The sequence below is a fragment of the Pseudomonas sp. WC1 genome (assembly GCF_050586565.1).
Classification (GTDB): Bacteria; Pseudomonadota; Gammaproteobacteria; order Pseudomonadales; family Pseudomonadaceae; genus Aquipseudomonas.
Genome location: NZ_JBOBDQ010000051.1, coordinates 1 through 42,958, shown reverse-complemented (window position 1 = coordinate 42,958; position 42,958 = coordinate 1). Strand labels below are relative to the sequence as shown.

At 64.0% G+C, this 42,958-nt stretch carries 33 protein-coding genes; 12 read left to right on the top strand and 21 right to left on the bottom strand.

Going from position 1 to position 42,958, the window contains the following annotated elements; all coding sequences use genetic code 11:
• Nucleotides 1–40 precede the first annotated feature (40 nt).
• The 3 genes from ACQ4OD_RS20490 to ACQ4OD_RS20480 all read left to right on the top strand — a co-directional run bounded on the left by ACQ4OD_RS20490 (nucleotide 41) and on the right by ACQ4OD_RS20480 (nucleotide 4,187).
• Complete coding sequence (locus tag ACQ4OD_RS20490; protein ID WP_139667993.1) at nucleotides 41–1,153, top strand: PepSY-associated TM helix domain-containing protein; 1,113 nt, start codon at nucleotides 41–43, stop codon at nucleotides 1,151–1,153.
• Nucleotides 1,150–1,335 carry a hypothetical protein gene (locus ACQ4OD_RS20485; protein ID WP_139667991.1) on the top strand — a complete coding sequence of 62 codons (186 nt, stop codon included), beginning with the start codon at nucleotides 1,150–1,152 and terminating at the stop codon, nucleotides 1,333–1,335. The genes ACQ4OD_RS20490 and ACQ4OD_RS20485 overlap by 4 nt, the downstream gene beginning before the upstream one ends.
• Before the next feature lie 68 nt (nucleotides 1,336–1,403).
• The gene (locus ACQ4OD_RS20480) at nucleotides 1,404–4,187 is read left to right on the top strand and encodes a dermonecrotic toxin domain-containing protein (RefSeq protein WP_430944840.1); all 2,784 of its coding nucleotides are present in this window, start codon (nucleotides 1,404–1,406) and stop codon (nucleotides 4,185–4,187) included.
• Between the two features lie 18 nt (nucleotides 4,188–4,205).
• Here the strand turns inward: ACQ4OD_RS20480 and ACQ4OD_RS20475 are convergent, their stop codons facing one another.
• The 8 genes from ACQ4OD_RS20475 to glnE form a co-directional block, all read right to left on the bottom strand.
• Nucleotides 4,206–5,648, bottom strand: coding sequence for a lipopolysaccharide kinase InaA family protein (locus ACQ4OD_RS20475; RefSeq protein ID WP_198753787.1), 1,443 nt, complete (start codon nucleotides 5,646–5,648; stop codon nucleotides 4,206–4,208).
• Complete coding sequence (locus tag ACQ4OD_RS20470; protein ID WP_430944839.1) at nucleotides 5,648–6,400, bottom strand: lipopolysaccharide kinase InaA family protein; 753 nt, start codon at nucleotides 6,398–6,400, stop codon at nucleotides 5,648–5,650. Before ACQ4OD_RS20470 ends, ACQ4OD_RS20475 begins: the two co-directional genes overlap by 1 nt.
• Entirely contained in the window at nucleotides 6,397–7,131 is a 735-nt protein-coding gene (locus tag ACQ4OD_RS20465; protein ID WP_102681882.1) for a lipopolysaccharide kinase InaA family protein, read from the bottom strand. Before ACQ4OD_RS20465 ends, ACQ4OD_RS20470 begins: the two co-directional genes overlap by 4 nt.
• Nucleotides 7,131–7,937: a lipopolysaccharide core heptose(I) kinase RfaP gene (gene rfaP / locus ACQ4OD_RS20460; protein WP_046857428.1), complete on the bottom strand. Its 807-nt coding sequence runs from the start codon at nucleotides 7,935–7,937 to the stop codon at nucleotides 7,131–7,133. Before rfaP ends, ACQ4OD_RS20465 begins: the two co-directional genes overlap by 1 nt.
• Nucleotides 7,934–9,058 carry a glycosyltransferase family 4 protein gene (locus ACQ4OD_RS20455; protein ID WP_139667986.1) on the bottom strand — a complete coding sequence of 375 codons (1,125 nt, stop codon included), beginning with the start codon at nucleotides 9,056–9,058 and terminating at the stop codon, nucleotides 7,934–7,936. Before ACQ4OD_RS20455 ends, rfaP begins: the two co-directional genes overlap by 4 nt.
• Entirely contained in the window at nucleotides 9,058–10,116 is a 1,059-nt protein-coding gene (waaC, locus tag ACQ4OD_RS20450) for a lipopolysaccharide heptosyltransferase I (protein ID WP_102681879.1), read from the bottom strand. Before waaC ends, ACQ4OD_RS20455 begins: the two co-directional genes overlap by 1 nt.
• On the bottom strand, nucleotides 10,117–11,166 hold the full coding sequence (gene waaF, locus ACQ4OD_RS20445) for a lipopolysaccharide heptosyltransferase II (protein ID WP_139667984.1): 1,050 nt from the start codon (nucleotides 11,164–11,166) through the stop codon (nucleotides 10,117–10,119).
• 139 nt (nucleotides 11,167–11,305) lie between these two features.
• The gene (glnE, locus tag ACQ4OD_RS20440) at nucleotides 11,306–14,239 is read right to left on the bottom strand and encodes a bifunctional [glutamate--ammonia ligase]-adenylyl-L-tyrosine phosphorylase/[glutamate--ammonia-ligase] adenylyltransferase (RefSeq protein ID WP_198753785.1); all 2,934 of its coding nucleotides are present in this window, start codon (nucleotides 14,237–14,239) and stop codon (nucleotides 11,306–11,308) included.
• A gap of 383 nt (nucleotides 14,240–14,622) precedes the next feature.
• On the opposite strand from glnE, the gene aceE reads away from it, so the two are divergent.
• The 5 genes from aceE (at nucleotide 14,623) to ACQ4OD_RS20415 (ending at nucleotide 23,292) form a co-directional block, all read left to right on the top strand.
• Complete coding sequence (gene aceE / locus ACQ4OD_RS20435) at nucleotides 14,623–17,268, top strand: pyruvate dehydrogenase (acetyl-transferring), homodimeric type (RefSeq protein ID WP_110697399.1); 2,646 nt, start codon at nucleotides 14,623–14,625, stop codon at nucleotides 17,266–17,268.
• A gap of 13 nt (nucleotides 17,269–17,281) precedes the next feature.
• Complete coding sequence (gene aceF / locus ACQ4OD_RS20430; protein WP_258599605.1) at nucleotides 17,282–18,907, top strand: dihydrolipoyllysine-residue acetyltransferase; 1,626 nt, start codon at nucleotides 17,282–17,284, stop codon at nucleotides 18,905–18,907.
• 254 nt (nucleotides 18,908–19,161) lie between these two features.
• Nucleotides 19,162–21,855 (top strand): putative bifunctional diguanylate cyclase/phosphodiesterase, encoded by a 2,694-nt coding sequence (locus ACQ4OD_RS20425; protein ID WP_139667978.1) that lies wholly within the window; start codon nucleotides 19,162–19,164, stop codon nucleotides 21,853–21,855.
• 150 nt (nucleotides 21,856–22,005) lie between these two features.
• Nucleotides 22,006–22,674, top strand: a complete 669-nt coding sequence (msrA, locus tag ACQ4OD_RS20420; RefSeq protein ID WP_102681873.1) for a peptide-methionine (S)-S-oxide reductase MsrA — start codon at nucleotides 22,006–22,008, stop codon at nucleotides 22,672–22,674.
• A gap of 3 nt (nucleotides 22,675–22,677) precedes the next feature.
• Nucleotides 22,678–23,292 carry a glutathione S-transferase gene (locus ACQ4OD_RS20415; protein WP_430944838.1) on the top strand — a complete coding sequence of 205 codons (615 nt, stop codon included), beginning with the start codon at nucleotides 22,678–22,680 and terminating at the stop codon, nucleotides 23,290–23,292.
• 183 nt (nucleotides 23,293–23,475) lie between these two features.
• Here ACQ4OD_RS20415 and creD read toward each other — a convergent pair whose 3' ends face one another.
• From creD to ACQ4OD_RS20395, 4 genes are all read right to left on the bottom strand, one after another.
• Nucleotides 23,476–24,804, bottom strand: coding sequence for a cell envelope integrity protein CreD (gene creD / locus ACQ4OD_RS20410; RefSeq protein WP_430944837.1), 1,329 nt, complete (start codon nucleotides 24,802–24,804; stop codon nucleotides 23,476–23,478).
• A 170-nt stretch (nucleotides 24,805–24,974) separates the two neighbouring features.
• A complete protein-coding gene (creC, locus tag ACQ4OD_RS20405; protein WP_139667972.1) occupies nucleotides 24,975–26,408 on the bottom strand; it encodes a two-component system sensor histidine kinase CreC in 1,434 nt (477 codons plus the stop codon).
• Nucleotides 26,408–27,088: a two-component system response regulator CreB gene (creB, locus tag ACQ4OD_RS20400; protein ID WP_139667970.1), complete on the bottom strand. Its 681-nt coding sequence runs from the start codon at nucleotides 27,086–27,088 to the stop codon at nucleotides 26,408–26,410. The genes creC and creB overlap by 1 nt, the downstream gene beginning before the upstream one ends.
• A 108-nt stretch (nucleotides 27,089–27,196) precedes the next feature.
• Nucleotides 27,197–27,697 (bottom strand): ATP-dependent zinc protease family protein, encoded by a 501-nt coding sequence (locus tag ACQ4OD_RS20395; protein WP_094011550.1) that lies wholly within the window; start codon nucleotides 27,695–27,697, stop codon nucleotides 27,197–27,199.
• 182 nt (nucleotides 27,698–27,879) lie between these two features.
• Here ACQ4OD_RS20395 and ACQ4OD_RS20390 point away from each other — a divergent pair, with 182 nt between their 5' ends.
• Both ACQ4OD_RS20390 and ACQ4OD_RS20385 read left to right on the top strand, forming a co-directional pair.
• Nucleotides 27,880–28,767, top strand: a complete 888-nt coding sequence (locus tag ACQ4OD_RS20390) for an acyltransferase (RefSeq protein ID WP_102681868.1) — start codon at nucleotides 27,880–27,882, stop codon at nucleotides 28,765–28,767.
• A gap of 177 nt (nucleotides 28,768–28,944) precedes the next feature.
• Nucleotides 28,945–30,294: an APC family permease gene (locus tag ACQ4OD_RS20385; protein WP_430944836.1), complete on the top strand. Its 1,350-nt coding sequence runs from the start codon at nucleotides 28,945–28,947 to the stop codon at nucleotides 30,292–30,294.
• Nucleotides 30,295–30,347: 53 nt separating this feature from the next.
• On the opposite strand, the gene ACQ4OD_RS20380 is transcribed toward ACQ4OD_RS20385, so the two are convergent.
• Nucleotides 30,348–30,917, bottom strand: a complete 570-nt coding sequence (locus ACQ4OD_RS20380; protein WP_430944835.1) for a DUF2780 domain-containing protein — start codon at nucleotides 30,915–30,917, stop codon at nucleotides 30,348–30,350.
• A 226-nt stretch (nucleotides 30,918–31,143) separates the two neighbouring features.
• Nucleotides 31,144–31,452, bottom strand: coding sequence for a hypothetical protein (locus ACQ4OD_RS20375; RefSeq protein WP_217868007.1), 309 nt, complete (start codon nucleotides 31,450–31,452; stop codon nucleotides 31,144–31,146).
• 396 nt (nucleotides 31,453–31,848) lie between these two features.
• Here ACQ4OD_RS20375 and ACQ4OD_RS20370 point away from each other — a divergent pair, with 396 nt between their 5' ends.
• Together ACQ4OD_RS20370 and ACQ4OD_RS20365 are read left to right on the top strand one after the other, a co-directional pair.
• Nucleotides 31,849–32,667, top strand: coding sequence for an RHS repeat-associated core domain-containing protein (locus ACQ4OD_RS20370; protein WP_430944834.1), 819 nt, complete (start codon nucleotides 31,849–31,851; stop codon nucleotides 32,665–32,667).
• Nucleotides 32,668–32,837: 170 nt separating this feature from the next.
• Nucleotides 32,838–33,656: an RHS repeat-associated core domain-containing protein gene (locus tag ACQ4OD_RS20365; RefSeq protein WP_430944833.1), complete on the top strand. Its 819-nt coding sequence runs from the start codon at nucleotides 32,838–32,840 to the stop codon at nucleotides 33,654–33,656.
• 77 nt (nucleotides 33,657–33,733) lie between these two features.
• On the opposite strand, the gene fdhA is transcribed toward ACQ4OD_RS20365, so the two are convergent.
• The 7 genes from fdhA to ACQ4OD_RS20330 form a co-directional block, all read right to left on the bottom strand.
• A complete protein-coding gene (fdhA, locus tag ACQ4OD_RS20360; RefSeq protein ID WP_430944832.1) occupies nucleotides 33,734–34,933 on the bottom strand; it encodes a formaldehyde dehydrogenase, glutathione-independent in 1,200 nt (399 codons plus the stop codon).
• A 290-nt stretch (nucleotides 34,934–35,223) separates the two neighbouring features.
• Nucleotides 35,224–36,081: a formyltetrahydrofolate deformylase gene (gene purU / locus ACQ4OD_RS20355; RefSeq protein ID WP_023631289.1), complete on the bottom strand. Its 858-nt coding sequence runs from the start codon at nucleotides 36,079–36,081 to the stop codon at nucleotides 35,224–35,226.
• Between the two features lie 11 nt (nucleotides 36,082–36,092).
• On the bottom strand, nucleotides 36,093–36,725 hold the full coding sequence (locus ACQ4OD_RS20350; protein ID WP_038707202.1) for a sarcosine oxidase subunit gamma: 633 nt from the start codon (nucleotides 36,723–36,725) through the stop codon (nucleotides 36,093–36,095).
• Between the two features lie 177 nt (nucleotides 36,726–36,902).
• Nucleotides 36,903–39,920, bottom strand: coding sequence for a sarcosine oxidase subunit alpha (locus ACQ4OD_RS20345; protein WP_198753778.1), 3,018 nt, complete (start codon nucleotides 39,918–39,920; stop codon nucleotides 36,903–36,905).
• Nucleotides 39,917–40,252, bottom strand: coding sequence for a sarcosine oxidase subunit delta (locus ACQ4OD_RS20340; protein WP_023631299.1), 336 nt, complete (start codon nucleotides 40,250–40,252; stop codon nucleotides 39,917–39,919). The genes ACQ4OD_RS20345 and ACQ4OD_RS20340 overlap by 4 nt, the downstream gene beginning before the upstream one ends.
• 17 nt (nucleotides 40,253–40,269) lie before the next feature.
• Nucleotides 40,270–41,520, bottom strand: coding sequence for a sarcosine oxidase subunit beta family protein (locus ACQ4OD_RS20335; RefSeq protein ID WP_046857448.1), 1,251 nt, complete (start codon nucleotides 41,518–41,520; stop codon nucleotides 40,270–40,272).
• Between the two features lie 15 nt (nucleotides 41,521–41,535).
• Nucleotides 41,536–42,789, bottom strand: a complete 1,254-nt coding sequence (locus ACQ4OD_RS20330; protein WP_102681861.1) for a serine hydroxymethyltransferase — start codon at nucleotides 42,787–42,789, stop codon at nucleotides 41,536–41,538.
• Nucleotides 42,790–42,958 lie beyond the last annotated feature (169 nt).

The following is a 42,958-nucleotide window of genomic DNA, read 5'->3' as shown; positions in this document are numbered from 1 at the left end:
CGTGGGAGCGGGCTTGCCCCGCGATGCGTAAGGAGCCGTGATGAAAAGCCAAACCATCCGCCGCTGGTCAGCGATCCACACCTGGAGCAGCCTGGTGTGCACGCTGTTCCTGCTGCTGCTGGCCCTCACCGGCCTGCCGCTGATCTTCCACCACGAGCTGGAACACCTGCTGGGCGATGCCCCCGAACTGCGCGAGATGCCCGCCGGCACCCCGCACCTGGACCTGCAGCAACTGGTGCTCAAGGCCGAGCAACACCGCCCTGGCGAAGTCATGCAGTACTTCGGCTACGAAGAGGACGAACCCAACGGCGTGGTGGCGATCATGGCCGCCACCGCCGGCACCCACCCCGACCAATCGCACACCTTCATGCTCGATGCCCGCACCGGCGAGGCCGTGGCCATGCCGGCGGCCAATGGTGGTTTCATGATGCTGATGCTTCGTCTGCACGTGGACATGTTCGCCGGGCTGCCCGGCAAGTTGTGGCTGGCCTTCATGGGCCTGCTGTTCGTCGTCGCGATCGTCTCCGGCACGGTGCTGTACGCGCCGTTCATGCGCCGCCTGGAGTTCGCCACGGTGCGCCACGACAAGTCGCGGCGCCTGCGCTGGCTCGACCTGCACAACCTGATCGGCGTGGTCACCCTGACCTGGGCCCTGGTGGTCGGCGTCACCGGTGTGATCAGCGCCCTGTCCGACCTGGTGATCGCGGCCTGGCGCAACGACAGCCTGGCGGCCATGGTCGCGCCCTACCGCGATGCCCCGCCGCTCACCGAACGCGCCCCGGCCAGCCAGCTGTTGACGATCGCCGAACAGGCGGCACCCGGCATGCGCCCGGACTTCATCGCCTTTCCAGGCACGCGTTTTTCCAGCGAGCACCACTACGCGGTATTCATGAACGGTGCCACACACCTGAGTTCGCACCTGTTCACGCCGGTACTGATCGATGCTCGCACCCTTGCAGTGACGGCCGTAGGCGACCGTCCCTGGTACATGGATGCGATGGGCCTGTCGCAGCCTTTGCATTTCGGCGATTACGGCGGGCGACCGATGCAGATCCTCTGGGCTTTGCTGGACGTGCTGACAATCATCGTGCTCGGCAGCGGCCTCTACCTGTGGTGGGGCAAGCAGCGCAAACCCAGAGGGTCGCGCGCATGAGCCACAGGTCGCAAGCCACTGTACGCATCTTCGCCTGGCCAGCGTTGATTGCCATACTTGGGCTCCTGGGCCTGTTCGCCGCACTGCTCGGCGACGGTGGCTGGGACATTCTGGCATGGGCCGGCCTGGGTCTGCCGGCCCTGGTGAGCTTGCGCGGGCTGCTCTGGCGTCGGGTGCGCTAGCCCGCTACCACCCCGCAACCGCAGGTATTGCCAAGCATGGGGGTTTTCCTCAACCCAGGACCCGCCCCATGCGCCCCCTCGAACAACTGGAACAGATCGACCGACAGATCAGCGACCTGCTCGGCGGCCTCCCGACCCTTGCCCCTCAGCACCCCATCAACCCCGATACACGCACCTGGCTGCACGGCCAACTGGCCAGCTTCTGGACAACGGCCGATGAGCATGGCGAAACCTCAAGACAAAAGCTGCTGGCACTGCGCAAGGCGCTGATGCTGGCCGAGGTTGAATTGCGCCTGGGCGACCAGACCTTGGCCAACGGGTCAGCCGAGCAGCTGCGGGCGTGCCTGGAACAGCCGCTTCCCTCTCAGCGCAGGCAGCTGCCGCTGGCCAGCAGGCCACAGGTCTATCGCGTGCTGCTCGACGGCATACGGCCCAACTGGCGCAGCTACCTGCCAGGCACACTGATCATCGTTGCCAGCACCGCCGAGGGCCCTATGCTCACGCCTCAGGATGCCGCAGGCATGGCCTTGCTATGCAGCCTCTCACAAGGCATAGAGGCCTTCGACTCCCTTGCCGCACTGCACCAGGAACTTTGCGAACGCCTGGAGGACCCACTCCAGAGCAAGCCTCTGCTGCATCTGTATCCTGACCCACAGGCGGACCGCGTTCGTCGGTCACAGCGCCTGCGCTATGACTGGTACACCGATAGCCTGCTGGAGGCCCAGATCGACAGTGCGATAGAAGCCCAGCGCCAACGCTTGAGTGACGCCGGCTTGTGGAGCAACGGCTCACCCGACCAGCACACCCGAATACATAAAGCCATGCAACTCTGGCACGAAGTCGGCGCCAAACCCATCCTGCTGACACGTTACTCCCGATTACTTGAGAAGAACCTGCCGAACTGGCTGCGCAACACCTCTGCGCAAGGCCTGAGCCATATGATGCAGGCCATGCAAGAGCTGGTGGCAATCGCCGAGCAGGCTGCTGCCCCGGGAGTGCTGAGCCTTAACGACTTCAAGCAACGCAATAGCCTGCTGGCCTGGGCCAACGCACGCCTTCGCGAGCGCCTTAGCCATAACCTGGGGTACGACACAGATCCTCGCGATATCAAGATCAGGGTCGTGCGTGCCCGCCGCACCGGCGCCATCATGCATCCCTTCGCCATCTCATCCTATGTCACCTATGTCGGCATGCGACGCGTGGGCCACGAGATGGTGGAAATGGTCGAAGAAATCAACACGCTCGAAGAGATCGCCCTCAAGAACTTGCCGTGGTTCGATACCGACTACTGGCTTACTGCTCGGGTGAGCCATGCCCACGGCAAAGCCATGCCCGCCGGGCTCACGCCGCAGTATGTCAAGCACATGGTCCGGGAGCTGAACGTAGGTGACAGCTACGCAAAGTACCTGCACACCCAACTTGTCAGTTCCAGAGCGGGCAAATGGCGCCTGACCGCGCACAGCAAGGTCAACCGTGCACGCATGCACGCTGAAGCAGTCAAGGCGCGCTACGCCGGACACTTTGGCGAAGACCCTTTCGAACACGGCTACAACTGGGTGCGCGCAGTGTTGGACCAACCACACAATGCCTTGCGTGCGCCAGTCGCAGGCTACCCGGTCACTGTTCGGCAGCTAAACATCATGGGCCATACCCTGCAGGGCGTGCTTCTGCTCAACAGCACCCCCTACAAGTCTCCGGCATGCGTGCTGTACACCCCGGATGCCCCGGACCGCAGGTCCTGGCGCCGTTTTCGAACAACCCGCGAACTGCTTCGCACGTTGCGCCAACAGCCCACGTTGAGAGCATACGTAGCCCAGCGCCTGCCATTGCTGCCTGCCGCCACGGTGCAACGGCTGCTGGACAAGGGGCGCATGAGCACACATTTGACGACACCCGAGATCAAGGACGACCTTTTCTTCGTCTACTACATCGCCGAAGCCCGGGCGCTGATCGCTCAGGCCGATGCCGACAGCATGACGACCAGGGAAGTGAACGTGGCATCGGTCATGGCGCTGAGCTGGCGCTTACTGGACTTCATCAGCCTCCTGCTGCCGAACCGTGCGCTGCTGGTGCTGTCGATCGGCCGCATGGCAATCGATATTTGGGACGGCGTCGAGGCCTTCAAGCAAGAGGATGTCGAAGGGGTGATGCGGCATGCCTATCAAGCGCTTAGCCACCTCAACGATGCGGGTACCAGTTTTCTTGGTTCCAGAGTGCTACGCCGATCCCTGCGCGGGATCCCCAAACAACCGCCACTGCCACTGCCCGCACGCCTCCAGGTACAACCAGGGAGCAGCCTGCGCTATCGCATAGACGGCATCTACGGTGAAGGTGTATACGAGCAAAGCTCGGCGTTTGGCGGGCACTCACTGTACTTCGTCAAGGACAACGACAACCGCTATTACCAGGTCAGCTTCGACGGCTACCGCTGGCGGGCGATCGACCCTGACCAGCCAGACGTCTACCTGCAGCAACCGCTCAAGCGCAAGTCCGACGGGCAGTGGGTCATAGACTCACCGGTACTTTGGTACGACGGGCTGCCCGACCTGAAGCAGTTACTGCAAGACTGCTACCTGCAGGTGCCTGTGGCCGGCCTGCCACTGAACATCGAACAAGGGCTCTTTGAGGCTGACGATCAGTTGTACCTGGCGCTCGAGAACGGACAGTTGCCGGTGCGTCGCCACCTGCTGCCAGATCATTGCCACTTGCAGATTACTGTCGCCAACAACGCCGGGGTGGTGCCTTGGGCGGTGATGCGTCACGAAAACGGCCAGTGGCTGATACGCGTTCGCCAAGCAGGGCGCAGCAGTGACTGGCTGACACTGCCAGACCAACCACCGCCCGCCCAATGAAAGCCCGGACCAGCTGCCTTACTCGACCAGTTTTGGCAAAAGCCGGTCCAGTCGCTGATGCAAGGCGCTGCCGCTCGGCCAGTTGCGCAGCAACCGTGCCCGGTCACGGGCAAACGCCGGGGCGAAGCTGAGCTGAGTGGCGTGCTGACACATGGCGTCGAGGTCGATCAGCGACCACTGGCCGGCCTGCCAGAACAGGTTATGGCCTTTGAAGTCGCCATGGCTGATGCGCTCGCGGATCAGCTGCTGCATCACCCGTACCAGGGCCTCGACCTGCTCGTCGGGCGCCTCGCCGCTTTCCACATAGGGCGCGAAGCATTCGATCAGGTCCGGCCCGTCGGCGTACTCGGTCACCAGGTAGGCCGTGCTGCGCAGCCCCATCACCCGCTGCTCCAGCACCGCCAATGGCCGTGGCGTGGCAATGTCGAGAAACTCAAGGCGATGCCCCTCGATCCACGAATGCCAGGCCCGGCTCGGGCGCCAGAAGCGCTTGAACCAGTGCGCGGTGTTCTTGATGTTGTAGCGCTTGAGCACCAGCGTGCGGCCACCCACCTCGATACGCGCCACGCTGGCCGCGCCACCGGTCTTGTACAGGTGGCCCTGGTCGATCAACGCATCGGCCTGCTCGAGCACCGACATCAGCGCCTTGACCTCGCCGCGGCGGATGGCGCGCAGGCCCGACAGGTTGCGCGCAACGCTGAACAGCGTGCATTCACGCCCGGCCTTGTCCAGGTAGTCCTTCAGGCGCCAGTTGCGCACCTTGTCCACCTGCTTCTGCAACGCCTCAAGCGGCAACGCATGCTCGGCGTTGGCCAGGATGTAATGCACCAGCGCCTCCTCGATAAAGGGCTCCAGGCGCTTGGGCAACTGGGCGAAGAACACCCCGAGGTTTTCCAGCACGCGCTGACGCGACAGCTGCTGGCCGGGCGTTTCGGCCTTGATGCCGGCGCCGTCGATCAGGTACAGCTGACCGTCCTGGCGCAGCAGGTTGTCCAGGTGCAGGTCTTCCTGCCACAAACCCTTGGCATGCAGGTGTGCGATGGCGGTCAACGCCTCGCCAAGCACCAGGTGCTGCTCGTCGGCGAGCATCGGCAATGATTCCACCTTGGCCCAGGCGTCACCCAGGCTTTCGGCGTGATCGAGGTATTCGAACAACAGCCAGCCACCTTCGCCTTCCTTGAGGCCATCGACCAGCAGGCGCGGCGTGGTCAGGCCCTGATCGGCCATCAGCCGGGCGCCATCGCGTTCGCGCTGGAAGTGGCGGGCGGCATTGCCGCCGACCAGCAACTTGGCCAGGACCTTGGTGCCACGCCAGATGCCGGCGCCGACATAGCGCTGGCCCGGCAGCACGCGCAGCAGGCTGAGCAGCTGCAAGTCGGCGCTGCCTGCGGCGTCGGCGAGGGTGATGGTCAGGGGCAGGCTCGGGCTGCGCCCGGCCTCCTTCAGTTCGGACAGGCGCATCAGCGGGCCTCTTTGTGACGGCGGCGTTGGGTCAGGCGTTGCAGCCAGGTGGAAACCAGTGCGCTGTCCGCCGGTTGCTCCAGGTAGGCGGCCAGCAGCACGCGCACGTCGCCCTCACCCCAGGCGCGGGCACGCCGTAGCAGCGGCTCGAGGTCCTTGACCCGGTCACGCATGCCGAACAGCAGCGGGCGGGTCTTCTCCAGGTCGATCAACTGTGCCTGCCAGCCTTCGCGGCGCTCACGCAGGAAAATGTGCTTGGGGTAGAAGCAACCGTGCATCTGCCCGGCGCCGTGCAGTGTGCGCGCCAGCTGGCCACAGGCCTGGAGGATGCCCTGGCGTTGCGGCGCGGATGTCGGCGGCCAATGGCCGAGCAAATGCTCAAGGTCGGTCCATTCGTCCAGCGCCCGGGTCATGAGGATCGCCCGGTGTTGGCCGGCCTGTTTGCGCTCCCCATAGAAAACCGCCTGCAAGGCCGGGATATCGAGCTTCTGGTAACGGCTGATATTGCGAAACTCACGGGCGAAGGTCGGCTCGCCGAACGGCCGGTGCAGGCTGCGAGTCAGGTAGTCGCTCTGGCGCTTGAGGTAGTACCCCTTGCCCTCGAGCTCGAGGCGGAACACGCTGCTCCAGCCGCCGCGGCCGGTGTTGGGTTCGTCCACGGCGTCAAGTTGCAGGGCCCAGAGCGCCTCGAAGTCGCCCAGTCCGTGCCGTTGCAGCAGTGCCTGGTCGGCACTGGCCAGGTAGTCGGTCATTCCCTTCCCTCGAAAAAGCTCAGCACCTGACGGATGCGCTTCTTGTCGCGCGCATGCAGGCGCGCATGCCCCCGGTACTGCAGGTAGAAGCGCAAGCGCTGGGTCGCCGACAGGTGATACTTGGCGACCTTGTCCAGGCAGGCCAGGTCCTTGATCAACCGGTGGCGCAGCATGAAACCACGCCAGAAGTCGCCCGTCGGGCAATCGATGAAGAACAGCGTGCCCTGGTCATCGACCAGCAGGTTGCGCCATTTGAGATCGTTGTGGGCGAAATGGTGATCGTGCATTACCCGGGTGTGCCGCGCCAGCTGACGGCTGACATGATCGACCCAGGCCGCGTCACGCAGGCGCGGGTCATTGCGCTCGGCCAACGCCGAGAGGTCCTCGGTGCGTGGCAGTTCGCGAGTGATCATCGCCCCACGGCCAAACGCCAGGCCCTGGCGCTCGAGGCCCCAGGCGACCACGTCGGCGGTGGGGATGCCCCATTTGGCGAACTGCTTGAGGTTCTGCCACTCAGCCTTGACTCGCGGGCGCCCCAGGTAGCGGCGCATGTGCTTGCCGGCTCCGGTGTAGCGTTTGACGTAGTAGTTGACCCCGTCCCGTTCGATGCGGATGACCTCGCTCAACGGGTCGCGGGTCAGACGCTCGCCCTTGATGGCGAACACCGCGTCGATACTGCCGAAATCGGCCGCCAGGTGCGCATACTCAGGCGCCAGGTTCCAGCTCGCCATCAGAGTGCGTCCCCGTAACGTTGCTTGCGGTCGTAGAGCTTCTGCGCCTTGCGCTCCAGCCAGGCGAGCAGTGCAGCCTCGTCCTTGAGCACCTGGCGCAACGGGCGCTGGAAGTAGCCGCGCAAAAAGCGCAGCTTGTCGCGACGGGTCAGACCGATGTCCAGGGCCGAGAAATACAGGGCCGCCAGGTCCTTGTCGCGCCAGCGGCGGCTGACCGTCGCCCGAGTCTGGGCACGGTGCAGGTCGATCACCGACAGCCGGAAGTCGTCCGCCGTCACCGGGCGATCGGTGTGCAGCAGGAAGTGGCAGATGTAGCAGTCGCGGTGGTTGACCCCGGCGCGGTGCATGCCGCCGGTCATCTTCGCCACCTCGGCGATCAGCGCGCGCTTCAGGCGGGGCGCTGGCGGCTGCTTCACCCAATCGATGCTGAAGTCTTCCAGGCTGACGGTCGGCGCCAGCTCCTCGGTGACGATGAACGAGTGCTGGGTGGCCGGGTTGCCGCCGCGCTCGCCGTAAGCCACTGCGGTCATGGTCGGCACGCCGACTTCATGCAGGCGCTGGATCGCACGCCATTCCTGGCCGGCGCCGAGCACCGGCAGCTTGGCGCTGAACAGGTTCTTGAAGATCTCTCCCCAGCCTATGCCACGGTGGATCTTGACGAAGAAACCCGCGCCATCGACCTCGGTACGCAGGGTGCGACGGCCTTCCAGCTCGCGGTACACCTCGCCCTGCAGGGCTTCGACGGCGTCGAAGGGGTCACGCCCGGCCCACAGGCGCTTGAACGGTTCGGCCAGTATCAGCTTCATGTGGTTTCCTGCCCAAGGATCACGTCGGCGGCATGCTGCGGCATGCTGTACAGGTCGGCGGTGGCGGCGAATGCCACGCCGTTGCTCGACCAGGATGCACGGGCCGCGGCGTCCTCGAGCATGCGTTGCAAGTAGGCGTTGAGCTGGTCCTGCTCGAACGGCTCGTCCAGCACCAGGCCGCTGTCGGCCTCGGCGATGTAGTGGGCGTAGCCGCACACCTGCGACACCAGCACCGGCAGGCCGGCAACCAGCGCCTCGAGCAATACGGTACCGGTGTTTTCGTTGTAGGCCGGGTGGATCAGCAAATCGGCGCCGAGCAGGAAGCGTGGGATATCGCTGCGCCCCTTGAGGAACTGCACCTGATCACCCAGGCCGAGCGCAGTACTCTGCACCTGGAACAGCTTGGGGTCGTCCTGGCCGATGACCATCAGTTTCGTGCGTTTGCGCAGGCTCGACGGCAGCGCCGCGAGGGCCTTGAGGCTGCGGTCAACGCCCTTGGTCTTGAAGCCCGAGCCGATCTGCACCAGCAGCAACTCGTCGTCGGCCAGGCCGAACTCCTGGCGGAAGGCGGCGCGGATGGCCTCGGCGTCGGCCGGGCGCCGGCGGTCCTGGGAAATGCCCGGCGGCAGCAGGTGGAAACGCGCCTCGGGAGTGCCGTAGTGCTTGATGAACAGCGGCTGCTGCACCTCAGAGATCATCAGGATCTCGGTACGTGCGTCCTTGGCGAACACCGCCCGCTCGTATTCGGCGAAGTGGCGATAGCGGCCCCAGCGGCGGTAGAGGCCGCCGCGCAGGGTCTGGGCCTTGTCTTCGAAGCAGCCGTCAGCGGCGTAGTAGACGTCCAGACCAGGCATCTTGTTGAAGCCGATCAGGCGATCGACCGGGCGCTTGGCCAAGTCTGCGGCCATCCAGGCACTGAGCTTCTCGTTGCGGCGGTGGTTGAACAGCGCCTTGACCGGCGCCACCAGCACCTCGAAGCCCGGCGGAATGTCACCTTCCCAGATCAGCGTGTACACACGGATCTGGTGGCCACGCTTCTGGCATTCGAGGGCGATGCGCATGAAGTCACGCTGCAGCCCGCCAAAGGGGAAATATTTGTAGAGCACAAAAGCCAGTTGCATCAACGAACATCCTCAGCCAGCAGCAGCGCGCTCAAGCGGCCCGCCACATGCTCGGGATTCAGGCGAGTGAAGCACAGCGGCCACTCGCGTTTGAGATCGAACCGGCGCAGGTCCTCGGCGCTCGGTTTGTAGGTGCACTTCTTCTGCAGGCACGGGGCGCAGGGGAAGTCGCTCGCCTGGTGGATCTGGGCGCGTCCGTAGGCACCGGTCAGACCAGGGTTGGTGGGGCCGAACAGGGAGATGGTCGGCACATCCAGGGCGGCGGCCAGGTGGCCCAGGCCGGTGTCGACCGCCACGCAGGCCTTGGCGGCGGCCAGCACACGGGCCACGCCCGCCAGGTTCAATTTGGGCAGCACCTGGCAATTGTTCAAGCCCTGGGCGATACGCTCGGCGCGGGCTTTTTCCGCAGGGTTACCCCATGGCAGCATCACCTGCAGCTTGCGCCGGCCCATGCGCTCGGCCAGCTCGCGCCAGTAAGCCTCGGGCCAGTGTTTGGTGGCCCAGGTTGTGCCATGCAGGAACACCACGTAGGGCGCGGCGGGTGGCAGTTGCAGGCGATTGAGGTCAAGGCCGTAGTTGCCCAGCCCTTCCGGCAGGTCATAGGCCAGGGCCAGGGCGAACAGTTGCCGCACGCGCTCAACGGCATGCTGGCCGACAGCGACCGACAGCCGCCGGTCGTAGAAGCGGCTGGCCCAGCCCTCACGGGCCGAGTAACGGTCCAGGCCGGCTACCGGCGCTTTCACGTAACGGGTCAGCCAGGCCGACTTGACCAGGCCCTGGGCATCGATCACCAGGTCGTACTTGTGCTCGCGCAGGCGCTGTTTGAAAGCCTTCCATTCGCCGCTCTTGAGCGTCTGCCAGATATTCTTGCGCCAGCGGCGGATCGCCACCGGGATCACCTGGTCGACCGCCGGGTGCCAGCTGGGGATCTCGGCGAAACCTTCCTCCACCACCCAGTCGAAACGGATGCCGGGGATGGCGTGGGCGGCGTCGGTAAGCGCTGGCAAGGTATGGATGACGTCACCCAGCGACGACGTCTTGATGATCAGGACCCGCACTCAGTCGACCTCGGCCACGGTATCGATCAGGTCGGAGCCACCCAGGCTGTGCAGGGCGGCGATCACTTTCGCCGGCTCCAGCAGCCGCAGGCAGTTGTAGTGGCCGAAGCGGCACGTGCGGTCGAAGCAGGGGCTGCATTCGATACCGGTGCGCACCACCTCCACCTGGTCGGCCAGCGGCGGGGTGAAGCCCGGCGAGGTCGAACCATACACCGCCACCAGCGGACGGTTGAGGGCGGCGGCCACGTGCATCAGCCCGGAGTCATTGGACACCACGGCGCTGGCGCAGGACATCAGGTCGATGGCCTCGGCCAGCGAGGTCTCGCCGGCCAAATTGCAAGATTCTTCGCGCAGGCCCGGGATCAGCCGATCACGGATCTGCTCGCCCACCGGATGGTCGTTCTTCGAACCGAACAACCACACCTGCCAGCCCTGGCGGATCATCGCCTCGGCCACCTCGGCGTAATGCTCGGCCGGCCAGCGCTTGGCCTCGCCGAACTCGGCGCCGGGGCACAGGGCGAGGACCGGGCGGTCCAGCTCCAGGCCGAACTTGGCCAGGGCGGCCTCGCGGCTGGCGGCCTCGATTTGCAGGGCCGGCCGCGGATACGGCTTGGGCAGTTCGGTACCGGGGGCGTAGGCCAGGGCCATGAAGCGCTCGATCATCAGCGGATAGCGCGCCTTGTCCAGCTTGCGCACATCGTTAAGCAGCAGGTAGCGCATCTCGCCGCGCCAGCCGGTGCGCTTGGGAATGCCGGCGAAATACGGCACCAGCGCCGACTTGAGCGAGTTGGGCAACAGGATCGCCTGGTCGTACTGGCCGGCCAGCGACTTGCCGATGCGCCGCCGCGTGGCCAGCTCCAGCGCGCCGTGGCCGAGCGGGAAGCTCAAGGCCTGGCGCACCTCGGGCATGCGTTCGAGGATGGGCCGGCTCCACTCGGGTGCCAGCACGTCGATCACGCAGTCGGGGTGCTGCTGTTTGAGGCTCTGGAACAGGGTCTGCGCCATCACCATGTCGCCGACCCAGCTGGGGCCAATGATCAGTATTCTCATGCTTTATCCAGAAACATTCGGGGAGGCTGCAGGCTGCGCTACAACCTGGCCTCCCCTCTTTATATTCAGGCTATGTGGCGGACAGTGTACCACCGAGGGCGCGCTGCGCCCTTTTCGCCGCAGCGCGGTCCCGGCAAGCTCAGGTCAACCCAAGCTGCCCCCAGATCCGCCTTACCTCACGGCGCTCCTCGGCGAACTGCGCCGCGTCGATCACCCCGGCCTGCTTCTGCAAGGCCTGGCGGTGCGAGGCCGAGCGGAACGCCTTGTACAGTTCGCGCAGCAGCACGGCGTCGGCGGCGGGCATCAACCCGGCCTGTTCGAGCTCTTCGAGGATGCGGATGTTGTCGGTCCAGCGCAGTATGGCCGGATGGTCGTGGGACCAGGCCAAAGCGGCGTATTGCACCATAAATTCGATATCCACGATACCGCCGGCATCCTGCTTGATATCGAAGGGCTGGCCGGCATCGAAGGCATTGCCCGCAGTGCCTGCGCCGGTGGCCTTGGTGCCCAGGTTGTCGCGCATCTTGGCGCGCATCTCGCTCACTTCGACGCGTAGCTTGTCCAGGTCACGGGGCTGGCCGAGCACCTTGGCCCTAACGCCCTCGAAGGCCGTCGCCACCTGCGGGCAGCCGACCAGCACCCGGGCCCGTACCAGGGCCTGGTGTTCCCAGGTCCAGGCCTCGTTCTGCTGGTAGCGCTCGAAGGCGCCCAACGAGCTCACCAGCAACCCCGAGGCGCCGGACGGGCGCAAGCGCATGTCCACGTCGTAGAGCTGGCCGGAGTTGGTCTGGGTGGTCAACAGGTGGATGATGCGCTGGCCCAGGCGGGTATAGAACTGCGCGCTGTCGATCGGCTTGGCGCCGTCGGTCTCGGCGTTGGGGTCACCATCGTGGATGAACACCAGGTCCAGGTCCGAACCGTGGCCCAGCTCGAGGCCGCCGACCTTGCCGTAGCCGACGATGATGAAGCCAGGGTCGCACAGGCTGCCGTCGCTGCGCTTGGGCTGGCCATGGCGCGCCACGGTCTGGCGCCAGGCCAGGGCCAGTACTTGGTCGAGAATGGCCTCGGCCAGCCAGGTCAGGTAGTCGCTGACCTTCATCAGGGGCAGGTTGCCGCTGATCTCCGAGGCGGCCACGCGCAGGCTGTGGGCCAGCTTGAAGTGGCGCAGCGCCTCCATCTGCTGCTCAAGGTCATCCTCGGGGATGCGGGTGAGCCGCTCACGCAGCTCGGCAGCCAGCTCCGGGGCCAGCGGCGGGCTGAACAGCCGGCCTTCATTGAGCAGCTCGTCAAGCAGCAGCGGGTAACGGGCAATCTGCTCGGCAATCCATGGACTGGCCGCGCACAAGGTCAGCAGACGGCGCAACGCGCCGGGATTTTCAGTGAGCAGCACCAGGTAGGCAGAGCGGCGCGCGACCGCCTCGACCAGGGGCAGCACCCGCTCCAGCACCAGGTCAGGGTTGTCGTGCTCGACCGCCTGGGCCAGCAGACGCGGGATGAAGGCATCCAGGCGTTCACGACCGATGCGCTGCATCGAGCGCAGCGTCGGGCTGACACGCAAGGCGTTAAGCCGGCGCAGCGCCTCGGCAGGCTGGTGGAAACCGGCTTCCTGCAACTGGCGCCCGGCGGCTTCTTCATCCTGGGCCTGCTCCCACAGAGGCGACCATTCGCCACCGACTACGAGTTCGCCCGCGGCCTCATCCTCATCCGGATCGGCGATCACCTGACGGAAATGCCAGTCGATCCGCCCACGCCAGTGCATCAGTTGGGCATGGAAGCCATCCCAATCGGCAAAGCCCAGCATGTAGGCGATGCGCGCGCGGTCGGTCGGGTCATCCGGGAGCATCTGGGTCTGGCGGTCGGCGATGGCCTGGATCGCGTGCTCGGTGTAACGCAGGAACTCATAGCCGTCGCGCAGCTCGGCGACCACCGCCGGCGGCAGGTAGCCCTGGCCCTCCAGGGTGGTCAGCACCTTCAGCAGCGGCCGCTGCTGCAGGCTCAGGTCGCGCCCGCCATGGATCAGCTGGAATGCCTGGGCAATGAACTCGACTTCGCGGATGCCGCCGGCCCCCAGCTTGATATTGTCGGCCATGCCCTTGCGGCGCACCTCCTGCTGGATCAGCTGCTTCATGGTGCGCAGCGCTTCGATCGCGGAGAAGTCCAGGTAGCGCCTATAGACGAAAGGCCGCAGCATTTCCTGCAACTGCGCGCCGGCCGCCTGGTCGCCGGCCACCACCCGCGCCTTGATCATGGCGTAGCGTTCCCAGTCGCGCCCTTGATCCTGGTAGTACTGCTCCAGGGCATTGAAGCTGAGCACCAGCGCGCCGGCCGAACCGTACGGGCGCAGGCGCATGTCGACACGGAACACGAAGCCATCGACGGTGACCGGGTCAAGCGCCTTGATCAGACGCTGGCCGAGGCGGGTGAAGAACTCCTGGTTGTCCAGCGAGCGCTTCACGCCCTCGGTTTCACCGCCCTCGGGGAAGGCAAAGATCAGGTCGATGTCCGACGACAGGTTCAGTTCCACCGCGCCCAGCTTGCCCATGCCCAGCACCACCAGGTGCTGAGGCTGGCCGCTGCGGTTGCCGATGGGTGTGCCGAACTGCTGGCAATGGCGCGGGTACAGCCACTGATAGGCCTCGTCAATGCTGGCGTCGGCCAGGTCGGACAGGTCGCGGCAGGTCTCGGCCAACGCTGCCTGGCGGCTCAGGTCGCGCCAGATGATGCGCAACTGCTGGCGATTGCGCTCGCGGCGCAGGTTGCGCGCCAGTTCGTCCTCGCTTTGCGCAGCCTGGGCGACGACGTGGATGTGAGCACGCAGTTGGCCCGGGGTGTATGCCCGGTCCATCGCGCCACTGGCCAGCAGCTCGAACAGCACCGCCGGATCGCGCTGGGCCTGCGCCAGGACGAAGTCGCTGGCGGCGGCAACCTGGTCGAACTGGCGTCGATGCTCGGCGCCCAGGCTGTCCAGGTGCAGATCAGCATGACCGGCCAAGGCATCGCGGAGAAATTGCTGGTTGCGAGCGACCAGTGGTTGGAGAGCGGCAGGCAGATCGAGCGGCAAAGGCAGGCGCATGGTCTATCCTTGATCGGCGTGAAAGAGAGCGGTTGGGGAGGTCAAACGGGGGTTGGACCACGGTTGGACTGTCGTACAAAAGTTGGAAATAGCTGATAAAGCCGAAAAATTGGCAAAACCCATCAAGATTCACCTGCTCGCGACACACCGCCAACCAACATGAACGTTTTTCCTCACAACCCGGGATGCGACCAAACGTCGCATTTGTGTAGTTTTACTACTACGCCCAACGTGCAAAAGCATGAAATGCGAAAGCATTTGTAGTAAAACTACACCGCGCCGGATGACTGTCCGGTAATCCAAGAATTCACGACGTCTGCCCATAAGGCCAGTCGCAAACTCAGGCCATCGATTCTGGTGGCCTTTCCGCCCTGGAGCAAGCCATGCAAGACCTCGATCCAATCGAAACCCAGGAATGGCTGGATGCCCTGGAGTCGGTCCTCGACAAAGAAGGCGAAGACCGCGCTCATTACCTGATGACCCGTATGGGCGAGCTGGCCACCCGCAGTGGCTCCCAGCTGCCATATGCCATCACCACGCCGTATCGCAACACCATCCCTGTCACCCACGAAGCACGCATGCCCGGCGACCTGTTCATGGAACGCCGCATTCGCTCGATGGTGCGTTGGAACGCCCTGGCCATGGTCATGCGCACCAACCTGAAAGACTCGGACCTGGGCGGACACATCTCCAGCTTCGCCTCCAGCGCCACCTTGTATGACATCGGCTTCAACTACTTCTTCCAGGCCCCGACCGACGAACACGGCGGCGACCTGATCTTCTTCCAGGGCCACGCATCCCCAGGCGTCTACGCCCGCGCCTTCATGGAAGGCCGCATCAACGAAGAGCAGATGAACAACTTCCGCCAGGAAGTGGACGGCAACGGCCTGTCTTCGTACCCGCACCCATGGCTGATGCCTGACTTCTGGCAGTTCCCGACCGTTTCGATGGGTCTGGGCCCGATCCAGGCCATCTACCAGGCGCGCTTCATGAAGTACCTGGAAGCCCGCGGCTTCATCCCGGCCGGCAAGCAGAAGGTCTGGTGCTTCATGGGCGACGGCGAGTGCGACGAGCCGGAATCCCTGGGCGCAATCGCCCTGGCCGGCCGCGAGAAGCTGGACAACCTGATCTTCGTCATCAACTGCAACCTGCAGCGCCTCGACGGCCCGGTTCGCGGCAACGGCAAGATCATCCAGGAACTCGAAGGCGTGTTCCGTGGCGGTGGCTGGAACGTCAACAAAGTCGTCTGGGGCCGCTTCTGGGACCCACTGCTGGCCAAGGACACCAACGGTGCCCTGCAGCGCCGCATGGACGAAGTCATCGACGGCGAGTACCAGAACTACAAGGCCAAGGACGGCGCGTACGTCCGTGAGAACTTCTTCAACACCCCAGAGCTCAAGGCCATGGTCGAAGACCTGTCCGACGAGGAGATCTGGAAGCTCAACCGTGGCGGCCACGACCCGTACAAGGTCTACGCGGCCTACCACCAGGCCGTGAACCACAAAGAGCAGCCAACCGTCATCCTGGCCAAGACCATCAAGGGTTACGGTACCGGTGCCGGCGAAGCCAAGAACACCGCGCACAACACCAAGAAGGTCGACGTCGACAGCCTGCGTCACTTCCGTGACCGCTTCGACATCCCGGTCAAGGATGCCGACCTCGAGAACCTGCCGTTCTTCAAGCCGGAAGAAGGTTCTGCCGAAGCCAAATACCTGGCCGAGCGCCGTGCTGCCCTGGGCGGTTTCGTGCCTCAGCGTCGCGCCAAGAGCTTCAGCGTGCCGACCCCGCCACTGGAAACGCTGAAAGCGATCCTCGACGGCTCGGGCGACCGCGAAATCTCCACCACCATGGCCTTCGTGCGCATCCTGGCGCAGCTGGTCAAGGACAAGGACATCGGCCAGCGCATCGTCCCGATCATCCCGGACGAAGCCCGTACCTTCGGTATGGAAGGCATGTTCCGCCAGCTGGGCATCTACTCGTCGGTCGGCCAGCTCTACGAGCCAGTCGACAAAGACCAGGTGATGTTCTACCGCGAAGACAAGAAGGGCCAGATCCTCGAGGAAGGCATCAACGAAGCCGGCGCCATGTCGTCGTTCATCGCTGCCGGTACCTCGTACAGCTGCCACAACCAGCCGATGCTGCCGTTCTACATCTTCTACTCGATGTTCGGCTTCCAGCGTATCGGCGACCTGGCCTGGGCCGCTGGCGACAGCCGCACCCGTGGTTTCCTGATCGGCGGTACCGCCGGCCGTACCACCCTCAACGGTGAAGGCCTGCAGCACGAAGACGGTCACAGCCACATGATGGCGGGCACCATCCCGAACTGCCGCACCTACGATCCGACCTACGGCTACGAGCTGGCGGTGATCATCCAGGACGGCATGAAGAAGATGACCGAAGAGCAGCAGGACATCTTCTACTACATCACCGTGATGAACGAATCCTACCAGCAGCCAGCCATGCCGGCCGGTGTCGAGGAAGGCATCATCAAGGGCATGTACCTGCTCGAAGAAGACACCCGCGAAGCCGCGCACCACGTACAGCTGATGGGCTCCGGCACCATCCTGCGCGAAGTCCGCGAAGCGGCGAAGATCCTGCGTGAAGAATTCAACGTCGGCGCCGACGTGTGGAGCGTCACCAGCTTCAACGAACTGCGTCGCGACGGCCTGGCCGTGGAACGCGCCAACCGCCTCAAGCCTGGCCAGAAGCCTCAGCAGACCTACGTCGAAGAGTGCCTGGCCGGTCGCAAGGGCCCGGTCATCGCCTCCACCGACTACATGAAGCTGTTCGCCGAGCAGATTCGCCAGTGGGTGCCGAGCAAAGAGTTCAAGGTCCTGGGTACCGACGGTTACGGTCGCAGCGACAGCCGCAAGAAGCTGCGTCACTTCTTCGAAGTCGACCGCCACTTCGTGGTGCTGGCTGCCCTGGAAGCCCTGGCTGACCGTGGCGAGATCGAACCCAAGGTTGTGGCTGACGCCATCGTCAAGTTCGGCATCGACCCGGACAAGCGCAACCCACTGGACTGCTGAGGAGTATTTTTAAGTGAGCGAACTCATTCGCGTACCTGACATCGGCAGCGGTGAAGGTGAAATCATCGAGCTGTTCGTCAAGGTCGGTGACCGTATCGAGGCCGACCAGAGCCTGCTGACCCTGGAGTCCGACAAGGCCTCCATGGAGATCCCGGCCCCCAAGGCCGGCGTGGTCAAGGAACTGAAGGTCAAGCTGGGCGACCGCCTGAAAGAAGGCGACGAGTTGCTGGTCCTGGAAGTCGAGGGCGCCGCTGCGGCGTCCGAGGCTCCGGCCGCAGCGGCCCCGGCAGCTGCTCCAGCGCCTGCCGCCGAAGCCGCCCCTGCTCCGGCCGCAGCCCCGGCTGCCGCCAGCGTGCAGGACATCCACGTGCCGGACATCGGCTCGTCGGGCAAGGCCAAGATCATCGAAGTACTGGTCAAGGTTGGCGACACCGTCGAAGCCGACCAATCGCTGATCACCCTGGAGTCCGACAAGGCCTCCATGGAGATCCCGTCGCCTGCCGCTGGCGTGATCGAAGCCGTGCTGTGCAAGCTGGAAGACGAAGTCGGCACCGGCGACCTGATCTTCAAGATCAAAGCCGCTGGCGCTGCCCCTGCTGCTGCTCCGGCACCAGCCGCCGCTGCTCCGGCCAAGGCTGAGGCTGCTCCAGCCGCGGCGCCTGCCGCTGCTGCTCCGGCTGCCGCCCCTGCACCGGTCGCCACCGCGCCGGCCGCCGGCAGCAACGCCAAGGTCCATGCCGGCCCTGCCGTTCGCCAGCTGGCCCGTGAATTCGGCGTCGACCTGGGTTCGGTCGCGGCCACTGGCCCGCACGGCCGTATCCTCAAGGAAGACGTGCAGGTCTACGTAAAGGCGATGATGCAGAAGGCCAAGGAAGCCCCGGCTGCCGGCGCCACTGGTGGTGCCGGCATCCCGCCGATCCCGGCCGTCGACTTCAGCAAATTCGGTGAAGTCGAAGAAGTCGCCCTGACCCGCCTGATGCAGGTCGGTGCCGCCAACCTGCACCGCAGCTGGCTGAACGTGCCGCACGTGACCCAGTTCGACTCCGCCGACATCACCGAGCTGGAAGCCTTCCGCGTCGCGCAGAAGGCCGTGGCCGAGAAGGCTGGCGTCAAGCTGACCGTGCTGCCACTGCTGCTCAAGGCCTGCGCCTTCCTGCTCAAGGAACTGCCAGACTTCAACAGCTCGCTGGCGCCAAGCGGCAAGGCGATCATCCGCAAGAAGTACGTGCACATCGGCTTCGCCGTGGACACCCCGGACGGCCTGCTGGTCCCTGTGATCAAGAACGTCGACCAGAAGAGCCTGCTGCAACTGGCTGCCGAAGCCGCCGCGCTGGCAGAGAAGGCCCGCACCAAGAAGCTCTCGGCCGACGACATGCAAGGCGCCTGCTTCACCATCTCCAGCCTCGGTCACATTGGCGGCACCGGCTTCACGCCGATCGTCAACGCGCCGGAAGTGGCGATCCTCGGTGTGTCCAAGGCGACCATGCAGCCAGTCTGGGATGGCAAGGCCTTCCAGCCGAAACTGATGCTGCCGCTGTCGCTGTCCTACGATCACCGTGTGATCAACGGCGCCGCCGCCGCGCGCTTCACCAAGCGCCTGGGCGACGTGCTGGGCGATATCCGCACCATGCTGCTGTAATAGCTGCACGCTGCCCCTCACTCGAGGGGCAGCACCGTTTTCGAGCTGCCACGCTCGTACCTCAACCCCGCCAATTGGCGGGGCTTTTTTTTATTGGGCCCGCTCCCACCAAGGACCTCGCTTCAGATTTCATCCTGTTGGCCGACAACCTGTTCACAGCATCCCGCATGGCCGCTTGCCAGCCCACGGGACATGATGCAACCTTGCCCGATACGCCGTGCCTCAGGCCGCGCCCCAGTTCAAGCGAGTCTTCGATGAAAAGCCAACCCGATGCCGCCAGCCGTGTGGCGGCCGAGGTCGTGACGCAGCTCCCCGTGCCCTCGCGGCTCGGCATGCTGCGTTTCGAACGGCTGAACGAAGCCAGTTGGGCGATGCTTTACCTCGATCCGGCCTGCGACCGCCAGTTCGGCCTGCCCGCCGCCGAGCTCTGCGCCCTGATCGGCTCGCCCTATGCCAGCCTCATGGAGCCGGAGGCGCGCTACAAGCTGCACGACGAGATCCAGTTGCAACTGGCCCAGCGCGGCTATTACCGGGTGTGCTACACCCTGCACGCCAGCCCCGCGCCACTGCGCCTGCTGGAGGTCGGCGAAAGCTACAAGCAGCACAACCGCCAATTGTTGCGTGGCTACCTGACGGTCTTCGATGACCACCAGCAGGACGCGCCCGACCTCGACGCAAACGACCTGGAATCGCGCAACAACCGCCTGCAGCTGGCCCTGCAGCTGAACCAGCGCGCCCAACAGGAGCAGCTCGAGCACCTGGACCGGGTACGCGCCCAGCAGGACCTGATCCTGCGCCTGGCGCGACAGCGCTACAGCGTCGGCAACTCGCTGCTCGAAGCCGCCGAGCTGATCACTCGCAGCGCCTGCGAGATCTACCGGGTCGACTGCGCCAGCATCTGGTACCTGAACGACCAGCGCCTGGAGCCGATCAGCGCCTGGTACCGCCGCGAACAGCAGCATCGCATGCCCGAAGCGATCGACGCCAGCCGCTTCCCCGACTACCTTGAGGCCCTGCACGCCAGCCGCGCCATCGACGCCCACAACGCCAGCCACGACCCGCGTACCCGTGAAATGGCCGAGTCGCTGTACAGCACCGGCGACAACGCCATGCTCGATGCCAGCATCCGCATCGATGGCCAGGTAGTCGGCGTGCTGTGCCTGGAGCAGACCGGCCAGCCACGTGCCTGGCAGTCGGACGAGATCGCCTTTGCTGGCGAGCTGGCCGACCAGTTCGCCCAGGTCATCAACAACCACAACCGACGCACCGCCGCCAGCGCCCTGCACCTGTTCCAGCGGGCCGTGGAGCAAAGCGCCAGCGCCTTCCTGCTGGTCAACCGCGACGGCGTGGTGGAGTACGTCAACCCCAGCTTCACGGCGATCACCCAGTACAGCACCGAGGAAGTCCAAGGCCACCACCTGGCCGAACTGCCAGCGCTGGAAAACCTCAGCGAACTGCTGTTCGACTCGCCGTCGAGCCTGGCCATGGGCAACAGCTGGCAGGGCGAGTTCAAGAGCCGGCGCAAGAACCTCGAGCCCTACTGGGGACAACTGTCGATCTCCAAGGTGTACGGCGACAATCGCGAGCTGACCCACTACATCGGCATCTACGAAGACGTCACCCAGAGCAAACTGGCCCAGCAGCGCATCGAGCGCCTGGCCTACACCGACAACCTCACCAACCTGGGCAACCGCCCGGCGTTCATCCGCAACCTCGACGAGCGCTTCGCCCGTGACAGCAACAGCCCGATCTGCCTGCTGCTGGTGGACATCGACAACTTCAAGCGGATCAACGACAGCCTTGGCCACCAGACCGGCGACAAGCTGTTGATCAGCCTGGCCCGGCGCCTGCGCAACAGCCTGAGCAACGGCGGCAGCCTGGCGCGCTTCGCCAGCAACGAGTTCGCCGTGCTGCTCGACGACACCAGCCTCGATGACGGCCAGGGCGTGGCCCACCAGCTGCTGCGCACCCTCGACAAGCCGATGTTCGTCGACAACCAGTTGATCAACGTAACCGCCTCCGTGGGCCTGGCCTGCGCGCCAGTGCACGGCAGCGACCCGGCCACGCTGATGAAAAACGCAGGCCTGGCCCTGCACAAGGCCAAGGCCAACGGCAAGCACCAGGTCCAGGTGTTCACCGAAGTGCTCAACGCCGAGGCCAGCTACAAGCTGTTCGTCGAGAACAACCTGCGTCGCGCCCTGACCCAGAACGAACTGGAAGTGTTCTACCAGCCCAAGCTGTGCCTGCGCAGCGGTCGGCTGCTGGGCCTGGAGGCGCTGCTGCGCTGGAACCACCCTGAGCGCGGCATGATCCGCCCCGACCAGTTCATCAGCGTGGCCGAGGAAACCGGCCTGATCATCCCCATCGGCAAGTGGGTGGTGCGCCAGGCCTGCCGCATGAGCCAGCAGCTGCGCGAGGCAGGTCTTGGCAACCTGCACGTGGCCATCAACCTGTCGCCCAAGCAGTTCTCAGACCCGGAGCTGGTCGGCTCGATAGCCGGCATCCTCAAAGAGGAAGCCCTGCCGCCGCACCTGCTGGAACTGGAGCTGACCGAAGGCCTGCTGCTCGAAGCCACCGAAGACACCCACCGCCAGCTCGACGAGCTCAAGGCCCTGGGCCTGACCCTGGCCATGGACGACTTCGGTACCGGTTACTCGTCGCTGAGCTACCTGAAGAAGTTCCCGATCGACATCATCAAGATCGACCGCAGCTTCATCAACGAGATCCCCGACAACCAGGACGACATGGAGATCACCTCGGCGGTGGTAGCCATGGCCCACAACCTCAAGCTCAAGGTGGTCGCCGAGGGCATCGAGACGCCCGAGCAGCTGGCATTCCTTCGCCGCCACCGCTGCGATGTCGGCCAGGGCTACCTGTTCGACCGCCCTATTCCGGGGCGAGAACTGAGCGAAAAACTGCGCCGCTATCCGCGTGGGCCGGTGGACTGACAGCAGCGTAAAGCTCGGGCACTATAGAAGCCATCCAGGCCTCATCGCCGGCAAGGCGGCTCCCACAGTTGAACGTATAACCCTGTGGGAGCCGGCTTGCCGGCGATTGGGCCAACACCTGTCCAACTGAAAAAACACAGAGGAACGGCCATGGTCCTGCGTTCGGAAATCCTGGTGAACAAAAACGTCCTGCCCACCGCGGAACAGGCCCTGCCTGGCCGTGAAACCCCGATGACCCTGCCCGAGTTCCACTACGTGTTCGAAGGCACCCCGCTGCTCGGCCCGTTCTTCGAAGGCGACATCGACTTCGCCATCTTCGGCCTGGGTTGCTTCTGGGGCGCCGAACGGCGCTTCTGGCAGCGCGAAGGCGTGGTCAGCACCGTGGTCGGCTATGCCGGCGGTTTCACCCCCAACCCGACCTATGAAGAAGTCTGCTCGGGCCTGACCGGCCACACCGAAGTGGTGCTGGTGGTGTTCGACAAGAACAAGGTCAGCTACCGCGAACTGCTGGCGATGTTCTGGGAGCTGCACAACCCGACCCAAGGCATGCGCCAGGGCAACGATGTCGGCACCCAGTACCGCTCGGCGATCTACTGCACCTCGCCGCAGCAGCTCGAGGAAGCCCAGGCCAGCCAGGCCGCCTACCAGGCCGAGCTGAGCAAGGCAGGCTTCGGCGAGATCACCACCGAGATTGCCCAGGCGCCGACCGTGTACTTTGCCGAAGCCTATCACCAGCAGTACCTGGCCAAGAACCCGGACGGCTACTGCGGCATCGGTGGCACCGGTGTGTGCCTGCCGCCCAGCCTGCAGGGCAACTGAGCCATGATCCTGTTCCATTCGCCGTTGTCGCCCTTCGTACGCAAGGTGATGATCGTCTTGCACGAGACCGGCCAGCTGGAGCGCGTCACCGTGCAGGGCGTGAACATCAGCCCGGTGAACGGCGACGAGCAGCTCAACCGGGGCAACCCGATCGGCAAGATTCCGGCCTTGCGCCTGGACGATGGCAGTGTGCTGCACGACAGCCGGGTTATCTGCGAGTACCTCGACAGCCAGCATGTAGGCCTGCCGTTGATCCCCCGCGAGGGTTCGGCGCGCTGGCGGCGGCTGACCCTGGTCTCCCAGGCCGATGCGATCATGGATGCTGCGGTGGCTACCCGCTATGAAACCTTCCTGCGCCCGGCGGACAAGCAGTGGATGGGTTGGGTCGAGGCCCAGGGCGAGAAGATCCGTCGCAGCCTGGCCAACCTGGAGCAGGAACACCTGGCGGAGCTGGCCTCGGGGTTTGATTTGGCCGCGATTGGCGTGGCCTGTGCGCTGGGGTACCTGGACCTGCGCCAGCCTGAGTTCGGCTGGCGTGAAAGGCAGCCAGGGCTGGCGGCGTGGTATACCGAGGTGTCGAAGCGGCCGTCGATGGTGGCTACAGCTCCTGTAGCCTGATCCACCGCAATCGCCGCGATTCGTCGCCACGACAAGCCGGCTCCCACAGAGTTCAGCGCAATCCTTGTGGGAGCCGGCTTGCCGGCGATTGGGCTGCACAGCAGCCCCAGCATCAACGCCGTATCACAGGAAACAACTGCCCAATCCTCTGCGCCAACCAGCGCCCGATCTCACGGTCCTCCCTCATACCGCCCTCCCCACCCGCGACCAATCCAGCCGGCGGGTCAGCACCATGAACACACCCAGCAGGCCGAAGCACAGCAACGAGCCCATCAGCAATGCGTAGTCCTCGGCGCTGAGCAGCCCGTAGAGCATGCCGTACAACGCCGCCAACCCCGCCGCAAAGCCCACCCCCCGCCCAAGGCTGCGCAGCACGTGCACCAGATAGAAGCCGATCAGCAGCACACAGCCCGACGCCGACAGCCCATAGGCCAGGCCGAACCCCAGGTGCTCCGACAACGACAGCAGCAGCAGGTAGAAGAACGCCAGGGCCACGCCCACCAGGATGTACTGCACCGGGTGCACGCTGAGGTTCTTCAACACCTCGAACAGGAAGAAGCCGGCGAAGGTCAGGGCTATGAACAGCAGCGCGTACTTGATCGCCCGCTCGCTCTTGAGGTACTGGTCCACCGGGTCGACGAAGCTCACGCCGAACGCCCGGTCGGTGAAGTCAGCGCACTTCTGCGCCGTGGCGCACAGGCGCACCGCCTCTTCCAGGTTGGTGGCGAAGAACGTGGTCTGCCAGTGGGCGCTGAAGCCTTTCTCGTCGATGGCGCGGCGGCTGGGCAGGAAGTTGCCGATGAAGCTTGGGTGCGGCCAGTTGGCGCGCATGTCCACGGTACTGCTGCGCCCGACCGGCAGCACGGCCAGTTGCCCGGTGCCCAGCAAGTCCAAATCGAAGGCATAGGTGAACTCCCGGGCCTGCGGTTCGCTGAACTGCGGCAGGTCCACATGCACGCCGCCCGGTAACCAGTCGACACCGTTGCCGGGCTGGAACGGCAGGCGCTGGTCGTCCAACTTCAGTTCAAGGCTGTTCTCGATGCCGCGGATATCACTGATGCCGACCATCAGCCGCGGCTTGTCGAAGCGATAGTCGTCGTAGTCCTTCTCGATCCCCCAGCGCTCGGGCAGCTTGAAGCGGCCGCTGATCCTGCTCTTGGCATGGAACAAGCGCGCCTGATAGATGCCACGGGCACGCAGCTCGGTATCAACGCCCACATCCATTTCGAAGGTTTCCGGCAAGAAGTACAGCTGGCCATGGACCGTGCTGGTTTCCTGGACACTCTTGCCGTCCTTGTCGATCCAGCGGCGCTCGTACTTGCGATAGGGCACCACCACGACCGGGCCGCTGACCAGCTGGTCAAAGCTGGAGCTCGCGGCGATCTCGCCCAGCACGTTATTGCGCAGTTGCTGACGTTCGTCGATCAGACCGCCGATCAGCAGCAGGGGAATCAGCAGCAGCAGGATCAGCACGGCGATCAGGCCGAGCTTGAAACCTAGGGTCTTGTTCATGGGGTTGGGCTCCGTTTGCGATGCGGGCAGTGTCTGCCCGCTGCGTGGAGCCCTTGGGGAGGGAATGTGGAGATTGTGTGGAGATTCGGGCTACCCGCGCGCATGCCATGCGCAAATCCCTGTGGGAGCCGGCTCGCCGGCGAAAGGGCCGCAAAGCGGCCCCCGGTAACTCAACTGACGCGCCGCGCCGGCAGCCACAACCTCACTCGCACGCCACCCTCGACGTTGTCCACCGCCAGCGCCCCGCCATGCAACTGCATCACCTCGGCCACGAAGTTCAGCCCCAGCCCGGTGCTCTTGCGCCCGGTGCCGGGCCTTGGCAGCGAATAGAACCGCTCGCTGACCCGGTCCAGGGCATATTCGGGGATCGCCTGCCCCTGGTTGAACAGGCTCAATGCCACACGCTCGCCATCGCGCTCCAGCTCGAAGGCCAGCGCGCCTTGCTGCGGAGTGAAGTCCAGCGCATTGTCCAGCAGATTGGCCAGCGCCTGGCGCATCAGGAATGGATCGCACAGCAGCCTGAGGCCCGCCGGAATGCGCTGGCGCACCTGCAACCCGGCACCGTCTATCCTCGTGCCATGGGCCAGCAACAGCTCATCGATCAGCGCCGCCACCGCCACCTGCTGCTCGTCCTCCAGGGCCTGCATCTGTTCGACCCGGGCCAGGTTGAGCAGCCGCTCGATCATCTGCTGCAAGCGGTCGCTCTCGCGCTCGATGTTGCCGGCAAAGCGCGCCCGCTGCTCTTGCGGCATGTCGCCCTGGAGCAGCTCCGAGGCGCCACGGATCGCCGCCAGCGGGCTCTTGAGCTCATGGGTGAGGGTGTGCACGTAGCGTTCGACATAAGCCTTGCCTTCGAGCTGGGTGCGCATGCGCTCCACCGCCGTGGCCAGCTGCAGCAGCTCGCCGCCCTTGTAGTGTGGTAACGCGGCACGCTGGCCCTCGCTGACCGCCTGGGCATAGTGGGTGAGTCGGCGCAGCGAGCGGGTCAACCACCACGACAGCGCCGCACCCACCAACAGGCCGAGCACGATCAGCCCGAGGCCGAGGATCAGCAGGCGCCGCTCGGAGCGGTCGATGTACGGCTGCAGCGAGCTGTTGGGCTTGGCCACGGTGACCACGCCAATGATCTGGCCGCCGTCGAGGATCGGCGCCGCCACATGCATCACCGAGGTGCTTTCATCATCCGGGTCGCTGCGGGTCGAACGTGCGCCGTACTGGCCACGCAGGGTCAGGTAGACGTCGTTCCAGCGCGAATAATCCTTGCCCACGGCCTGGCCGCTGGAGTCGAGCAGGACGATGCCCTTGGCATCGGTCACGTAGATCCGGTGGCTGACCTGGTTTTTCGCCAATCCCCAGATCTGCGCGCTCGGGCGCCGCTCGCCATAGGAAGCCAGCACCTGCGACAGGCGGCTCTGGGTCAGGGTGCCGTTCTTCACATCGTCATGAAGGATCTCGGCCAGCAGGTTGGCGGTGTCCACCAGGGTTTCTTCCGATGACTGACGCACCACCGGGCGGATCTGCTCGCGCACCGTGTTGAGCAGGAAGTAGCCCGCCAGGCCGACGAACAGGAAGTACACCAGGAAAATACGAATCCCCAGGCGCATCAGGCATGCTCCGGGCTGTAGCTGTAGCCCAGGCCGCGGTGCGTCTGGATTGCCTCGGCGTCAGGCGCGACCTGGCGCAGCTTGGCGCGCAGGCTCTTGATATGGCTGTCGATGGTGCGCTCATAGCCTACGTCCGAAGCCACGCCCAGGCCATCGAGCAATTGCTCGCGGCTGAACACCCGGCGCGGTTGCTCGAGCAGGCTTTGCAACAGGCGGAACTCGTGGCGGGTGAGCGCCAGCGCCTGGCCCCGGTAGCTGATGCGCATCGCCAGGGTATCGAGCTGGAACGGCGCGCTTTCACTGACCACTTCAGCCCTGGGCGCCATGCGCTTGAGGATGGCCCGCACCCGCGCCGCCACCTCGCGGGGGCTGAACGGCTTGACCACGTAGTCGTCGGCGCCGATCTCCAGGCCCAGCACGCGATCGATCTCGGCGTCGCGGGCGCTGAGGAACATTACCGGCACCTCGCTGAAACGGCGCAACTGGCGGCAGGTTTCGAAACCGCTGATGTCAGGCAGGCCGATGTCGAGGATCACCAGGTCGGCCGGGCGCAGACGCTGTTGCTCGACGGCGGCGCTGCCGAGAGTCACCCACTCGGTGCTGTGGCCGTCGGCCTGCAGGGCGTAGATGAGGGTGTCGGCGATGGCGGATTCGTCTTCGACGATGAGGATGTGGGGCATCTGAGCGGCAAGCCTCGAGCTGCAAGCTTCAAGTGAAAGCGGATCGCGGCAACTTACACCGATCCGCCGTTTCTTGCAGCTTGTCGCTCGATGCTTGCAGCTTCTGCATCAGCAGCCCGGATTGCCTGCCGTGAACTTCTCGCGCGGATCCACTGCTGCCTTGAACTTGCGCAGGGCCTTGGAGCCGATCAACAGCGGATAACGGAAATTGCTGCGGTCAACCAGGTTGACCTCCACGGTGCGTTTCACATCGCCCAGGCACATTTCCAGGTCGATCACCGGGCGATGCGAGAGCGCTGGCGACTCCTCCTCGTCATCTTCCTCGGCGCGGTTCTTGATCTTGCTGATACGCGACACTTCATGTTCGTAGAGCTTGTCGCTGGCACCCTCGGTCGCCAGGCGGAAGCGCACCCACTCGTTGCCATCACGGGTGAACATCTCGATGTCCTTGGCCGACAGCGAAGCGGTCCAGGCACCGGTATCCATCTTGGCTTTGAGGGTCTGGCCGATCTCCGGCAGCTTGATGTTCTCGTAACGGCCATAGAGCGTCGGTTCGGCGGCCATCACCGGCAGCGCCAGAAGGGACAGCAGGGCAAGCAAGGGTTTCACAGGGCAGGCTTCCTTGAGAGGGGTCAGTGCTTAGACTGTGCGGGCAGGATAGGTTCGTCGCCACAGGTTAAACAACATAATGTGAAACATTTGTCCCAGTTAATGGACGTACGACGTTTGGCTAAGGGCCATACCCTGCTTATCATTGCCAACCGTTCACCTCACACAACAAGAGTCCCCTTATGCGTCGCCTGCTGACCGGCATCCTCACCCTCACCCTGCTGCTGCTCAACACCCTGGTGCTGATCGGCCCGCTGCTGGTCTTCGCCCTGCTCAAGCTGGTGCTGCCGGGCCGTGGCCGCGACTACGCGTCGGCCGCGGTGATGTGGATCGCCGAAACCTGGTCGGAGATTGACAAGGCCATCTTCGCCCTGTGCATCCCCACCCAGTGGGACATCCGCGGCGTCGACACGCTGCGCCAGGACACCTCGTACCTGTGCGTGAGCAATCACCAGACCTGGGTGGATATCCCGGCGCTGATCGAGAGCCTCAACCGTCGCGTGCCGTTCTTCAAGTTCTTCCTCAAGAAAGAGCTGATCTGGGTACCACTGCTTGGCCTGGCCTGGTGGGGGCTGGATTACCCGTTCATGAAGCGCTACAGCAAGGCCTTCCTCGACAAGCACCCCGAACTCAAGGGCAAGGACCTGGAGATCACCAAGGCCGCCTGCGAGCTGTTCAAGCGCCAGCCGGTGACCGTGGTCAACTACCTCGAAGGCACCCGCTTCACCGAGGCCAAGCGCGCCGAGCAGCAATCGCCCTACCGCCACCTGCTCAAGCCCAAGGCCGGCGGCGTTGCCTTCGTGCTGGCGGCGCTGGGCGAACAGCTGGATGCGCTGCTCGATGTGACCATCGTCTACCCGGGCGACAAGGCGCCGGGGTTCTGGGACCTGCTCAACGGCAGCATCAGCCGGGTGATCATCGACATCCGTGTGCGCGAGCTGGACCCGGCGCTGTGCGAGGGCGATTACGAGAACGACCCGGCGTTCCGCCAGACCGTGCAGGCCTGGGTCAACCAGCTGTGGCTGGACAAGGACCAGCGGATCGCGCTGTTGCGCGCGGAGATGCGCTGAACCATCGGCCCTATCGCGGGGCAAGCCCGCTCCCACGATAGGGCCTACAAATACCCCACCAAATCCCGATTAAAATCCAGATTAATAATCGACATAAGGAACTCTTTGTTTGTCACCACCCACCTGAGTGGATAAAAATCGATCAACCACAACTACAAGAAAAGCCAGGATCGATCGATGGCCAACCCTCCCTGCTCCGCCCCCGCGCAACTGCGCCGCGTCCTGGGCCTGCCCGCCCTGGTGTTCTTCGGCCTGGTGTACATGGTCCCGCTGACCATCTTCACCACATACGGCATCGTCACCGAACTCACTGGTGGCCGCACCGCCGGTGCCTACCTGGTCACCCTGCTGGCCATGCTGTTCACCGCCACCTCCTACAGTTTCATGGTCAAGCGCTTCCCGGTCGCGGGCTCGGCGTACTCCTACACCAACATGGCCTTCGGCCCCAACGTGGGTTTCCTGGCGGGCTGGTCGCTGCTGCTCGATTACCTGTTCATCCCGATGATCAATTACCTGCTGATCGGGCTGTTCCTCAATATCGCCTTCCCGGCCATCCCGGCCTGGGCCATCGTGCTGGCGGCCATCGCCGTGGTGACCGTGCTCAACGTGGTCGGCATCCACTCGGTGGCCAAGACCAGCAACCTGATCGTCGGCGCGCAGATCGTCTTCATCGGCGTGTTCGTCGCCCTTTCCTGGCAGGGCCTGGTTGGGCAGCCGGTGGACCTGCTGGCGCCGCTGCGCGGTGATGGCAGCGCGCCGGGCTTCGGGGCCTTGATGGCGGGGGCGGCGGTGCTGTGCCTGTCGTTCCTCGGCTTCGATGCCGTGTCGACCCTGGCCGAAGAGTGCAAGGACGCCCGCCGCGACGTGCCGCGGGCGATCATCCTCACCACCCTCGGCGCCGGGCTGCTGTTCACCGTGCTGGCCTATGTCAGCCAACTGGTGCTGCCGGGCAGCACCTTCGCCAACACCGATGCCGCGGCCAACGAAGTGATGATGAAGGCCGGCGGGCAGTTCCTCGCCAACTTCTTCACCGCTGCCTTCGTTGCCGGCAGCCTGGGCTCGGCGCTGGCCTCGCAGGCGGCGGTGTCACGCATCCTGTTCACCATGGGCCGCGACCGCGTGCTGCCGCAGCGCAGCTTCGGCTACCTGTCGCTGCGCTTCGGCACGCCGGTGTTCGCCACCCTGCTGGTGTCGGCGTTCTCGCTGCTGGCACTGGTGATCGACCTGGCCACCCTCGCCTCGCTGATCAGCTTTGGCGCGCTGGTGGCGTTCTCGGCGGTGAACCTGGCGGTGGTGAAGACGCACCTGATGGATCACGCCGGACAGCGCACGCCGCTGGGCCTGTTGCGCTACGGCGCGGTACCGCTGGTGGGGTTGAGCCTGACCTTGTGGCTGTGGACCAGCCTGTCGGCGCTGACGCTGGTGATCGGCTTGTGCTGGTTTGCCCTGGGGCTGGCGTACCTGGCGGTGCTGACGGCCGGTTTCCGTCGGCCGGTGCGGTTGGTGGATTTCTCCGAGACCGCATAGTCCCACACATTTCCTGTAGGAGCGGGCTTGTCCCGCTCCTGCAAAATCTTGGATCAAACCGACGGGGTGGCTACCGCTGGGTTACCCCACAAACTCCCCAGGTTCTGCAGCAACGACCCGGCAATCCCCTGCTGCCCCAGGTACTGCAGGATCAACGGCGCGAACTGGCCGATCATCCCGGTATCCATGCCCAGCGCCTTGAAGGCGTTGTCCAGGTCATTGCGGTTCTCGACTTCACCGCCCAGCGCATTGCTCAGGGCCGAGCTGTTCTTGTCATTGCCCAGCAACTGCCCCAGCCCGTTCAGCCCACCCAGCGCATTGTTGCCCGACAGCAGGTCGAGCCCCGGCACAGCCTTGGTCAACTGCCCGTAGTCATCGCCGCTGAGGCTGTTGCGCGCCAGGCCCAACATGGCCCCGGCGCCGCCGATGGCCTGCTCGGGGGTGATTTTCAACTCGCTGCCCAGCGTATTGAGCAGGTTGGCCTGGTCGGCTGGCGCTTGCCCCTGTGCCTGCGGGTTCTGGTTCTGCATGGCCGAAACGGCATTGGCCGCATCGCTGAGGTTGAAGGCGAACACCGGGCTTGCGGCCAGGGTCATCAGGGTTGCCAGGGTGAATGCTTTCATCGGGAGGGACCTCGTCGGCCGGAATGGCCGGGAAACGAGGGGTTGGACTGGAGCGCCAAAGGTTTGTTCCGGGCCGGCCATCGGTGTTCATCCCAGGGCCCAATCGCTGGCAAGCCAGCTCCCACAGTGGATTGCGCAATAGTCTGAGCCTTGCGCTGTCCCTGTGGGAGCCGGCTTGTCGTGGCGACGAACCGCGGCGATGGGCCGCACAGCGGCCCCGGCTATTTCAGCCCGGCTGATAAAAGCCCGAGGCAGGCACCTGCTTCAACGCCCCCACCAGCGCATCGACCTGCCCCCAGGCGACGGTCAGATGCTGCAGGCTCGACGCCTGGAGCTGCTTCAGATCGCCTTCGGTCGCCAGTTCCTGCGCGTGGTAGCCGTCGGTATAGGCGATGAACATGAAATGGCAGACGTTCATCAGCACTTCCTCGATGGGCACGGCGCCTTCGAGGATGGCGGTGGAGAGGGATTGGCCGGGTGGGAGTTGGAATTTGGCGTGGAGGTCTTCGGGTGGGTCGGGGACGATTTTTTTCATCGAGGCACCATGCTGTGTTGAGTGCCACCCGTCCGCTTCCACACATCAGGGTGACAGCTGTACACGGGGTGGAAAGACCGGTGCATGGTGAACCCGGCAGGCCCAGGGACCTCCCGCGTACAGCCGTCATGACGACAACCATGCTAACCGCCGGGTTTCCACGCCCGATCGCTGAACCGACAACGACCGAGCAAGCCTAGTAGGCAGGATTTCTCCGGACAATCAGACGTGCATCGACAGATTGCGTAGGGTATTTCCTTAAACCTCATCGAGTCAGTGAGATACGTCCTGTGCGTAAGTAGGACCCTTCTGCGAACCTGACATTTTTGCCAGTTGCTGAGCACCACCCTCCGTCGCAGAGTTATGCAAAGTCGAGCCAACGCTTGGGGATGGGACATGAAACAAGGACTCAAAAAAACCTCAACAGTGATACTGGCAACAGACAGGCAGGGGTCTGTACTACAGCTGCATAAGCCGCAGGAGCAACACCCATACCCGTATACGGTATTTGGCTACGATCCTTTCAATGGCACGACCCGCTTGCTGGGCTTCACCGGCACACACCGTGAAAAAAATGGTGCTTACTTATTGGGCAATGGTTACCGCGGTTATAGCAGTGAATTAATGCGTTTCAACTCGCCCGACAGCTGGTCCCCATTTGCGCGAGGAGGCCTGAACACCTACGCCTACTGCCAAGGTGACCCTATTAACATGACAGACAGATCCGGGCACACGCCCAATATTTCGGGCAGGGTAAATACAGCATGGAAAATTGACAAGTCGACAGGTTGGCACGCACTACTACTCAACAATAAAGTAGTCGACAAAATCATAAATAATCTACCTGTCACCGAAGCCAGAGATTTTAAATCAATTGCAGGTAAAACACAGCTTGCCGCCACACGCTCATCAAACAAAGCTGCCTTCAACAACATTACAATCGATAACTATATGAATATTCATGACACCATTAACGAAGGCACACTTGACATCAATGGCGTTTCACTCGAATCGGCAGAAAACCGCATAGTCGAACTTCACATTCAACATTTAAAAAGTCTGCAGGGTGATGATGATTCCCTCCCTAGTGGACGAGATGGGCGCCGCCGTGCAATAGGGCGAAAAACTATTGAACATCGTGAAGATAGCCTTGACAGGCTTGCCGAACATAATGAACGCGTTCAACGCGCACGGGACCGACGCGACAACCCATAGTTACCATCTTACTTTCGAGCTTTACTAGCGAGCAGGATTCCCATGGACAATCAGACGTAAATAGACAGGCTGCGCAGGGTATTCCCCAGGGGATCTTATGGCCAGCGAGAGACAGCTTAATAACTTAATGATAAATAGTAAATTCCAGCTAAACCAACATTGGAGCCACCATGGAAAAGCAGTCTAAAAACACCTCCGGGATGGTACTTCTGGCAACAGAGGTGCCAGGAACGGTTCTATACTACCTTGCCAACGATGAGCCTAAAACATTTTCATATATGGCGTACGGCCATGATCCACTCGATTGCAGAAGAAAGCCTTCGGTAGGTTTCAATGGCCAGCTTCGTACGGCTTTAGGCCTCTATTTACTGGGGAACGGGTACCGCACCTTCAGTCCGGTGTTGATGCGCTTCCACTCACCAGATAGCTGGAGTCCGTTCGGCGAGGGAGAGATGAATGCGTACACTTACTGTTCCGGAGACCCCATCAATAACTCAGACCCCACCGGACACATGAACGTACGGAAAACCATAGAGCAAAGAAAAAAACAGTTTAACATGCAGATCCCTGGATTAGACTATAATACGATCAGTTCAGAGTTCTTAAATAGCCGACCCGAAAAATCCACGAGCATGCCAACTGAAGCCCGGCAAAGTGAAATATACGAGCTTTACCAAAATCCTTATATGCACTACTCACGCAGACAACTTACCATCATTAAAAAAGGCATCTTGAACGCTAGAAACATCACTGACCAACAATGGAATACACCTGAGCTGATCACTCAAAACTGGCAAGCCATAAAGCACTCTGAGAAAATGCTAAACCTCGTAAACAAAGCCTTACCGTATACGGGTAACATCGGCCTTGTCTCTGCGCCAACCTTTGAACAGGCGACAGCAAACGCAATCACTGAAATGAAAAATAAGCAGAAAATATATGACCTAAAACTTTCCAGTTCATATGAAGCGCTCCGAAGCGAGACTTGACCACTCTACCTACTCCATCGCTCCAGCATCAAACACAGCAAAGCAACGCTCGATCCCTGAGCGTTGCTTATCATCTGTCAAACTGCGCTAAAGGTCCTGTGCGGATCAATCACAAACTTCTTCGGCACCCCCGCATCAAACTCGCCATAGCCCTCCGGCGCCTGATCCAGGCTGATCACCTGTACCCCTACCACTTCGGCGATATTGATGCGGTCCCACATGATCGCCTGCATCAGCTGGCGGTTGTACTTCATGGTCGGGGTCTGCCCGGTGTGGAAGCTGTGGGACTTGGCCCAACCCAGGCCGAAGCGAATGCTCAGCGCGCCAATCTTGGCGGCGGCATCCACCGCGCCCGGATCCTCGGTCACGTACAGGCCCGGAATGCCGATGTTGCCGGCCACCCGGGTCACTTGCATCAGCGAGTTGAGCACGGTGGCCGGGGCTTCGTGTTTGGCGCCTTCATGGCCATGGCCACGGGCTTCGAAGCCGACAGCATCGACGGCGCAGTCCACTTCCGGCTCGCCGAGGATATCGACGATCTGCTCGTGCAGCGGGGTGTCCTTGGACAGGTCGACCACCTCGAAACCCTGGGACTTGGCATGGGCAAGGCGCGCCGGGTTGAGATCGCCGACGATCACACAGGCGGCGCCCAGCAGGCGGGCGGACGCCGCGGCGGCCAGGCCGACAGGGCCGGCACCGGCGACATACACCGTGCTGCCCGGGCCAACGCCAGCAGTGACGGCGCCGTGGTAGCCGGTGGGCAGGATGTCGGACAGGCAGGTCAGGTCGCGGATCTTCTCCATGGCCTTGTCGCGGTCCGGCAGTTTCAGCAGGTTGAAGTCGGCGTATGGCACCAGCACGTATTCGGCCTGGCCACCGGTCCAATCGCCCATGTCGACATAGCCGTAGGCGCCGCCGGCGCGGGCCGGGTTGACGGTGAGGCAGACACCGGTGTGCATCTCTTTGCACGAACGGCAGCGGCCGCAGGCGACATTGAACGGCACCGATACCAGGTCGCCGATCTTCAGGCGCTCGACGTCACGCCCCATCTCGACGATTTCACCGGTGATTTCGTGGCCCAGCACCAGGCCGACCTGGGCGGTGGTGCGGCCGCGGACCATGTGCTGGTCGGAGCCGCAGATATTGGTGGAGACCACCTTGAGGATGACACCGTGCTCGATCTTCTTGCCGCGCGGGTCCTGCATCTTGGGGTAGTCGATCTTCTGCACCTCGACCTTGCCCGCGCCGAGATACACCACTCCACGGTTACCAGACATGCTTCTTACCTCGCTTGATTTGTATTTATGCAGCGGTGGTGGAAAGCGCCGCCTTTCCGTGGGCGGCCTGTGTTACTGGAATGAGGGGATTGTGGGCTTGATGGGGGATGGGGCGGTGACTGGATGCGACAGGGGGATGCCTGTTTGCGGCGGACATCGCTGGGGCCGCTGCGCAGCCCATTCGCTGCGGTTCGTCGCCACGACAAGCCAGCTCCCACAGAGGTGCGCGCACTGTACCTGTGGGAGCTGGCTTGCCAGCGAAAGGGCCGCAAAGCGGCCCCAGCGATCTATCAGAGAACCACGGTGCGATTGGCGTTGAGGAACACCCTTCTTTCGATGTGATACCCCACCGCCCGCGCCAGGGTCAGGCACTCGATGTCCCGCCCCTTGGCGATCAGGTCTTCCGGATAGTGGCTGTGGTCCACCACCTCCACGCCCTGGGCGATGATCGGCCCTTCATCCAGGTCGTTGTTGATGTAGTGCGCGGTGGCACCCACCATCTTCACGCCCTTGTTGTAGGCTTGGTGATACGGCTTGGCGCCCTTGAACCCAGGCAGCAGCGAGTGGTGGATGTTGATCGCCCAGCCATCCAGCCGCCGGCACAGCTCGGGCGACAGCACCTGCATGTAGCGGGCGAGGATCACCAGTTCGGCGCCGCTCTCCTCGATCACCTGCAGCACCTTGCGCTCCTGCGCCGGCTTGTCGTTGGGGTCGAGGGCGAAGTGGTAGTACGGAATCTTGTGCCAGTGCGCCAGGGGCTCCAGGTCGGGGTGGTTGGACACCACCGCGACCACGTCCATCGCCAACTGGCCAATGCGTTGGCGGTACAGCAGGTCGTTCAGGCAATGGTCGGCCTTGGACACCATGATCACCACCTTGGGGCGGTGGTTGGGCGCGGTCAGCTCAAAGGCCATGCCGAAGGCTTCGCTGCGTTCGGCGAGGCCGGCGCGGAAGCCCTCCTCGTCGAAGCCGTCCGCGGCGCGGAACTCCACACGTATGAAGAACCGCCCCGACAGCCGGTCATCGAAGGAATGGTGCTCGGTGACGTAGCAGCGCTGCTCGTAGAGATGACGCGTCACCACATCGACCGTGCCGAGCATGCTCGGGCAGTCGGCGGTGAGAATCCAGGTGTCCGGTGCCCGACTCATGGTGCTGCTCCTTACGCTTCGATGGCCAGGCCGTACTCGGCCGATGCGTCCTGCAGCCACAGCCACCAGTAGTCGGAGAAGCTGCGGCGAATCACCAACTCCCAGGTGTCCTCGGCGGTACGGCGGATCACCAGTTGCGACTTGGCGAACACGGTGCCGACGGCCTTGCCAACCGGGAAGTTGTTCGGGTGTACATCATAGCTGGTGGATTTCATCAGCACGTCGCGCACGTTGGGGCCGCGCAGCTCGAGCAGGGTCTGCCCGCCGGTGACGTTGACCACCTGGATGTGCTGGCCGTCGAGGGCATCGCGCAGCTTCTGCTCGACGGCGAACTCCTGGCCGCCGGGGACGATCAGCAGCCACTCGTCCGGGCCGACCCACTGCAGCGACATCTCGCTGTTGGCGACCACGGTCAGGGCCACCGGCAGCTCCAGGCCCAGGGCCTTGTGCACGCCGCCGGCAAAGGCCTGGTCATGGCCGTCGCCACGCAGGGTCAGGTGGCCGAGGAATTTCTTTTCGCGCAGGGTCACGCCTGCGTTCTTGCGGCCCTTGCCGACCAAGCTGGCCAGGTCGGCGTGGTGCAGCGGCGACTGAGCCTTGGCTTCAGGGCCTGGGTTTTGCTGGAAGACGTTGATAGCGCTCATTTCTTACCTGCCTTGAATTCGTGTTCGTCGAAGCGATGCAGCAACTGGATGGATGCGCTGGCCCCATCGCTGGCAAGCCAGCTCCCACAGGGACCGCGTCGACCTCAAGAACTGCATCGAACCTGTGGGAGCCGGCTCGCCGGCGAAGGGCCTGGCCTGCCTCCACAGGACCCGGAATCAAACGTTCTGCCGCTCACCCTTCGGATCGAAGAACACCGAAGACACGATCTCGGCCTCGATCACGCTGCCATCGGCCTGCGGCGAATAGACCCGCTCGCCCAGGCGCTTGAGGCCGCCCTTGACCACGCCCATGGCGAACGAATAGCCCAGGGAGTTGGCCGCGTAGCTGGAGGTGACGTGGCCGACCATGTCCATCGGGATCGGCTGCTTGGGGTCGAACACCAACTGGGCGCCTTCCGGCAGCCAAACGTTCGGGTCCACGGGTTTCAGGCCCACCAACTGCTTGCGGTTCTCGCGGGTGGTGTCCTCGCGGTTCATGCCGCGCAGGCCGATCCACGAGAAGGCTTTGTTGCGGCCCACGCACCAGCTCATGTTGAGGTCGTCCGGGGTCATCGAGCCGTCGGTGTCCTGGCCGACGATGATGAAGCCCTTCTCGGCGCGCAGCACGTGCATGGTCTCGGTGCCGTACGGGGTCAGGTTGTACTTTTTGCCCGCCTCGACGATCTGTTCCAACACGCCCATGGCGTAGTTGGCCTGGACGTTGATCTCGTACGACAGCTCGCCGGTGAACGAGATGCGGAACACCCGCGCCGGCACGCCGCCGACCAGGCCTTCCTTCCAGCTCATGAACGGGAAGCCGTCCTTGTCCAGGTCGATGTCGCTGACGTCGGCCAGCAGCTTGCGGCTGTTGGGCCCGGACAGGGTCATGGTCGCCCAGTGGTCGGTGACCGAGGTGAAGAACACCTTCATTTCCGGCCATTCGGTCTGGTGGTACAGCTCCAGCCACTGCAGCACGCGAGCGGCGCCGCCGGTGGTGGTGGTCATGATGAAGTGGTTGTCGCCGACGCAGGCGGTCACGCCGTCGTCGAAGACCATGCCGTCTTCCTTGCACATCAGGCCGTAGCGGGCCTTGCCCACGTCGAGCTTGGTCCAGGCGTTGGTGTAGATGCGGTTGAGGAACTCGCGGGCGTCAGGGCCCTGGATGTCGATCTTGCCCAGGGTCGAGGCGTCCAGCAGGCCGACGCTGTCACGCACGGCCTTGCACTCGCGGGCCACCGCGGTGTGGATATCTTCGCCGGGCTTGGGGAAGTACCACGGGCGCTTCCATTGGCCGACGTCCTCGAACTCGGCGCCGTTCTTGATGTGCCAGGCATGCAGGGCGGTGAAGCGCACCGGCTCGAACAGGTGGCCGCAGTGCCGGCCTGCTACCGCGCCGAAGGTCACCGGCGTGTAGTTGGGGCGGAACATGGTGGTGCCCATTTCCGGGATGCCGATCCCGAGCGAACGGGCGGCGATGGCCAGGCCGTTGATGTTGCCCAGCTTGCCCTGGTCGGTGCCGAAGCCCAGGGCGGTGTAGCGCTTGACGTGCTCGACCGACTCGAAGCCTTCGCGGGTGGCCAGCTCGATGGCCGCGGCGGTGACGTCGTTCTGTTGGTCGACGAACTGCTTCGGCGCACGGGCGGTGCCTTTGTCGTGGGGCACTTGGAACAGGGCCACGGTGGCCTCTTCCTTGCGCGCCAGGGTTTTCGGCAGGGTGCCGACGCTGGCCTTGAAGCCGGCCTCGGTGGCAGCGCGAACACCGCCTTCGAAACCGTCGGCGATCACGTCACCAAGGGCATAGACGCCGTTCACGCCACCGACGCACACGCGTTTCTGCGGGGCATCGCCCGGCACGAAGCCGAGGATGTCTTCACGCCACACCGGGCGACCGCCCAGGTGCGAGGCCAGGTGCACCACCGGGCTGTAGCCGCCGGAGGTGGCGATCAGGTCGCAGTCGAGGGTTTCACCAGGGCTGGTGACCTTGTGCGCCTGCACATCGATGGCGGCCACGCGGGCGCCGGTGACGTGCTTGCTGCCCTTGGCCTCGATCACGGCGCTGGAGGTGAGGATGCGAATGCCTTTGGCGCGAGCCTCTTCGACCAGCGAGCCACGCGGGTTGTGGCGGGCGTCGGCGATGGCGACCACTTGCAGGCCGGCATCGTGCCAGTCCAACGCGGCACGGTAGGCGTGGTCGTTGTTGGTCGACAGCACCAGCTTGCGGCCCGGGGCCACGCCATAGCGGCGCACGTAGGTGGATACGGCGCCAGCCAGCATGTTGCCCGGCAGGTCGTTGTTGCCGTACACCAATGGACGCTCATGGGCGCCAGCAGCCAGCACTACACGATTGGCACGTACACGGTGCACGCGCTGGCGCACCTGGCCGATCGGGGCGCGGTCACCAAGGTGGTCGGTAAGACGCTCGTGGATGGTCAGGAAGTTGTGGTCGTGATAGCCATTGACCGTGCTGCGTGGCAACAGGGTGACTTCCGGCAGCGACTCCAGTTCGGCGACAACGGCGTTGACCCAATCGGAGGCTGGTTTTCCATCGAGGGTTTCGCGGCTGTCGAGCAAGGTGCCGCCGAACTCTTCCTGCTCGTCGGCCAGGATCACCCGGGCACCGCTACGGGCAGCAGCCAGCGCGGCGGCCAGGCCGGCAGGGCCGGCGCCGACGATCAGCACGTCGCAGTGCTGGTTCATGTAGTCGTAGCTGTCCGGATCATTCTGCAGCGGCGCGCGGCCGAGGCCCGCCGCCTTGCGGATGTACTTCTCGTAGGTCATCCAGAACGACTTGGGGTACATGAAGGTCTTGTAGTAGAACCCGGGCGGCATCATGCTGCCGCCGACCTTGCCGATGATGCCCATCATGTCGTTGTTGACGTTCGGCCAGCCGTTGGTGCTGGTGGCCACCAGGCCTGCGTACAGGGCCTGCTGGGTGGCGCGCACGTTGGGGATCTGGGTAGCTTCGCTGGCGCCGATCTGCAGGATCGCATTCGGCTCTTCGGTACCGGCGGCGATGATCCCGCGGGGGCGCGAGTACTTGAAGCTGCGCCCGACGATGTCGACACCGTTGGCCAGCAGCGCGGCGGCCAGGGTGTCGCCGGCATAGCCCTGATAGGTCTTGCCGTTGAAGGTGAAATTCAGCACCTTGCTGCGGTCGATACGGCCGCCGCTGGCGAGGCGATAGGTCTGGCTCATACTTTTTCCCCTTGGCCCTTGGCGGTCGCTGGCGCGCTGCTCTGTTTCGAGGCGGCGGTGACCTGAGGCTTCTCGCCGATCTTGTAGGTTTCCAGAATCTCGTAGGTCACGGTGTCGCGGGTGACGTTGAAGTACTGGCGGCAGCCGGCAACGTGGTCCCACAGCTCGTGGTGGATGCCACGCGGGTTGTCGCGGAAGAACATGTAGGTGCCCCACTCCTCGTCGGAGCAGGCGTTCGGGTCCAGCGGGCGGGCGATATGCGCCTGGCCGGACGCGTGGAATTCTTCCTCGGAGCGCAGCTCGCCGCAGTGGGGACAGAAGATGTGCAACATGACGGTTGTCTCCGGGGTCAGTGGGCGACGGCAGCGGCGCCGTGTTCGTCGATCAGCGCGCCGTTGTAGAAACGGTCGATGGAGAAAGGCGCGGCCAGCGGGTGCATCTCGCCCTTGGCCAGGCTGGCGGCAAACACGTTGCCCGAGCCCGGGGTGGCCTTGAAGCCGCCAGTGCCCCAGCCGCAGTTGAAGAACATGTTCTTCACCGGGGTCTTGGAGATGATCGGGCAGGCGTCGGGGGTGGTGTCGACGATGCCGCCCCACTGGCGATTCATGCGCACGCGCGAGAGGATCGGGAACATCTCGACGATCGCCTGCAGGGTGTGCTCGATGACCGGGTACGAACCGCGCTGGCCGTAGCCGACCCAACCGTCGATACCGGCGCCGATCACCAGGTCGCCCTTGTCGGACTGGCTGATGTAGCCGTGCACGGCGTTGGACATGATCACGCTGTCGATGATCGGCTTGATCGGCTCCGATACCAGTGCCTGCAGCGGGTGCGACTCCAGCGGCAGGCGGAAGCCGGCGAGCTTGGCCATGTGCCCGGAGTTGCCTGCGGTGACCACGCCGACGCGCTTGGCGCCGATGAAGCCCTTGTTCGTTTCAACCCCGATCACGGCACCGTTCTCCTTGCGGAAGCCGATCACCTCGGTCTGCTGGATCAAGTCCACGCCCAGGGCGTCGGCGGCACGGGCGAAGCCCCAGGCCACGGCATCGTGGCGGGCCACGCCGCCACGGCGCTGCACGGTGGCACCGAGGATCGGGTAGCGGGTGTTCTTCGAACAGTCGAGATATGGGATCTCGGCCGCCACCTGTTCGGTGCGGATCAGCTCGCCGTCGACGCCGTTGAGGCGGTTGGCGTTGACCCGGCGCTCGGAGTCACGGATGTCCTGCAGGGTGTGGCACAGGTTGTAGACGCCGCGCTGGGAGAACATCACGTTGTAGTTGATGTCCTGCGAAAGGCCTTCCCACAGCTTCATGGCGTGCTCGTACAAGTGCGCCGACTCGTCCCACAGGTAGTTGGAACGCACGATGGTGGTGTTACGGGCAGTGTTGCCGCCGCCCAGGTAGCCCTTCTCGATCACCGCGACGTTGGTGATGCCGTGCTCCTTGGCCAGGTAGTAGGCGGTGGCCAGGCCATGGCCGCCACCGCCGACGATGACCACGTCGTAGACCTTCTTCGGCGTCGGCGTGCGCCACATGCGCTGCCAGTTCTCGTGGTGGCTGAGGGAGTGCTTGAAGAGGCCGAAGCCCGAATAACGTTGCATGGTGTTCTGCTCCACTCAGCGGTAGACCGGGAAGTCGGCGCACAGCGCGGCGACGTTCTTGGCCACATCGGCCTCGACATCGGCGTCGCCCAGGTTGTCGAGCACATCGCAGATCCAGCCGGCCAGCGCAGTGCACTGGGCAACCTTGAAGCCACGGGTGGTGACGGCCGGGGTACCGATGCGCAGGCCCGAGGTGACGAACGGCGACTGCGGGTCGTTGGGCACGGCGTTCTTGTTGACGGTGATATGGGCGCGGCCGAGGGCTGCGTCAGCGTCCTTGCCGGTCAGGCCCTGGCGGATCAGGCTGACCAGGAACAGGTGGTTGTCGGTACCGCCGGACACCACGTCGTAGCCGCGCTCGATGAATACCTGGGCCATGGCCTGGGCGTTTTCGATGACTTGTTTCTGGTAGGCCTTGAATTCGGGCTCCAGCGCCTCCTTGAAGCACACCGCCTTGGCGGCGATCACATGCATCAGCGGGCCGCCCTGGGCGCCGGGGAACACGGCGGCGTTGAGCTTTTTCTCGATCTCTTCGTTGGACTTGGCCAGGATCAGGCCGCCACGCGGCCCGCGCAGGGTCTTGTGGGTGGTGGTGGTGACCACGTCGGCGAACGGGATCGGGTTCGGGTACAGCCCCGCGGCGACCAGCCCGGCGACGTGGGCCATGTCGACGAACAGCAGCGCGCCGACTTTATCGGCGATCTGGCGGAAACGCGGGAAATCCAGGGTCTTGGAGTAGGCCGAGAAGCCGGCGACGATCATCTTCGGCTTGTGTTCCACGGCCAGGCGCTCGACTTCGTCGTAGTCGATCAAGCCGGTTGCGGTGTCGATCCCGTATTGAACGGCGTTGTACAGCTTGCCCGAGGACGACACCTTGGCGCCGTGGGTCAGGTGGCCGCCGTGGGCCAGGCTCATGCCCAGGATGGTGTCGCCGGCCTGCAGCAGGGCCAGGTACACAGCGCCGTTGGCCGAGGAGCCGGAGTGCGGCTGGACGTTGGCGTAATCGGCGCCGAACAGCTGCTTGGCGCGCTCGATGGCCAGCGCCTCGACTTTGTCCACATGCTCGCAGCCGCCGTAGTAGCGCTTGCCCGGGTAGCCCTCGGCGTACTTGTTGGTGAGGCCGCTGCCCTGGGCCTGCATCACGCGCTTGCTGGTGTAGTTCTCCGAGGCGATCAGCTCGATGTGATCTTCCTGGCGCTGCTCCTCGGCATTCATCGCCGCCAGCAGTGCGTCGTCGTAACCCTGGATCTGGTCTTGCTTGCTGAACATCGTGTATCTCCCGGCAGCGATCGTTTCTTGTCTGGTGAGGGTTTTCCCACCCTTTGCAGCGATGGTATGACCGGGCACGGTGGCACAGATGCCTGCGCGCGCCTTGCAATGGCGCGTTTACGACATTGCTACCCCAAGCGCCACACAGCCCTGTGGGGGTAGGATTTTT

What these genes read in the sequence shown, in the direction of transcription:
- ACQ4OD_RS20490 (WP_139667993.1), top strand. Translation starts at nt 41, where the DNA reads ATGAAAAGCCAAACCATCCGCCGCTGGTCAGCGATCCACACCTGGAGC.
- ACQ4OD_RS20485 (WP_139667991.1), top strand. Translation starts at nt 1,150, where the DNA reads ATGAGCCACAGGTCGCAAGCCACTGTACGCATCTTCGCCTGGCCAGCG.
- ACQ4OD_RS20480 (WP_430944840.1), top strand. Translation starts at nt 1,404, where the DNA reads ATGCGCCCCCTCGAACAACTGGAACAGATCGACCGACAGATCAGCGAC.
- ACQ4OD_RS20475 (WP_198753787.1), bottom strand. Translation starts at nt 5,648, where the DNA reads ATGCGCCTGTCCGAACTGAAGGAGGCCGGGCGCAGCCCGAGCCTGCCC.
- ACQ4OD_RS20470 (WP_430944839.1), bottom strand. Translation starts at nt 6,400, where the DNA reads ATGACCGACTACCTGGCCAGTGCCGACCAGGCACTGCTGCAACGGCAC.
- ACQ4OD_RS20465 (WP_102681882.1), bottom strand. Translation starts at nt 7,131, where the DNA reads ATGGCGAGCTGGAACCTGGCGCCTGAGTATGCGCACCTGGCGGCCGAT.
- rfaP (WP_046857428.1), bottom strand. Translation starts at nt 7,937, where the DNA reads ATGAAGCTGATACTGGCCGAACCGTTCAAGCGCCTGTGGGCCGGGCGT.
- ACQ4OD_RS20455 (WP_139667986.1), bottom strand. Translation starts at nt 9,058, where the DNA reads ATGCAACTGGCTTTTGTGCTCTACAAATATTTCCCCTTTGGCGGGCTG.
- waaF (WP_139667984.1), bottom strand. Translation starts at nt 11,166, where the DNA reads ATGAGAATACTGATCATTGGCCCCAGCTGGGTCGGCGACATGGTGATG.
- glnE (WP_198753785.1), bottom strand. Translation starts at nt 14,239, where the DNA reads ATGCGCCTGCCTTTGCCGCTCGATCTGCCTGCCGCTCTCCAACCACTG.
- aceE (WP_110697399.1), top strand. Translation starts at nt 14,623, where the DNA reads ATGCAAGACCTCGATCCAATCGAAACCCAGGAATGGCTGGATGCCCTG.
- ACQ4OD_RS20425 (WP_139667978.1), top strand. Translation starts at nt 19,162, where the DNA reads ATGAAAAGCCAACCCGATGCCGCCAGCCGTGTGGCGGCCGAGGTCGTG.
- msrA (WP_102681873.1), top strand. Translation starts at nt 22,006, where the DNA reads ATGGTCCTGCGTTCGGAAATCCTGGTGAACAAAAACGTCCTGCCCACC.
- ACQ4OD_RS20415 (WP_430944838.1), top strand. Translation starts at nt 22,678, where the DNA reads ATGATCCTGTTCCATTCGCCGTTGTCGCCCTTCGTACGCAAGGTGATG.
- creD (WP_430944837.1), bottom strand. Translation starts at nt 24,804, where the DNA reads ATGAACAAGACCCTAGGTTTCAAGCTCGGCCTGATCGCCGTGCTGATC.
- creC (WP_139667972.1), bottom strand. Translation starts at nt 26,408, where the DNA reads ATGCGCCTGGGGATTCGTATTTTCCTGGTGTACTTCCTGTTCGTCGGC.
- creB (WP_139667970.1), bottom strand. Translation starts at nt 27,088, where the DNA reads ATGCCCCACATCCTCATCGTCGAAGACGAATCCGCCATCGCCGACACC.
- ACQ4OD_RS20390 (WP_102681868.1), top strand. Translation starts at nt 27,880, where the DNA reads ATGCGTCGCCTGCTGACCGGCATCCTCACCCTCACCCTGCTGCTGCTC.
- ACQ4OD_RS20385 (WP_430944836.1), top strand. Translation starts at nt 28,945, where the DNA reads ATGGCCAACCCTCCCTGCTCCGCCCCCGCGCAACTGCGCCGCGTCCTG.
- ACQ4OD_RS20380 (WP_430944835.1), bottom strand. Translation starts at nt 30,917, where the DNA reads ATGAAAGCATTCACCCTGGCAACCCTGATGACCCTGGCCGCAAGCCCG.
- ACQ4OD_RS20375 (WP_217868007.1), bottom strand. Translation starts at nt 31,452, where the DNA reads ATGAAAAAAATCGTCCCCGACCCACCCGAAGACCTCCACGCCAAATTC.
- ACQ4OD_RS20370 (WP_430944834.1), top strand. Translation starts at nt 31,849, where the DNA reads ATGAAACAAGGACTCAAAAAAACCTCAACAGTGATACTGGCAACAGAC.
- ACQ4OD_RS20365 (WP_430944833.1), top strand. Translation starts at nt 32,838, where the DNA reads ATGGAAAAGCAGTCTAAAAACACCTCCGGGATGGTACTTCTGGCAACA.
- fdhA (WP_430944832.1), bottom strand. Translation starts at nt 34,933, where the DNA reads ATGTCTGGTAACCGTGGAGTGGTGTATCTCGGCGCGGGCAAGGTCGAG.
- purU (WP_023631289.1), bottom strand. Translation starts at nt 36,081, where the DNA reads ATGAGTCGGGCACCGGACACCTGGATTCTCACCGCCGACTGCCCGAGC.
- ACQ4OD_RS20350 (WP_038707202.1), bottom strand. Translation starts at nt 36,725, where the DNA reads ATGAGCGCTATCAACGTCTTCCAGCAAAACCCAGGCCCTGAAGCCAAG.
- ACQ4OD_RS20345 (WP_198753778.1), bottom strand. Translation starts at nt 39,920, where the DNA reads ATGAGCCAGACCTATCGCCTCGCCAGCGGCGGCCGTATCGACCGCAGC.
- ACQ4OD_RS20340 (WP_023631299.1), bottom strand. Translation starts at nt 40,252, where the DNA reads ATGTTGCACATCTTCTGTCCCCACTGCGGCGAGCTGCGCTCCGAGGAA.
- ACQ4OD_RS20335 (WP_046857448.1), bottom strand. Translation starts at nt 41,520, where the DNA reads ATGCAACGTTATTCGGGCTTCGGCCTCTTCAAGCACTCCCTCAGCCAC.
- ACQ4OD_RS20330 (WP_102681861.1), bottom strand. Translation starts at nt 42,789, where the DNA reads ATGTTCAGCAAGCAAGACCAGATCCAGGGTTACGACGACGCACTGCTG.